The following is a 43,807-nucleotide window of genomic DNA, read 5'->3' as shown; positions in this document are numbered from 1 at the left end:
ATCCGGGGTCCGTTCACGCAGCGCTGAAAGAATGGATCCCGGATCAAGTCCGGGATGACGAACAGGGGCCCGAACCCGGAAATGCTATGCCGCCGCTCCGCTCTTCGCCGAACCCGCCACCAGATTCATCACCAGCTTCGGCAGGCTGCGATAGTTGGCCCGGTGATATTGAGAATCGGCGGGCAGCGCATCCTTCAGGCGGCGGTGCGCCTCGGGCAGCGCGTGATAGGGGACGCCCGGCAGCAGGTGGTGCAGCGCGTGATAGCGCAGGCCCACCGGCGCCCACAGTTCGGGCAGCAGGCCCGGCGGCGGGACGTTGACGCTGTCGAGGAACTGCGCGGTCACGGTCAGCACCGCGCCGTCATTTTCCCACAGATGCGCGACGAGGGTGCGGATCTGGTTGAGCACGATGCTCGCCGCGGCGATCCCGCCGAAGATCAGCAGCGCGCGCAGCGGCACCCAGCCGAAGATGCCCGCCGCGACCAGCAGCGTCGACCAGGCCCAGGCCCCGCCCTCCTGCCACGCCCATTGGCGGCGGAACTCGCCCTCAGGCGACTTGCGGCGGAACACCGGATTGATGATCAGGCCCGAATAGCGCTCGCGCACCACGCGGCGCAGCGGCGGGATCAGGAAGGACAGCGGCGTCAGCACCGCATAGCGGAAGACGAGCGCCAGCGGCGCAAAGGCCGCCGCGACGACGAACAGCGGCACCGTCCACGGCTTCATCAGCGCCAGCGGCAGATATTCGGGGTCTTCGACCGTGCCATATTTGGTGCGGTTGTGGTGCAGGCTGTGGATGCCTTCGTACATGAACGACGGGATCAGCAGCGGCACCCCGATCAGCAGGTTCCAGACGAGGCGGAAACCCGGCAGCGTCTGCTTGCGGATATGGGTGATCTCGTGGATGAAGCTGCCCGCGCGATAGAGGGCGAGCACCGCGACGAACGCCGCCGCGAGCATCCACGGCGTCGAGGGCGCAAGGATCGCCGCCGCGACGCCGGCGTAGCCGACAAAGGTCGAAGCGAGGAAATCGGCCCAATAGATGCGCGCGTTCGGCTGCACCAGGTCGCGCGTCAGTTCCGAGGCGGCGCGGATCATCGCCATGTCGTCGGCGATCGCCGACTTGGGCGCCCTGGCGGCATTCGCCGGCGTTCCCAGCGGGCCGGCATTCGCCGGCGCTTCCATCGGGCCGGCATTCGCCGGCGGGGGCGCGGGGGAGATCGCGATCCGATCGGCGGAAGGATTGATCGTCGTCATAACGCGGTCTTCACCATCTTTTCGTGGCAGCATGATGGCCGAATGCGGGTCGCCAGCGCCACGCCTATGCCTTATTGGCTCGCCAGACATATAGGCACCATCATCCGGGAAACCACCCATGAGCGCACATCCGGCCGGCCCGGTCACGATCCATCCCGTCGAGGGGAAGCACGACAAGCGCGAGTTCGTCGAGCTGGCCTTCCGCCTCAACCGCGGCGATCCGGCGTGGGTACCGCCGCTGAAGGGCGAGGTGTTCGCCCTGCTGACGCCGGGGAAGAATCCGTGGTTCGAGCACGGCAAGGCGCAATTCTTCCTCGCCCGGCGCGACGGACGGACGGTGGGGCGCATTTCGGCGCATATCGACTTCCTCGCACTCGAACAGCCCGCCGAGCAGGGCATGGGGCCCGGCACGGGCAACTGGGGCCTGATCGAGGCCGAGGATGCGGAAACCGCGCACGCGCTGATCGTCGCGGCAGAGGACTGGCTGCGCAGCCAGGGCATGCACCGCGCGCTCGGACCGCTGTCGATCTCGATCTGGGACGAACCCGGCCTGCTGGTCGAGGGCTTCGACACGCCGCCGACGATCATGCTCGGCCACAACAGCCCGCTCTATCGGGCGTGGATCGAGGCCGAGGGCTATCGCCCGGTCAAGAAGCTCATCAACTATGCGGTCGAGATCATCGATGGCTTTCCGCCGCTGGTGAACCGCATCGTCGCGGCGGGCGAACGGAACGAGCGCATCCGCATCCGCCGCGTCGACAAGCGCCGCTTCGATGCCGAGGCACGGCTGATCATGGGCATATTGAACGATGCCTGGTCGGACAATTGGGGGTTCGTGCCGCTGACCGACAGCGAGATCGCCTATATCGGCAAGAAGCTGAAGGACATCGTGTTCGAGGACCTGATCCGCGTCGCAGAGGTCGACGGCGAGGCCGTGGCCTTCATGATCGTGCTGCCGAACATCAACGAACTGCTGATCGACATGGACGGCTCGCTCCTGCCCTTCAACTGGGCCCGGCTGCTCTGGTGGCTGCGGAAACCGAAGAGCCGCCGGCTGCGCGTGCCGCTGATGGGGGTGGTCAAGCGGCTCCAGAACAGCCGCATGGCGAGCACCCTCGCCTTCATGATGATCGAATATATCCGCCGCGACGGCGTCGCGCATTATGGCGCGCAGCAGGGCGACATCGGCTGGGTGCTCGACGACAATCAGGGGATGAACGCGGTCGCCGAGGCGATCGACGCGACCGTCAACCGCGTCTATCAGCTCTACGACAAGCCGCTGGCCTGACGCCGCGCGGTCAGGCGGCGGGATTGCGCGCGGTGACGATCCACGCGGCGCCGTCGATCAGCACCGACTCCTCGCCCGGCCGTTCCGCGAAGGCCGCCCGCACCGCGTCCGCCGCCTGCGCGCGAATCGTGTCGGGCTGATCGGCGAGCGCGCGCGACAAGGGGCCGACCTGGAACGCCATCTCGACCGCATCGTCGAGCGCCGCCGCGCGCGTGGCGCCGCGGCCGAAGGGGACGAGATGGTCGAACGGCGCGAGGGCGATGTCGACGAAGCCCGCATCTTTCAGGATGCGCTCGACGCGGCCGCGGTCGCCGAAGGAGAAGGGGCCGGGCGCCTCCGGATCGGACGGCGGAGGCGGCGTCACGATGTCGCGGATCGCGCCCATCGGCAGGCGCACCCAGTCGTTCTCGGCCGCCGTCCGCCAGCAGACGAAGGCGAGCCGTCCGCCGGACTTCAATGCGCCGCGCATATGCGCGAACGCTGCCGCGGGGTCGTCGAAGAACATCACGCCGAAGCGCGAGAAGAGCAGATCGAACGCCCGTTCGGGCACGGCGGCGCTGCCGGCATCGGCGATCTCGAAGGTAACCGGTGCACGCGGCGGTACGCAGGCGCGGGCGCGGGCGATCAGCGGCTCCGAAATATCGACGCCCAGCACCCGCCCCTGCTCCCCGACGCGCGCGGCGAGCGCGAAGCTCGTCGTTCCGGCGCCGCAGCCGATGTCGAGCACCTGCTCGCCGGGACGAGGCGCCGCCGCCGCGATCGCCGCGTCGCCGAAGGCCGCGAGCATATGGTCGAGCCGCGCCTGGTTGGCGACCCAGCGCTCGCCGCTTGGACCGTTCCAGTCGGCGACCTGATAGCTGTTCTTCGCGGTCATTCCGATCTCCTTGCCGCCGTGTCGGGGTGATGCTTCTATCGGAACAGCGCCCAGGTCGGCGCGTGGTCGCTGGCTTTCTCGCGCCCGCGATAATCCTTGTCGACCTGCGCGTCGACCAGCCGGTCGGCCATCGCGGGGCTGAGCAGCAGATGGTCGATGCGGAAGCCATGATCGCGCTGCCAGCCGCCCGCCTGATAATCCCAGAAGGTCCAGACGTGCCCCGCGGGGTGGCGGCTGCGCAACGCGTCGGTCCAGCCGTCGCCGAGGATACGGAACCAGGCATCGCGCGAATCGGGCTGCATCAGCGCGTCGTGCGCCATCGCGTGCGGGTCCCACACATCGTCGTCGTGCGGAATGACATTGTAGTCGCCAGCGAGCACGGTCGGAATCTCGGCCGCCAGCAGCGTCTTCGCCCGCTCGCGCAGCCGCGCCATCCAGCGCAGCTTGTAATCGAATTTCGGTCCCGGCTGCGGATTGCCGTTGGGCAGGTAGATCGACGCGACGCGCACGCCGCCGACGTCGGCCTCCAGATAGCGCGACTGCTCATCCTCTTCCTCGCCCGCGAGACCGCGCTGGACCTCGACCGGCTGCGTGCCGCGCGCGAGGACCGCGACGCCGTTGAACCCCTTCTGCCCATGATAGAGCGCGCCATAGCCCGCGCCCTCGATCTCCGCCGTCGGGATCGTCTCGTCGCTCGATTTCAGTTCCTGAAGGCAGACGATGTCGGGCTGCGTTTCGTCCAGCCATTCGACGAGGCGCGGCAACCGCGCCTTGATTCCGTTGATGTTGAAGGTTGCGATCTTCATCGCGCCGCTATGGCAGGAAGCCGGTCGCTTAGAAAGGGCCTCAGACCGAGAAGCTCGACCCGCAACCGCAGCCCGAGGCGGCGTTGGGATTCTCGACCTTGAACGACGATCCGCCCAGCGAATCGACGAAATCGACGGTGCAGCCGCGAATCAGGTCGATGCTCACCGGGTCGACGACCAGCTTCACCCCGTCGGTTTCGGTCACGACGTCATCGGCCTCGATGCTGTCGGCGAGGCCGAAGCGATAGGTGAAGCCCGAGCAGCCGCCGCCGTCGACGGCGAGGCGAAGCGCGGGGAGCGCGCCCGCCTTGCGTTCGGCGATCCAGCGGATGCGCGCCGCGGCGGCGGGCGACAGGGTGATATCGGACAGGGTCGAGGCCATATCGGCAAGATAGGATGTTCGGCGCAAATGAAAAGGGCGCCGCGACCTTATGGCCAGCGGGCGCCCCTCCTCTCCGACCCATGAAATTCAGTCTTCGGGACCACCCATCGCAAGATGGTCGCCCGTCAGCGCGGCGATCGCCATCGAATCCGAACGGACGAAGGGCAGCGGATTGACCGGCGCGCCGTCGATGCGGACTTCATAATGCAGGTGGTTGCCGGTCGAGCGGCCCGTCGAGCCGACATAACCGACGATCTCGCCCTTCTTCACCTGCTGCCCGGGCTGGACGATGAAGGAGGACATGTGGCCGTAGCGCGTCTGGATCGCGTTGCCATGCTCGATCTCGACGTAATTGCCGTAACCGCCGAGGCGCTGGGCGCGGCCGACGATGCCGTCGGCGGTCGCATAAATGGGGGTGCCGTGGGGGGCGGGAATATCGATGCCGTTGTGGCGCGCGACGCGGCCGGTGATCGGATGGACCCGCATGCCGTAGGAGGAGGAAAGCGACATCTGCTCGATCGGGCGGCGCGACGGCACGGCGACGCCGATGCTCGCGGCCAGGCCGGTATCGAGGCGCTTCCACGCCTGAAAGAGCGCGCGTGCCTCACTGTCCTCGGCGGGGGCCGGAACGCCGGCGGTGAAGCTGTCGTCATCGGGTTCGTCGGGAACCACGATCCCCGCGTCGGCACCGGTTTCGGCGGCGTTCGCCGTTGCGGCCGTTCCCATCAGGGCTGCCGCACCAACAATCAGGCCATGGTGAAACTTTTGCGCCAGTGAAGCGTTCAGCACGTATCGACCCCGCATCTGTCCTGTCGCCAACGGTCAGGCCGCTGGTGCCGGTTGTTCTTGTGGATGGGATGCAATCCCTGCCCGCGAGGGGTTCTGCGTGGTCGATCCTTACGAAGCAATGACCGCGTAGTATTCTTGCGTTAAACCGGCATCGCGGCGCGCCGAGTCGTTGAACGGCGGCTTCAACACCCCCCGAAATCGCGATTTTACGAGGTTTTGCCACGTCGCCGCCGGTCCGAATCCCCGTTCGGCGCACAGCCAGTTGAACCAGCGCGTGCCCGCCGACACGTGGCGAATCTCGTCGGTATAGATGCGCGACAGGATGCGCGCCGACGCCGTGTCCCCGGCGCCGCGGAACCGGTCGATCGTGGCGGGGGTGACGTCGAGGCCGCGCGCTTCGAGCACCATCGGCACGATCGCGAGCCGCGCCAGCGCGTCGTCGGCGGTCGCCTCCGCCGCCTCCCACAGCCCGGCGTGCGCGGGCAGCGCGCCATAATGGCTGCCGAGGCCGGCAAGGCGCCGGTCGAGCAGCGCGAAATGCATCGCTTCGTCGGCAGCGACGCCGATCCAGTCGTCGACGAAGCCGCGCGGAAACGCGCCGCCGAAGCGCCCGACCAGATCGACGGCAAGGTCGATCGCGATGAATTCGATATGCGCGAGCGCGTGCAGCATCGCGATGCGGCCGCGTTCCGACCCGCCGCCGCGGCGGCGCGGCATCCGGCCGGGCGCCAGCAGTTCAGGCCTTTCGGGCCACGCCGGCCGGTCGGGCATCGCGACGTCGCAGCGATGGACGAGCTCTCCGCGCCGCCAGGCCCGGGCGAACCCCCGCGCCGCGCGGCGCTTGGCGTGCGGGTCCGCGGTCAGCAGCACCGCGCGCGCGGCCTCGCCCAGCGTGGTCACGTCCTCAATTCCGTCCGGTCGCGCGAAAGGCGGTCACAGCGCCTTCGCCGCCTCCAGCACCGCGTCGGCATGGCCCTTGACGCGCACCTTGCGCCAGACCTTCGCCAGCTTGCCGTCGGCGCCGAACACGAAGGTCGATCGCTCGATCCCCATATAGGTGCGGCCGTAATTCTGTTTCTCGACCCAGGTGCCGAAGGCTTCGCACACCGCGCCGTCTTCGTCCGAAGCCAGCCGGACGGTCAGCCCGTATTTGTCGCGGAACTTGCACAGCTTCGCCGGCGCGTCGCGCGACACGGCCAGCACCTGCGCGTTCAGATGCGCGAAATCGGGGGCGAGGCGGGTGAAGTCCTGCGCTTCGGTCGTGCAACCCGGCGTGTCGGCCTTGGGATAGAAATAGACGACCAGCGGCGCGCCTTTCAGACGGGCGAGGTCGATGGTCGCGCCGTCGGCACCGGCCAGCGTCACGGGCGGGATCGCATCGCCGATCGAAAGTCCGCTCATCCTTGCTTCTCCTGCTGCGGGGGCCGAATCGAGGCCCACCAGTCGGCCACCTCCTGCCGTGCCGCGTCATGCGCGGCAAGCAGTTGCGGCCAGCCCGGCTCGCCGCAGGCGCTGGCGACGAGCTGGCGCGCGGCGGCGGCCGGCGGCTCGCCCGCGGGGGCGGTGAGGCGCAGCATCACCAGCATCCGCGCGAGCAGGTCGTGCGCCGCACCGATCCCCTCCGGCGCCAGTCCCGCCGCCGTCAGGCAGGCGAGCGCCTCGCCGATGCGGGGATCGTGGCAGCGGCCGCCGGCAAGCTGCGCCACCTGCATCGCGAATTCCAGGTCGACGAGTCCGCCCGGCCCGCCCTTGATATCGAGCGATCCGGCGGGCGGCTTGTGCGCGGCGATCTTGTCGCGCATCCCGGCGGCATCGCGCGCGACATCTTCCGGGTCGTGCGGGCTTGCCAGCACCTCGGCGACGACGCGCTCGACCGCGGCGCGCGCGGCGTCCGAGCCATAGACCGGCCGCGCGCGGAGCAGCGCCATATGCTCCCACGTCCACGCCTCTTCGCGCTGATAGCGCTCGAAGCTGTCGACGGTGACGACGAGCGGCCCCTGCGCGCCCTGCGGCCGCAGCCGCGTATCGACGTCATAGAGCTTACCCGCCGCGGTCGGCACCGACAGCGCTGCGGTCACGCGCTGCGCGAGCCGATTGTAATAGGTCGTCGCGCCGAGCGGGCGTGGCCCGTCCGATTCGGCGAGATGGTCGCCGGTGAACAGATAGATGAGGTCGAGGTCGGATGCATGCGTCAGCGCCCGCCCGCCAAGCCGGCCGAGCGCGAGCACCACCAGTTCGCTGTCGGGGACGCGCCCGTGCGCGGCGACGAATTCGGCGACCGTCGCGTCGGCCAGCACCTGCAGCGCCGCTTCGGCCAGGTCGGCATAACCGCGCGCGGCGGCGAGCGGATCGGCCGATCCGGCGATCAGTTGCACTCCATAGGCGAAGCGCCGTTCGCCGACGCGGTCGCGCACCCGGTCGAGCAGCCGCTCGTAATCGAGTCCCGCCAGCCCCGGCGCCCATTCGGCGAGCAGCCCGTCCTTGTCCATCGGCGCCTCGAACGCGCGCTTGTCGATCAATCCCTCGATCAGTTCGACGCGCGCGGCGAGCGCATCGGCGAGCGTCGGGGCGAGCGACAGGATGCGCGTCGCGACCCGCGCCAGCGCCGGCTGCGCGGCGAGCAGGTGAAAGAAGTTGATCGCACTCGGCAGGCCCGACACCAGCGTGTCGAACCGGCGCAGCGTCGCGTCGGGGTCGGGCGCGGCGCCCAGCGCCCCGACCAGTTCGGGCAGCGCCGTTTCGAGCGCTTCGAGCGCCGCCGGGCTGCGCAGCGCGCGCAGCTTGCCGCTGCGCCATTCGGCGATCGTCCGCAGCGCGGCATCGGGCGGGTCGAACCCCGCAGCCGCCAGCGCCGCCGCCAGTTCGCCGTCGTCGCGCGGCAGGCCGCCCGGCGCCGCGCGCTCGGCGACGAGGCGATCGTAGACGGCGCCGACATCGGCGACGACGGGTTCGAGCGCGGCAAGCAGCGCCGCGCCGTCGGCCAGCCCGTCGAGCCGCGCCACGCCGTCGAGCGCGGCGGGCTGCACCGGCAGGCTGTGCGTCTGCTGATCCTCGACCATCTGGAGCCGGTGCTCGATCCGCCGCAGCACCGCATAATGGCCGGTCAGCCGCTCCGCGACGTCGGGGGCGACCCGGCCGGCGCGGGCAAGCGCGGCGAGCGCGTCGACCGTGGCAGGCACGCGCAGCGACGGATCGCGACCGCCATAGATCAGCTGGTGAACCTGCGCGAAGAACTCGATCTCGCGAATCCCGCCCTGCCCGCGCTTGAGGTCGTAGCCGGGGCCGAGTGCCTGTCCCTGCGCGAAATGGTCGCGGATGCGGTCGCTCATCGCGCCGATTTCGCGCAGCTGCCGGAAATCAAGGCTGCGCCGCCAGATGAAGGGCTGGATCGCGGCGAGGAAGCGCTCGCCGAGCGCACGATCGCCCGCCGAGGCGCGCGAGCGGATGAACGCCGCCTGCTCCCACGCCAGCGCCTGCGATTCATAATAGGAGATGGCGGTGCTTTCGGGCAGCACGATCGGCGTCACCTCCGGATGCGGGCGCAGCCGCAGGTCGACGCGCAGCACATGGCCGTCGGCGGTGCGCGCCGACAAGATCTCGACCATCCGCCGCGCGATGCGCACCGCCGCTTCGTCGGGATCGTCGCGCGACCGGCGCGGCAGCGTCGCGGGGTCGAAGATCAGGATCGGGTCGATGTCGGAGGAATAGTTGAGTTCGTGGCTGCCGAGCTTGCCGAGCGCTATCACCGCCAGCCCGCGCGGCGCCTCGTCGGGGACGCGCTCGGCAAAGGCGGCGGCGAGCGCGGCGTCGCAGGCCGTATCGGCAAAGGCGGTCAGGTGCCGCGTCGTCGCCGCGACGTCATGCTCGCCCGACAGGTCGCCGAGCGCGAGCAGCAGCGCGATCCGCCCGCGCCACTGGCGCAGGCCGCGCATGATATCCTCGCCGGGCGCCGGCGGCGCGACCCGCGCGAGCGCGGCGTCGGTCCCCTCGTCCAGGAAACGGGCGACGTCGTCGGGGTTGATCTCGGCGAGCCGGGCAAGGAAAGGCGCGTTGGCGGTCAGCCGGTCGAGCGCCGACTGGCGGGAGGCGGACGGTGCGGTCATCGTCCGCCGCTATCACCCGCGCCGCGATCCTTTACAAGACGCACGGAATCCCGGCCGCGAGCGATTCCTCAGCCTTTGGCATTTCCGCGAACGCAGGAATGACAGGATCGGGAGAGACCCGACCTCCCTTCCCCCTCGAGATGGCGTCAGGCCGGAACCGTGCTTTCGTCGAAGAACAGCACCTGCGAGATGGCGGCGCGCAGCGTCGCGGGCTGATAGGGCTTGGTGAGCAGGAAGGCGGGCTCGGGCCTGTCGCCGGTCAGCAGCCGTTCGGGAAAGGCGGTGATGAAGATGACCGGCACGTTCATCCCGGTGAGGATTTCCTGCACCGCTTCGATCCCCGAACTGTTGTCGGCGAGTTGGATGTCGGCGAGCACGAGACCGGGGCGGTGCTCCTGCGCCTCGGCGACCGCCTCGGCATGGGTGGTCGCGACCGCGACGACTTCGTGTCCCAGGTCGCGCACGATCATCTCGATATCCATCGCGATGATCGGCTCGTCCTCGATGATCAGGATGCGCGCGCGGGTCTGGCGGTCGATCTCTTCCATCGCGTCGGCGATCAGCGCCTCGACCGCGGCGGTATCGCGGCCGATGATCCGGCCGGTTTCGGCGGTGCTGAAACCCTCGACCGCGGTGAGCAGCAGCGCCTGCCGCGCGAGCGAGGGAATCCGGCTGAGGCGCGCGTCGGCGATTGCCAGATCGGACGCAGCGTCGGGGTCGGGTGCGGCCGCCTGTTCGGCGGCGAGCCCGAAATTGTCATGGACCATGCGATAGAGCTGGATTCGCAGCTCGCCCGCGGGATCGACCGCATCGGGATGCGCGACGAGCGATTCGAGCAGCCCCGCGACCAGCGCGTCGCCGGCCTGCTGGCTTCCCGAAATCGCCCGGCCATAACGTCTCAGATAGGGAAGATGCGGTGCGATAGCCTGGCCCAGCGACATAGAGTATCTCCTGTAGCGGGCTGAAACCCGCAGAAAAGCGGGCGAACAGCGCAAAATGACGCCGTCCGCCGAATTATTTCACCACATGGGAACGATTTAGCCCTAATTTGGTTTCCAAGGGAAGGAAAACGCGCCATTGCAGTTTGATGAACGCGCGGTTAGCAAAAGGCCCCATGTCCAGCGGATGCATCGACAATGTCGTCTGAACCCGGCGTAGCGCCCAAGAAAACGGCCGGGAAAGACACCGGAAGGAAAATCCCCAGGAAAGCGCAGGACGTGAACATCGCCCTGCGCCGGGCTTATGAGTCCGCGGTCGACGAAACGATTCCGCAATCGATGATGGACCTGCTCGACAAGCTCGACTGACAGCGGCCGCGCCGCATTTCCCCTTTTGACCAGCTTATAGCATTTGGTCCCCGACTTTCGCCGGGGACCGTGCCTGTTTCAAGATTATGCTCTCCGCCGACAGGAGGCCTAAGCCCGTCTCCTCAGATCGGGCAGGCGTCGGACGACGCGCTCATTTCACCGTGCGGCCGGTCACGGATTTCAGCACTTTCAGCGTGTCGTTATAGCGGTCGGCACTGGTCCGGCTGCCCAGCACCGCGACGTGGTAGCGGCGCCCGTCGATACTGACCTCGGTCAGCAGACAGGAGTGGGCGCTGCGATTGGAGCCGGTCTTGATCCCGGCGACGCCCGGACGGCCGAGCAGTTCGTTGGTGTTGTGCCAAGCGACGCGGCGTTCGGCACCCGACGCGGTCCGCGCCATGGTTTCATGCTCGCGCGTGCCGACGACCTGGCGCACCAGCGGATTCGCCATCGCGGCCCGGGCGAGGATCAACTGGTCGCGCGCGCTGCTCGTCCGGCGATCGGGATCGAGCGCATCGCCGAAGGCCGAACTGTAGCGCGTCTGGGTCATGCCGAGCGCCCGTGCCCTCCGATTCATCGCCGCGACGAAGGCCTTGTAGGCCAAGGCGGGAGTCGCATCCACTCCCGCCGCCACCATCGGCGCACCGAAATGAATCGCCAGCATATATCCGGCGTCGTTCCCCGACGGCAACATCAGGCCGTAAAGCGCCTCACGCACGCTGATCCGTTCCCCGGCGGCAAGCCCGGTCTTGGTCCCGCCGATCGCCACCGCGCGTTCGGCAAAGCTCAGTTCCTCGTCGAGGATGGCGGGCCGCGCGGCGGCCATTTCGGTGACGACGAGCAGCGTCATCAGCTTGGTGACGCTCGCGATGTTCGAGGGCCGCTCCAACTCATGCGACGCCAGCACCTCGCCCGTTTCGGCATCGGCGACCGCCCAGGCCGCGGCGGTCACGCCCTCGACGGCAGCCGCTTCGGCGGCATGGGCGGCCGACGGGGCGAGCAGCGGACCGCTGGCCGCGACGAGCGCCGCCATCATCACCGGCCGACAGGCGAAGCGGATTACCGTGCGAATATCCATGATTCTTCTCCCCCTCGATTTTCTATTCGACCGCGGCCGCGTTGCCGCGCGAGCCATAGGATTGCCCCGGCGCATCGCCGCCCCAGGCGATCAGCGCCAGATCGTCGAGCAGCGCCCGCGACGTCCCCTCTATGCGCAGCAGCGGCCGCAGCGGCTGCGCGGGCGTATCCGCGCCGCGATCGAACTCGAAGCGGAACGGCTGCCAGCCGCCGGCCGCGATCCGCTGCGTTCCGGCGGACTGCCGCGGCGCATTGGCCAGCGCGCTGGTGCGCCCGCTGCCCTTGCGCTGTTCCTGGATCAGCAGTTCGAGCGTCGCCGGCGCGTCGAGCTTGACCCAGCCGGTGAAGGTCAGCCGGCGCTCGGCGACGGGCCGAAAGAAGATCTTGGGTCCGACCGTCGCGGCGCCCGCACCGGGAACCGACACGGCGAGCGCGGCCCGGCCCGCATGGGCATCGCGATCGAAATCGATCGCCCCGCCCTCGACGCTCCAGCTCCGATCGCGGGCGTCCCCGAAGCGCACCGCCTCGAAATCGCCGCGCGCCAGCAGGTCGTGGCCGGCCGCGATCGCATCGCCGCGACAGGCCGCTTCGGGCCGGTAAAGGTCGTAGCGAAAGACGTTGAGGCCGCTGCCGGCATCGGCGGCGCAGCGCTGCGGCGGCGCGAGCGGCGCCGAAGGCTGGATGACGCCGTGCCCCCCGACGATCCCGATCCGCGTCCCGCGTTCGGCCGACAGGTCGATGATCCGGCCGAGCACCGCCTGACGCATCCCGCCGACCGCCGGGACCGGGCGATAGTCGAGGATCTGGATCGGGACCATTTCGGCGCGGAACAGCCGGTCGCCGTCCATCCAGACGCGGAGCGCGAAGCTGGCATGCGTCTCGGGGAAACTCTGGTCGAAGAGGAAATTGCCGAGCGAATAGGCGATCAGGCGCCCCTTGTAGAGTTCAAGACCATGCGCGACGTGCGGATGATGCGAGACGACGAGCGCGGCGCCCGAATCGATCGCCAGCTTCATCCGCCGCTCGCTGATCGCGGTCGGACGGGCGCTATATTCGGTGCTGCCGTGATATTGGACGATCGGCGTGCGTCCCGCGGCGACCTCTCCGCGCACCGCCGCCTCGATGTTCGCGTCGCTGCCCAGCGCGGCACCGCCCTTGCCGCTTTCGGCGACCTGATTGGGCTCGACATTGCCTTTCCAGCCGACGAAGCCGAGCATCGACCAGGCGCGCCCGCCGACCGAGAGGCGCGCGGCCTTCAGCGCCTCCGTCTCGTCGCGGCCGGCGCCCGACCAGGGCATCCGCACCGCATCGAGCGCGGCAAGCGTCGAGGTGAGGCCGGGTTCGACATAGTCATAGACATGATTGTTGCCGAGCGTGACATAGTCGATACCCGCATCGACCAGCGCCCGCGCGGCGTCGCTGTGCGTGTAGAAGACGACCGACTTGCCCGGCGAATTGCCGAGGTCGCGCGTCGCCAGCACGGTTTCGAGATTGACCGAAGCCAGATCGGCGCCGGTGAAATAGGGCTTCATCGGATCGAGCAGCCGCGCCATGTCGGCGGCGCGGCTCGCCTCGCGGATCACCGTCGGCTCGCCGTCCAGCGGCTCCTCGAAGCGGCGCCCCATCATCACGTCGCCGCCGAAGAACATCTCGATACGCCCCGGCGCGCGGGCCACCGCCTCGACCGCCGGCAGGACGATGTTGCCATCGCCCGCGGCGACCTCGCTCGCCGCGAAGGTGGAGACGGCATCGAAGATGGCGGGGCCCTTCACGGTCAGCCGGTAGAGATCGGCTTCACCGATCCGGCCCGACAGGCTGCCGTCCGGCGCGACGCCGACAGGATCGCCGTTGATGCGGACGTCGAGCGCCGCCAGTTCGCCGGCGCCGCCGACGATCCGTACCTGTCCCTTGACCGTCTGCGCGACGGGCGCGGCGGTCGCCGCCGCCGGTGCGGCGACGGACGCCGTGCAATGGCTTGCGCCGAACGCCGCGATCAGGGCGAGGGCCGCCGATGCCAGAAACCGCATATGTCTTCCTTTCGCAGGGGATCAATGATGAAGCGGGAGGTCGATCGTGCGCGCGACGCCGTCCCGGCGGTGATCGGCCGCGCCCTCGAAACGGCCGTCGCGGATCAGGACGCCGTGCAGCCCCGAATCCTCGCCCGACCCGGCGCGCACCGCGACGCCGCGCGCCGCCATCGCCGCGCGCAGCGCGGGCGCGAAACGGCTTTCCTCTCCGGCAAAACCGGGCCCGCGCGCGACGAGATTGGGCAGCGCGAACGCCTGGTCGAGCGGCAGATGCCAGTCGATCGCGCCGATCAGCGCCTTCGACACATAGGCGAGGATCGCATTGCCGCCCGGCGAACCGATCGCACCAGCAAGGCGGCGGTCGCGGTCGAGGATGATCGTCGGGGTCATCGACGAACGCGGCCGCTTGCCCGGCGCGATGGCATTGGGGCCGCTGGGCACGAACGAGAAATCGGTCATCTGGTTGTTGAGGAAGAAGCCGTCGACCATGCGGCCCGAGCCGAAGAAGCTTTCGACCGTCGTCGTCATCGACACCGCATTGCCGTCGCCGTCGACGATCACGAAATGCGAGGTGCCCGGAACCTCGGCCGTCGCATCGATGCGCATCGCCGGCGCGCCCGGCGGATGCCCCGCCTCCGGCGCCGGGCCGGCGCGGTCGCCGATCAGCGCCGCGCGCGCCGCGACATAGGCGGGATCGAGCAGCCCCCGGACAGGCACGTTCGCAACGTCGCCGACATAGGCGTCGCGATCGGCATACATCAGCCGGCTCGCCTCGGCATATTTCACCCACGCCACCGGGTCGCCGGGGCCGCGCGCGGCGATGTCGGTGCGCTCGACCATCGCCATCAGCTGGAGCAGGCCCACCCCGCTCGAGGGCGGCGGCGGCACGCAGAGGAGATAGACGCGGTAGTTGCCGCACAGCGCCTGCCGCACGACGGGCCTGTAGGCGGCGAGGTCGGCCTCGGTCATGCTGCCGGCGAGCGTGCCCTCGTGCAGCCGCGCGACGATGCGCCGCGCGGTCTCGCCGCGATAGAGGGCATTCGGACCTTCCACCGCCAGACGGTGGACGAACGCCGCATAGGTAGGATTCTTCAGCGTGTCGCCGGCGCGGACCTTGCCGCCGTGCCCGTCGCTGAAATAGCGCAGGACGTCGGGAGCGTCCGCCTGCGGATAGGGGCCGTGGACGAAGCGTTCGAGCCGCTTCGTCACCGTGAAGCCTTCGCGCGCGACCCGCTCTGTCCCGCCGAACAGATCGGACCAGCCCAGCTTTCCGCGCGCCTTCTGCGCCATCGCGAGCATCGCGACCGCGCCGGGAACGCCGGTGGCGCGGCCGCTGAGCACGGCGGTCTGGAACGGAAGCGGCTTGCCGCCATCGTCCAGGAACATGTCGGGCGTGGCACCGGCGGGCGCGACCTCGCGCCCGTCATAGACGGTGACCGCCCTCGTTGCCGCGTCGTAATGGACCATGAAGGCGCCGCCGCCGAGACCCGAGCTTTGCGGTTCGACGAGCCCGAGCATCGCCTGGACGGCAACGGCCGCGTCGACCGCATTGCCGCCGCGCCGCAGCACGTCGAGGCCGGCCTCGACCGCGAGCGGGTGGGCGGCCGCCACGAACGCCTGCCGCGCCGCCTGCTCGCCCGCGGGCGATGCCGCCGATTGCGGCGGCGGCGACGCGGGCGCACAGGCCGCGAGCAGCGCCGCGGCGGCGAGGATCGAGCCGCGGATCATGGTGCCGAAAACGGTGCCGATCGGGCGGCGAAAGGGCATGATCGGCCTCATTCGTCGTCGGCGGAAAGATATTCGCGCACGTCCATTTCCTTTTCCCAGCGTGCGACGGCGGTGGCGATCGACAGGTCGGAGGTGACGTTGGGGATGGTGCGGATCATGTCGAGGATGCGGTCGAAGGGCAGGACGAAGCCGACGACGATCGCGGTCTGCTCCGGCGTGATGCCGATCGCATGAAGCACGGCCGCGAGCACGAAAAGCGATCCCGAGGGCACCGGCGCGACCCCCATCGCGACGATCGTCGTCGTGCCGGCGATGACGAGATAATCGGCGAGGCTCAGATCGACGCCGAATGCCTGCGCGGCGAAAAGCGTCAGCATCGCGACATACATGGCGGCGCCGTCCATGCCGATGGTCGCGCCGAGCGGCAGCACGGTCGAGGCGACCGGGGGCGATACGCCCAGGTTGCGTTCGGCGACGCGAATCGCGACAGGCAGCGTCGCGCTGCTCGACGAGGTCGAAAAGCCGACCATGATCGCATCGGCGATGCCGCGAAAGAAAGGTAGGGGCGGCAGCCAGGCGAGCAGCCGCACGACGATGCCGCCATGGATGACCAGCGTCACGATCGCCGATCCCACGACGACGCAGAGGCCGAGCTTGAGCACCGCGAGGAAGCTCGCCGGGCCCGTCGTGCCCATCACCACCGCGATCAGCGCGAAAACGCCGAAGGGCGCGGTTTCCATGACGAAGCCGACGATGCGCAGCATCACCTCCGCACCGCCTGCGAGCAGGTTGCGCACCGGTTCGGCCTCCTTGCCCGCGGCGATGACCCCCGCACCGACGAGGACGGCGAAGAAGATCACCGACAGCGTGGAGCCGTTCGCCATCGCGCCGATCGGGTTGTCGGGCACGATCTCCATGAACATGCGCGCCGTGTCCTGCGGCTCGGCGACGACGCGCGGAACCGCGCCGGCGAAACTCGCCCCCGCCCCCGGCGCGATCAGCGTCGCGACGATGAGGCCGGTCATCACCGCAAGCGCGGTGGTGAAGACATACATGCCGAGCGTTTTCACCCCGATGCTGCCGAGGCGCTTGGGATCGGCGAGCGCGGCGACGCCCGAAGCAATGGTCAGGAAGACGAGCGGAATGACCAGCATGCGGATCAACCGCACGAAAAGTTCGCCGATCCACGCGATCGAGGTCGCGTCCTCACCCCAGACGAGCCCGAGGATCGCGCCGAGGACGAGTGCGGCGAGGATGCGCTTCCACAGCGCAACGCCGAACCACCAGCCGCAGGCGCGGCGCAGCACCCCGGGCGATGCCTCCGTCGGTCGGGGGGCCGGCTGCGAAGTTTCCGTCATCTGTTCCATCCTTTGCGGCCCGCTCCCTTCATGGTCGTGCCGAGCGACCTCTTGTCATACCCTGTCACAAGTTCCCACCGTTCCCGCCCCAGTGGATCGGCGGGAACGGTGGGTCGGCGTCCTTATCCGGCCGCTCTGTCCTCGATTCGCGCCGCCACCGATCAGCCCTTGCCTTCGACGATGGCGGCGACGCGTTCGGCCGAACCCGCCGCATAGGTCCAGCCAAGCGCCCCATGCCCCGTGTTGGCGATCACGCCCGGCGCAATCAGCCGGGTGATCGGAAGCGAATCGGGCGTCATCGGACGAAGGCCCGCCCAGCTCGATTCGATCCGGTCATAATCCGCGGCCGCGGGCAGCGCGGCCCGCGCGCTCCGTACCAGCGCGGCGAGGCGCGCGGGGTCGACCGCCGCGTCGCGGCGGCCGAGATCGGCAAGGCCGGCGATCCGCATCCTGTCTCCGAGCCGCGCGAAAACGACGCGATTGGCCGAATCGGTGATGCTGACGCGCGGCGCCCCCTCGCCCGGCTGCGCCGTGATCGAATACCCCTTCATCGGCATGACCGGCAGGCGGACGCCGACGCTGCGCGCAAGGCCCACCGATGCCATGCCGGCGCACAGGATGATATGATCGGCCTCGATCCGCCGGCCGCCGGCGATCACCGCCGGGCGGCGCCAGCTCGCGTCGATGCGGTCGATGGCGGTGTCATAAAGGCTGGCGAAGCTCCCCCGAGCCGCCAGCGCCGCCTGCGCACCCGTGCAGAAGCGATAGGGATCGCCGACCTCCTCGCCCGCAGTGTGGATCGCCCCGACGATCGAGGCGCGGATCGATTCGAGCGCCGGTTCGATCGCGACGGCCCGGTCGGGGTCGAGCACGGTCTGTTCGGCGCCGGCCGCCATCTTGTCGGAGAGAAGGGTCTGCGCCGCCGTGAAGCTCTTGGCCGAACGATAGACGATGATCTTGCCCGGCCGATCGTGCGCGAAATCGATCGCGTGCCGCCGCACCAGCGCGTGCAACGCGCGGCGCGACAGGAAGGCGAGCGCCAACCCCTCCAGCGTGTTGCGGCGAAAGCGGCCGGCGCTGCCGTTGCGCAGGAACGCGAGATTCCAGCGCAGATAATCGAGGTCGAGCCGCGGAGAAAAGCGGAAAGCCGGATCGCGCGACAGCAGCAGCCAGGGGAATTGCGCGATGGTCGACGGACTCGCCAGCGCGTCGGTATAGGCATAGCTGAGCTGTGCGCCATTGGCGAAGGACGTCCCGCGACCCGGCCCTTCGGCGCGGTCGATCAGGGTGACCCGGTGACCGCGGTCGGCGAGCGTCAGCGCGGTCGCCATGCCGACGACCCCGGCGCCGATCACGATCAGGTCCCGCGGTGCCGTTGCCGAGGCCTCGCCCAGACGAAATTCCGCGCGCATCTATTTGATTCCATCCCCCATGCCAGCGCGCCCGCGAAGCGGAGCCGCTTGTTCGCGGGGATGATTGTCGAACCGGCGCCGGCCGCAAAGCGGCAACCTTTGCGGCTGGTATAGCCCGAAGCTATGAACCGGTGTCGCGGACGGCTTCCAGGACGTCGCTGAAGGTACGGAGGAACTGGCGGACGACCTTCGACGGCTGGCGATCCTCCAGCGTCACCCAGGAAATGGTGAATTCGAGCGGCGGGTCGGTCCGGAACCAGTTGAAGTCGGGCGATTGCGACGCGCGCGCGGTGAATTCGTCGACTACGGTCACGCCGCCTTCGAGCTGGGCGAGGCGCGCTGCGATGAAGAAGGTCTGCACCGACACCGCCTCGCGATAGGCGATGCCGCGTTCCAGTGCGGCGCGGGTCAGCACGTCGCCGATCGGTCCCGTCGCGGCGACGCCGATCAGATCGCGGTCGGCCAGCTGATCGAGCGGCAGGCGGTCCCCGACATCGCCGAAGGCCTGCGCGGGCGCGAAGGCGACAAGCTCCCCCTGCGCCAGCACGGCGCTCGTCAGCCGCGGATGCGGCGGCGGGGTATAGACGATCGCCAGATCGGTCTCGCGCTCGATCAGCGAGCGGACGAGATCGTCATGATGGTGGGTATGCACTTCGAAGGTGACGCGCGGCCAGTCGCGCCGGAACTGCGCCATCGCATGCGGGATGACGTCGAGCGCGAGGCTGGGCACGATACCCAGGCGGATATGGCCGCCCCCCGCCTGCGACAGGTTGCGCGCGGTCTGCTGCAACGAGGCCAGCCGGTCGAAGATATCCCCGGCTTCGCGAATCAGTGCATGCGCCTCGTCGGTCGGGATCAGGCGCCCGCGCGCGAGCTGGAACAATTGAAAGCCCAGATTGTCCTCGGCATGGCGCAAGGTCTTGGAAACAGAGGGTTGCGACACGCCCAGCACACGTGCCGCGGCGCTGATCGATCCATGGGTATAGACCGCATGAAAGACTTCAATCTGACGAAACCGCATGCCCCCTCTGTAGCCCTGCAGCAGCACGGGACCAACGGCTTTCGCGGTCATGGTCGTTTGGCGACCGCTTCGACCTCGACCAGCGCATCGGGCGCGAGCAGCGCCGAAACCACCGTCGACCGGGCCGGATAGGGGTCTCCGAACACGCGCACATAGGCCGCATTGAACGCCGCGCCATGGCCGGCGTCGGTCAGCCAGGCGGTGACCTTCACCACATCGCGCGGCGTGCATCCCTCGCTCGCCAGGACGCGGACGAGATTGGCCAGCGCACGCTCGGCCTGCGCCTCGATGCCGCCCGGCACGATCGCGCCGTCATCGCCGCGAGCGAGCTGGCCCGAGGTGAAGACGAGGGAATCGGCGCAGCGCGACGCCGAAAGGGGGGGAGCCGTCATCATTCTCTCCAATCATGCCCGCCCCCGATGAGGCGGGCGAACGGGTTCGCGGCGCCGCCCTGGAAGGCGGACGCCGCGAACCGCCGCGTCAGAAGACGAAGCCCAGCGAGACCGTGCCGGCGTGATCCTGGACATTCGCGCCAAGCTGACCCGAATAGCCGAGGCTGAAGCGCATCTTGTCCGTAAGACGCCACATCAGATCGACGTCCAGAACCGCGGCGTCCCGCGCGATTGCGGCCCCCGCCACGCGGAACGGCGCCGCGGTGCCGCCGGCAAAGCGCAGGTTCGACACCGGGGCGATGGTCCCGAAACCATGCTGCCACGCGGCCGAGGCGCGCACCGCCAGCGGACCGGTCGCCGAGGTCTCGGCGCGCAGCCCAAGGGTCGACAGCGTGAAGCCGTCCTTGGCGCGATCGGCGGCGAGGGCGAGCGGCCCGGCGCCCGTTTCGGTGAACGCCTTGGTCCGCGCCTCGACATGGGCGATTCCCGCAAAGGGCTCGACACTGCCGCTACCAAGCGCCAGCGGCAGGCCGACATCGGCGAAGCCGTGCAGCACGCTGCCGCCATAGCTGGCCGTATGATTGCCCGAGAGACCGCCGAACGCCGGAGCGCGCTCGCTGTCCACATCGACGTCCGAATAGCCGGCGCCGACGCTCAGCCGCAGCCCGGCCAGCCGCGCGCCGCCATAGGCCATGACGTGCAGCGATTTCGCACGGGCGCTGCTCGCCCGGGCCGCGCCGGTGATGTCGTTGCTGCCATAGCCGATGGCCAGGCCGCCCCGCGCGTCCGCGTCGCCGACGTCGATCCCGCCGATGATGCCGTTGGTCTGGCGCTCGATGCGCGCGGCATTCGGGCGGTCGCGGTTGTCGCCGCGGCTGGTGAAGCCCTGGAGCCACATGCCCAGCCCGTCGGGCGCGGTGCCGAGCCGCTGCATCACGGCAGCGCGCGGCCGGCGCAGATCCTCGACCATCGCGGTGCGGACCGAAGCGTGGATCTCCCCCGATGCGAGGTCGAACGCGCCCCGCGCGCCGGCGCCGTCGAGATAGAGCACCGCGTCGTACAGCGCGCTGCCCAGGCCCGCCGACTGGATCGCCGAAGCGACCGAGCGCTGGTTGGCGGTCGCCGCGACGTCGGTGAAATCGACGTCGTTGCGCGTCAGGTTCAGCGTCACCGCATTGGCCGAATAGCCCAGCGTCGGCGTCAGGAAGGCGAGGTTCGTCGTCACCCCCTCGAACCCGTTCGAGGCGCCGCCGCGGACCACCCCGCCGGCGGCCTCGATCAGCGTGTAATCGCTGGTGATCGCATAATTGCCGGCACCGGCCAGCACCTCGACCGTGCCGCCGTCGATCACGACCTGCCCCGTGGTGCGCAGCAGGTCGGTGGTGCCGTCGGGGTTCACCTCGACCGCGAACACCGATCCCGCCTCGAACGTCGCCGAGCGCGCGGTCAGCAGCCCGATGCTGTTGCCGGGCGCCAGCGTCCCGCCGCTGCGGACGACGATGTCGCCGAGCCGCCCGGTGCCGCCCAGCAGCCCGCCGGCGGCCGCGATCGCGGTTCCGCCCAGCGCGCCGTTGACGCGCAATTGCCCCGCATCGACGGTCGTGGTTCCGGTGAAGGCCGAGGAATCGGCCGTCAACGTCAGGATGCCGGACCCCTGCTGGCGCAGCTGCCCCTGACCGGTGATCGTGCCGCCATAGCCGATATCGTCCGACCGGTCGAAGGCCAGCGTGCCGCCGCCGATCAGGACGTTGCCGGGCAGCGCCCCGCTGGTGCCGCCCGCGCCGATCTGCAGCGTGCCCGCCAGGATGCGCGTGCCGCCCGTATAATCGTTCGCGCCGGTCAGGATCAGCGTGCCGAGGTCCTGCTTGGCAAGGCTGCCCGTGCCGGTGAGATTGGAGGCGATGGTCGCGCGGGTCGAAGCACCGCCCGCGGTGCCGTCGCCGACGCGCACGTCGACCGCGCCCGCCAGCGTCAGCGGGTCGCCTTCGACGCGATAGCCGTCGGTCGCGAACTGGATGCCGGTCGCCGACACCGCGCCCGCGGCATTGTCGATCGTGACCGTTCCGGCCGCGCCGTCGAACACGGCGAAGCGTCCGCCCCAGGCTTCGCTCGAAGCGCCGTCGGAGTCGGTCCAGTTGCTGCCGCTTCCGGCGCTCCACACGCCGTCGCCGCCCGCGATGGTGCCGTCGCCCGCGGTCTTCGTCCCGTTCCAGAACTGAATGGAAGAAAGGCCGCTGCCGTCGTCGACGACCAGATTGACCTGACCGGTGACCGAGGTCTGGACCGTGCCCGTAATGCCGGCGCCCAGCGGATCGACGTCGAGTCCGTTGTCGGTCAGCGCGCCGCCATAGGCGAAGATCCGATAGAGGCCGGCGCCGAAGCCGGTATCCGGGGTGACTGCGAGGGTGCCGTCGAGCGTCAGGTCGCCGAGCACCTCGAACAGGGTCGGGGCACTTTCGCTTCCCAGTGTCGCCGCGACGGTCGAACCTGCGCCGAGTTCAAGCGCCTGCAGCGTCAGCGTCTGGCCGGACAGGCCGGCGAGCGTGCCGTCGACGACCACATTCCCCGCCAGCAGGCCGGCACCGCCCAGCGATGCGCCGGCTTCGACGAGGACGTCGCTCGTCAGATTGCCGTCGACCAGCAAGCCGCCGCCGCGCACGGTGATACCGCCGCCGAGCGCGCCGGTGCCGCCATAGGTCAGCGTCCCGGTGCCGGTCTTGACGAGCGAGCCGTCACCCGACAGCGCGCCGGTATAGCTGGTGCTGAGCCCCGTTCCGCCGAGGGTGAGCGCGGCGCCGTTGATGTTGGTGGCGCCAACACCCGACAGACCGCCGATCTCCTGATCGAAGCCGGTGATGATATCGAGGATACCGGCGCTTTCGAGGACGACCTCGGAATTCGCCGACATCGCGTTCGTTGCGCCGCCGCGGAACGTGCCGTTCCTGACGATGGTGTCGCCGCTGTAGGTCGTGCCCGGAGCGCGCAGCGTCAGGCCGCCGGCGGCACCGGGCGAATCGACGATCAGCTGGCCGGTGCCGGTGATCGGCGCGGTGGTGAAGGCCACCACCTGGTTCGTGCGGTTGATGATCAGCCGGCCGTTGTTGGTGACCTGGCCGCTGACGCTGCCCGTCGTGCCGCCATTGCCCCAGCGCAGCGTGGCGCCCGCGTCGATCGTGCTGCCCTCGGCGGTGGCGACGAAGGATGCGGTCACGGTCCAGTCGCCGGACTGGAAATAATAGCCCTCGAAATTGGTCATGCTGGGCAGAATGGCCGAGCCGCTGCCCGTCAGATAGACGCGGTCGGGTCCCGATCCGGTGGCCGAGGCCCCGCGAATCTGGCCGGTCACCGTCGCACCGGTGTCGAGATAGAGATTGTTCGACCCGCCGAGGAAATTGACGGCATAATTGGTGCCGCTGCCGGTGAAGGCGGTCGTGCTGCCCGCTTCGAGCCGCACCGTCGAACCCGCCGCCGCCTGGATGGCATCGCCGTTGGTGGCGGTGATCGAACCGCGATTGACGACTTCGCCCGCGGCCAGATAGACGCCCGACGCGCCCTCGATCACCCCGCCGCTTTCGTTGAGCAGCGACAGCGTCGTTCCCGCCGCGGCGTCGACGGCCCGCTCGCTCGCGGTGATCCGTCCCGCATTGACGAGCGTCACCGTGCTCGCCGGTGTCGAGGCGATGATGCCGACCGCCGGCGTCGATCCGGTCGTGGCGAGCGATCCGCCCGCATCGATCCGCAGCGTGCCACCCGCGATCCGCGTGCCGCCGGCATGGTCGTTCGCGCCCGCGAGGATCAGCGTGCCGAGGTCCTGCTTGACCAGGCTGCCGCTGCCGGTGATGTTGGATGCGATCGTCGCGGAGGTCGTTGCGCCAGCCGCCGTGCCGTCACCGACACGCACATCGGTCGCACCGGCCAGCGTCAGCGGATCGCCCTCGACACGATAGCCATCGCTGACGAACTGGAGGCCCGAGGTCGAAATCGCACCGGCGGCGTCATCGATCGTGACCGTTCCAGCCGGACCGGTGAACACCGCGAAGCGGCCGCCCCAGGCTTCGGTCGATGCGCCGTCGAGGTCGGTCCAGTTGGTCCGTCCGTCAACGCTCCACACGCCGTCGCCGCCCGCGATGGTGCCGTCGCCCGCCACCTTCGTTCCATTCCAGAACTGGATATCCGAAAGCGTCGAACCGGTGGACACGATCAGATTGACCTCACCGGCGGTCACGGTCTGCAACGCACCGCTCGCTCCGCCACTGAGCGGCTCGACGTCGAGCCCGTTATCGGTCAGCGTCCCGCCATAGGAGAAGATCCGGTAGAGGCCCGCCCCGAAATCGGTCGCCGGCGTCACGGTCAGCGCGCCGTCGAGCGTCAGGTCGCCCAGCACGTCGAACAGCACCGGCGCGCTTTCGCTTCCCAGCGTCGCCGCGACGGTCGAACCGGCGCCGAGCTGGAGCGACTGCAGTGTCAGCGTCTGCCCTGACAGGCCCGCGAGCGTACCGTTGACAATCGCATTGCCGGCGAGCGAGCCGGTGCCACCAAGTTGGCCGCCATTTTCGACGAGCAGATCGCTGGTGAGGGTGCCGTCGAGGAGCAAACCGCCGCCACGCACGGTGACGCCGCCGCCGAGCGCGCCGGTGCCGTCATAGGTGAACGTCCCGGCGCCGATCTTGGTCAGCGATCCGTCACCGGCGAAGGCGCCGGTATAGCTGGTGCTCGTTCCCTTGCCGCCGAGGGTGAGCGCAGCACCGTTGATGTTCGTCGCCCCGACGCCCGACAGACCGCCGATCTCCTGATCGAAGCCCGTGACGATGTCGAGAATGCCGGCGCTCTCGAGAACCACCTCGGAACTCGCCGACATCGCATTGGTCGCAACGCCGCTGAACGTGCCATTCTTGACGATGGTGTCGCCGCTGTAGCTCGTCCCCGGCGCGCGCAGCGTCAGGCCGCCGGCGGCGCCGGGCGAATCGACGATCAGCTGGCCGGTGCCGGTGATCGACGCGGTGGTGAAGCCGACCACCTGGTTCGTGCGGTTGACGATCAGCCGGCCATTGTTGACGACGTTGCCACTGATGCTGCCGGTCGCGCCGCCGTTGCCCCAGCGCAGCGTCGCGCCCTCCGCGATGGTGCTGCCTTCGGCCGCGGCGGTGATCGAGCTGGTCACCGTCCAGTCGCCGGAATCGATGTAATAGCCGTTGAAACCCGAGATCGGCCCCAGCGTCTGGGTGCCGGTGCCGGTCAGATAGACACGATTGGCGCCCACACCGCCGGTTGCGGCCCGGATCGTGCCGTTCACCGTCGCGCCCGTATCGATGTAGATGCTGTTGCCGCCGCCGGTGAAATTCACCGCATAGCTGGCCCCGGTCGTGGCGGAACTTGCCGAGGTGACGCTCCCCGACTCCAGTCGCACGATCGAGTCCTGCCCGGCGTTGATCGCATCGCCGGTCGAGGTTCCCGTCATCGTCGATGCGATCGTGCCGCGGTTGATCAGTTCGCCGGTGGTGAAATAGACGGCACGCGCGCCCGTGATTGATGCGCCGGATTCGTTGGTCAGGTTCAGGCTTATCGGGGAGGCCGGCCCGATGGTGCTGGTCAGGGTAGTGGTTGATGTCGACTCGATCCGCCCCCGGTTGACGAGGGTCGCGGTGCCGGTCCCGGTCGTGGACAGGTTGATCACCCTGCGGGCCGTGGTGATGCTGCCGGTCTCGGTGATCGTCACCGTCTCTCCGGCGCCCAGACCGACCTGCGTTGTCCGCGCATCGTCGATCGTGATGTCCTGCGCGGCCGCCGCGGCGGGCAGCACCCCACCGAAGACCGACGCGCACAGCAGCGCCCGTAGCGAGATGTTTGCGTGACGCTTCATCCTGATTACCCCTTGATATTCCGTCGTGACGCCGTTCCGGCGATGGTCGTGGTTGCGCCTATGCGGCGCGGGCGCCGGGCCCGCGCAGGACCTTGCCCGGCCGCGCCGGGGTCCGCTTGCGGGCCAGCATCGTCGGCGTGCCGTTCACGATCACATGTTCGATGCCGACCGGCAGCTGGATCGGATTCTCGAACGTGGCGACGTCGTCGATGCGCGCGTAGTCGAAGATGGTGACGTCGGCCCAGTTCCCGGGCTTGATCAGGCCGCGCCCGGCAAGACGAAGATTGGCGGCGGGCACCGAGGTCATCTTGGCGATGGCCTGTTCGAGCGTCAGCACCTTCCGGCGGCGGACATATTCTGCAATGATCCGCGGGAAACACCCATAAGACCGCGGATGCGGATAACCCTTGTCGCTTCCCGGTCCATAGCGGACCCCGGCATCGCTGCCGATGCCGATCCACGGAAACTTCAGCGCCGTTTCGATGTCCTTCTCGCTCATCATGAAATAGAAGGCGCTGGCGCGCTGCTTTTCCGCCAGCACGATGTCCCAAGCCGCATCGGCCGGGTCCTTGCCCAGGGCCGCCGCGATGTCGGTGATCTTCATGCCGCGAAAGCGATCATATTCCTCGCTGAACGGCACACCGAGCACCACCCGGTCCCATCCGCCGGCGTTGTAGACGAAGTTCGTCCAGTCCTTCTGATTGCCCTTGGCGACCTCGGCCTTCAGCCGGGTACGGATCGCCGGGTCGCGAAGCTGCTCTTTCGCGTGCGCCATGCCATCCTTGAACATCCAGTTGGGAACGGTCGTGCGCAGTCCGGTTCCCGCTGCTTCATAGGGATACATGTCGGCGAAGACGTTGAGGCCGCCCGCGCGCGCGCGGTCGATCTTGCGCCCCATCTCGCCGATCAGCTTGCCCCAGCCTGGCGCGAAGGCGGCCTTCAGATGATAGATATGGACGTCGGTTCCGGCGGCCTGCCCGATCCCGATCGCCTCGTCGATCGCGTCGAGGACGAATTCGCCCTCGTCGCGCATGTGGGTCGCATAGGTTCCCTTGTAACGGCCGACGGGGCGCGCCAGCTCGATCAGTTCTTCCGTCGTCATGAAGCTGGCGGGCGGATAGATGAGCGCCGTCGACATGCCGAGCGCGCCGGCGCGCATCGCCTCGTCGACCAGATCGGCCATCTCCGCGATCTGCGCCTTGCTCGGCCGGGCGGCGGACGATCCCGCCACGGCCCGCCGCGCCTGCGACGCGCTGTAATAGGTGCCGAAATTGACCGCCATGCCATTGGCGTCGAGATCAGCCAGATAGGCCGAGACCTGGTCGGCGGGAACCGGCGTTCCCATCTCGCCCGCGATCAGGGTGGTCAGGCCCATGCGAACCTTGCTGCCGCCCGACCCGCGATTGCGCACCGCGCGGCCGGACTGGTCCATCGTGTCGATCCAGCCCGGCGAAACCACCAGCCCGCGCGCGTCGATCTCCTGCTTGCCGCGGCGGCCGACCGCGCCGACCTCGACGAACCGGCCGCCCGATATCGCAACGTCTGCCTCGAAGCCGGGCGCGCCGCTGCCGTCGACGACGCGGCCGCCCCGAATGACGAGGTCATAGGGTTCGGTCGCCGCCGCCCCCTCGGCGCCGTCTGCGGCCAGGGCCGCATGGCTGGCGAGCAGCGCCCCCGCCCCGCCCGCGCCGAGCAACCCCAGCAAGGCGCGGCGATCGAGCGGCACCGCCGGATCGCGCGTTTCATTTTCCTTGGTCATCTTCTCGCCTCCCCGCCGGCCGGACATCAGTTGGCCAACGCCGCGATTGCCTTCGCGTCGGCGAACCGCTGCGACGAGGTTTCGCTTCCCAGCACGACGATGATGCGGTTGCTGCCCCCCTTCGACGTCGCCAGGATGATGCTCTGCCCCGACGACGGGGTGCCCGTGGTCGCGACGCCGCCGACGTCCTGCCCGAGCAGGCGGTTGCCGTTGTTCCATGACTTGCTGCGGGTCGTGCCGTCGGTGCCGATGATCGTCGCGCTATAGCTCTTGGCGCCGACGATCTCGCGCAGGATCGGGTCCGCCATCACTGCGATCCCCAGACGCGCAAGGTCGTGGGCGGTGCTGGCGCGTCCGTTCTCTCCGGCGTCGATATAGGCGGAACGAAAGACGCTGTCCTTCATGCCCAGCTTGCGCGCGGCGCGGTTCATCTCGGCGATGAACGACCGGCTGTGCGCCGGAACCTTTTCCAGCTGGCGAAAGTTCGATTCGGCGAAGCGATTGTTGAACGTCCGCGACAGCGCAAGCGCGGTGTCGCTCGCCGCCCCGACCAGCGTCGCATAGAGCGCGTCGCGCACGGTCATGCGCTCGCCGCCCAGGGCGCCCGATTTGGTCACCTGGATCTTCGTCATATAGGCCTGGATCTCGATCGTCTGATCGAGCAGCTTCGGGTCCTCCGCCGCGAGCTGCGCCACCAGAAGCGCCGTCATCAGTTTGGGAAAGCCGCCGACCTTGAGCCGTTCCTCGGCATTGTGCTGGGCGATGACCTTGCCGCTCGGATTGTCGACCATGATCCAGGACGGCGCCGAAATGCCCGCCGCATCCTGTTCGGCCGCATCGTCGGCCTGCGCCATCGCGGGGGCCGCGCAAACAGCGATCAGCCCGGCCGCTAGCGCTGTATAGAGCCCTTTGAACCTACGCATGAAAATCTCCTCTGGTAATGGGGCAGAGCGGCCGGCGGCGCTCAGAAGGACTTCGACAGCTGGGCGTAGAAGTGACGGCCGACCGAGTTGTGAAGCGAGCCGAGGTAGCCGAAGTCGGCGGCCGCCAGCGGCGGCGCCTTGTTGGCGATGTTGTTGACGCCGAACCGGACGCTCGTCCCCTTCATCGCCCCGCGCTTGAAATCATAGCCGACATAGGCGTTGACGGTGGTCCACGAGTCGACCTGCCACAGGGTGAGGTCGGCGAGCCGCGCCCCCGTCTGTTCGACCGAGCTGATGTAGCGCGCCGACATCCCGGCCACGACAGGCCCGTTGCGCCAGGTCAGGCTTCCGGTCACCCGCCACCGCGGGCGGCCGTTCTGGCGGAGAAGGTCGCCCGTCCCGGGAACGAGGAACTGCGAATCGATCTCTCCCGATGCCTGCGCGTCGAGCAGTTCCTGCGCCATGGCCGACGGTTCCTGCTGATATTTGAGCAGGTGGGCCGCGTTCAGCCGGACCGAAATATTGCCGATCGGCGTTCCCCGGACATCGTATCGCGCCGTGATGTCGAGCCCTTCGATCGTTTCGGGCTGAAGGTTCATGAAGCTGTCGAATATCTCGACCATCGAGCCGACCGGTTCGAGGCCGGTGCCGTCGAAGGTCGCCAGCTGTTCCGGCGTCACCTCGTCGCGGATCACGGCGGGATTCGAGCTGCCGCGCAGGCGCAGGAGATAATCCAGCGCGGCGTGATTGGTGGCGCCAAACAGGCCGATCGAATTGATCTGGTGCACGCGCCAATAATCGAGCATCAGCGTCAGCCGCCCCCAGCCGCTCGGCAGCTTGGGCTGGAAGACAACGCCATAGGAAAAGGTTTCGGCATCCTCGGCCAGCAGGTCGGCGTTGGAGCGATAGTTGGTCAGCGTGGTTGCGCGGGCGCAGACGCCGAAATCGGGGATGCGGCCGGCGCGCTTGTCGGCCTCGCAGCGATAATAATCCTGATAGCCGCTGCTCGCCTGCGAGTCGGCGTTCGACACCTGCGCCAGGTCGGGCGCGCGGAAGCTCTGCGACCACGACCCGCGCACGAGCAGGCGGGGCGCGATTTCCCACGACGCCGCCACCTTGGGCTTCGCAATCCAGCCGAAGTCCGAATAGCGCTCAACCCGGCCGGCCAGCTGCACGTCGATCGCGCGGATCAGCGGCATGCCCATCTCGGGCGATACCAACGGGATCGCCAGTTCGGCGTATGCCGAAATGACGTTGCGGTTCGCCGCGGTGTTGGGAAGCGGCTGCGATCCCATGATGTCGCTGTCCGAATTGCCGTCGGTGCGGCCGAACATGTCCTCGAACTTGATCGTCCCGTTGATCCGGTCGCCGCGGTCGTCGGCATAGGTTTCGCGCCGCCATTCGGTCCCCAGCGCGATACCGACGTCGCCGGCCGGCAACTGGAACAGGTCGGGGGTCGACAGCCGGGCATCCCACGACGCCAGCGACGATTTCGAGGCACGCGTGTTGCTGACCAGGAAACTGGTCAGGTCTTCCGAAGGCAGGGCGTCGGGCCCCGACGGATCGGTGGCGCTCGATCCGTTGAACGGGTTGTAGGCATCGGGCGTGGTGCGGGCCAGCGCCTGCTGGAACAGCGTCTTGCTGATCTCGGCGTGGCTGATGTCCTTCTTGTGCGCCTCGGAATAGACGAAGCCCGATTCCCAGTCGAACCGGCCGAACCGGCCGCGCAGACCCGCGACGACGCGATAATTTTCATCCTTCACCGTATAGGGCCGCGGGCCGACGTCCACGGGCGTGTAGGTCCGCAGATAGACGTCGAGCCCTTCCGCCGGTACCGTCGCTAGCGTCAGGCCGGGCAGGCGGTTCGGATTGGGGCTGCCGTCGGGCATGGTGAGCGGGCCGAACGGATTCCAGTAATTGCTCGCCGGAATCCGGATCATCGAGGTCGATGTGGTGCCGACCCGGTTGCGCTGCCCCTGATAGTCGGCGCGATAATAGTTGAACTCGGCAAAGCCCTCTAGATTCTCCGAGAATTCATGCTCGAGCGTGCTGTACAGATTGTAGCGCTCGCGTCCGCCGAGCAGCCAGCGCTGGTCGTTTTCGTTCCAGTAGAGGTTGCGGTCGGTCGTGGCCGACTGCAACCCGGTCTTCAGGCAGTTGCCGCCGGCGATGACGCTCGACCCCGAACAGCCGTTCTGCACCGGAACGATGTGGAACTGGCCGCTGCTGTTGGTCAGCGCCGTCGTGCCCTGGCGCACGGTGCGCGGGTTGACCAGGACGAGCCACGCCCAGGGGTTGGTGTTCGATCGCAGGTCGAAGTTGGTATCGCCTTCGAACGGCGTTCCCTCGACGCGCGGCCGCTGGTCCGAATTGGCCGAATAGTCGCGCTCGTCGGCGCGCATCGGGCTCGCCTTGTAATAGCTGCCGAACAGCGTCAGGTTCGTCCGCCCGTCGTTGAAGCTCCGCCCCCATTTGAAGGAAGAGCTGAAGCGATAATGGTCGGTATCCTCCGAAAAGCCGTAGCGCGCCGTCAGCTTCAGCCCCTCGTACCGCTTGTCGAGCACGATGTTGACCACCCCGGCGACCGCGTCGGCGCCATAGATGGCGGCGGCACCGTCGCGCAGAATCTCGACACGGCGGATGGCGGAGACGGGAATCTCGTTGATGTTCGCGGTCTGCACACGCACCAGATTCTCGACCTGGGTCCCAGGATGCTTGACCATGCGGCGGCCGTTGAGCAGCACCAGCGTGTTGCCCGTGCCCAGGCTGCGGATGTTGATCGACGCGACGTCGCCGCGCGAATCGGTCAGATTGCCCGACATCCGGCTTTCATTGAAACCGACGTCGCCCGCCTGCGCGACCTCGCGGAACAGGTCGTCGCCGGTATCGGCGCCGGTCGCCGCAACCTCGTCTTCGTCCATGTTCGTGACCGGAAGCAGCCCGGTCGGGTTGGCGCCCTGGATATGCGATCCGGTGACGACGATGTCGCCCGGATTCTCACGGGGCGACGCGGGGGCAGCCTGAGCGTCCTCTGCGTTTGTCGAAGCATCAGAAGAAGAACTAGCTTGAGCGAAGGCCGGAGAGGACACGAGCAGCGCGATTGCCGTACCCGTCATCAAATATCCGACAGAATTTTTCATCCCCCTCTACCCCTTTTTATTTATTTATGAATTTTCATTACATCGCACGACGTCATTCCCTCAAGACGAACTGAGAGATTCGATTTATCGGCGGGTTTTTATCTGATCTTGTCTTGCCTATTCGCGGATCAAGCTATCAGACGAAGAAAGGTGCTCAACCCAAATCGGTTCGACAGGGTATGCCTTCAGGTTATGCCCTGCCTTCGCAGCACGGCAGCGGCGGAAAAGGCATCACGTGCCGGCCGCAATTGCTCCATGCCCGTTCGAAGGGCGGGGGATGGCGTCCTATTTGCGGTAGCGGGCCGTAAAATCGGTCTGGAAGGCGGCGAAGCGTCCGGCCGCAATCGCGTCGCGCATCGCCTGCATCAGCGCCTGATAGAAATGCAGATTGTGCTGTGTCATCAGCATCGCGCCGAGCATCTCGCCCGCACGGACGAGATGGTGGAGATAGGCGCGCGACCAGGTCGTGCAGACCGGGCAGCCGCACGACGCATCGAGCGACCCCAGGTCCTCCGCATGCTTCGCGTTGCGGATATTGACCGGTCCATCCCAAGTGAAGGCCTGCCCGTTGCGGCCCGATCGCGTCGGCAGCACGCAGTCGAACATGTCGACCCCGCGCGCGACCGCGCCGACCAGATCGTCGGGCTTGCCGACCCCCATCAGATAGCGCGGCCGGTCGGCGGGAAGCTGGGCGGGCGCGAAGTCGAGCACGCCGAACATCGCCGCCTGCCCCTCGCCCACCGCAAGGCCGCCGATCGCATAGCCGTCGAAGCCGATGTCGATCAGCGCCTCGGCCGAACGCTTGCGCAGCCTTTCGTCGAGCGAGCCCTGCTGGATGCCGAACAGCGCGGCGCGCGCGGCGTGCGCCTCGCCCGCGTCGAACCCCGCGCGGCTGCGCGCCGCCCAGCGCATCGAGCGCTCCATGCTCGCCTCGGCGCGTTTCGCGTCGACCCCGGCGGGGGGGCATTCGTCGAACGCCATGACGATATCGCTGCCGAGCAGCCGCTGGATCTCCATCGAGCGTTCGGGGGTCAGCAGGTGGCGCGACCCGTCGAGATGGCTCTTGAAGGCAACGCCCTCCTCGCTCTGCTTGGTCAGCGCCGACAGGCTCATCACCTGATAGCCGCCGCTGTCGGTCAGGATCGGCCGGTCCCAGCCCATGAAATCGTGCAGCCCGCCGAGCCGCGCCATGCGTTCGGCCCCCGGGCGCAGCATCAGATGATAGGTGTTGCCAAGGATGATGTCGGCGCCGCTCGCGCGCACCTCGGCCGGGCGCATCGCCTTCACCGTCGCCGCGGTGCCGACCGGCATGAAGGCGGGGGTGCGGATTTCGCCGCGCGCCATGCGGATCACGCCCGTCCGCGCGGGGCCGTCGGTCGCGGCGACGGTGAAGGCGAATCTGTCGGTCATCGCGCGCGCCTATGGCGGGGGTGCCGCCGAAAGTCGAGGGCGGCGGCGCCGGAGGCGCCTCAGGCAGCCTTCCAGTCGTTCGTCGTCGTGAAGGCGGGCAAGGTCATCGTCGTTTCGATCTGCTGGTTCGCCGCCGCGATCAGATAGGGTGAGACGCGGTGGCGGGTGCACAGCCCGCCGTTGCCGTCGCTGACCAGCGAATGCTCGAACTCGATGCCCTGTTGATGCTTCGTCGAGCGCCGCACGGTGGCGGTCACCAGCTGCCCCTCGCCGAAGTCGATCACAAACTGCGTGCCCACCGGCACGTCGAGCAGTCCTTCGATGAAGGCGCCGGTCGCCGACAGGTTGCGGATCACGACGGCGTAGCGATGATTGCCGTGGACCGCGCCGACCTTGCGGAACATCTGGAAACGGTCGTTGCGCTGCTTCGCCGGCCCCGACGGCTTGATCGTCCACGATCCCGCCTCGGCATGCTCGACCAGTTCGCCGTCGGCCACCGGCTTGCTGTAGACATAGCCCTGGACGTGGCTGACCCCCAGCTTGCGGATCAGGTCGAGCTGGTCGAGCGATTCGATGCCCTCCGCCGTCGTTTCCATGTCGAGCGCCTCGGCAAGTGCGACGATCGCCGCAATGATCGCCGCATTCCGAGACCCCTTCTCCGTCGCGCCGCGCACGAAGCTCTGGTCGATCTTGATCTTGTCGAACGGCGCCGACTGCAAATAGCCGAGCGAGGAATAGCCGGTGCCGAAATCGTCGAGCGCGAGCCGCACGCCGAGCCCCTTCAGCGCCTTGAACATCCGCGCAGTCTCGGCCGAATCGCCCAGGAAGACGCTCTCGGTGATCTCGAGCTCGAGCCGGTCAGGCGACAGCCCCGTGGCCGCGAGGGCGTTGGCGACGATCTTGGGCAAATTCTCGTTCGCGAACTGGATCGGCGAGACGTTGACCGCGACGCGCAGCCCGCCCGGCCAGCGCGCGGCGTCCTCGCACGCCTTGCGCAGCACCCACTCGCCGAGCGGCCAGATCAGATTCGCCTCCTCGGCGATCGGGATGAACATCGAGGGGGAGATGATTCCGCGCTCGGGATGCAACCAGCGCACCAGCGCCTCGACCCCGGTCACCATGTTCGACTGCGAATGGACGACCGGCTGATAGCTGAGTTCCATCTGCCCGCGCGCCAGTGCATCGCGCAGATCCTCCTCCAGCGCGCGGCGATCCTCGGCCGCCTGATGGAGGTCGCTCGAATAGAAGCGGAAGCGCCCGCGCCCTCCGCCCTTCGCGGCATAGAGCGCGAGGTCGGCGTTGCGCACGAGGTCTTCGCTGGTCATGCCGTCGAAGGGTGCGATCGCAACCCCGACCGAGGTGCCGATGATGCAGCGGCTGCCCTCGACCGAATAGGGTTGCGACAGGTTGGCGATGATTTCGGCGGCGAGGTCGCCCAGTTTGCCGCGGTCGTCCTGATCGGGAAGGATGATCTGGAATTCGTCGCCGCCCAGGCGGCTGACCATCTCCTTGTCGCCGACGATCTTGAGCAGCCGTTCAGCGACCTGCTTGAGCAGCGCATCGCCCGCCGGATGGCCGAGCGTGTCGTTGACCTGCTTGAAGCGATCGAGGTCGAGCAGCATGATCGCGCAGCTCCGCTGCTGCTGCGTGAAGGCGGCGAGCGTCGATTCGAGCTTCTTCGAGATGTGGAAGCGATTCGCGAGTCCGGTCAGCGAATCGTATAGGGCGAGACGCGAGGCGTCCTCGGCCGAGCGGCGCTGCGCGGTGACGTCGGTGCCGCTGCCGCGATAGCCGGTGAACTGGCCCGCGGCGTCGAAGTGCGGGCGCCCCGAAACCGACCACCAGCGCTCTTCGCCATCGATCGCCGCACGCAGCGGCAGCTCGTCGAACTTCGATTGCCGGGTCAGCAGGAAAGGCAGCGTGCGCTGCCGTTCGCCATGGCTGTCGGCGGGGTGGAACAGGTCGGTGAGCGGCGTGCCGAGCAAATCGCCGGCCCGCTTGTCCATGACCTCGGCGACGGCTTCGCTGATATAGGTCAGCGCGCCGCCGGCATCGGTCGACCAGAACCAGCCGCGACCGCTGTCTTCGTAATTGCGGAGCAGCAGCACCGCCTCGCGCGTATGCAGGCCGGGCAGCGGCGTCTCTGCGCGCTGTCCGCCGAGCCGCGAACCGAGCTTGCCCAGAAAGCCGCGCTGCCCCGCCGCCGCGCCCGCGTCCGCCGGATCGTCGGCACGCATGCGCGCGGACGATTGGGTCCCCCGATTCGTACTGATCCCCGCCATCAGACCGCTATGCCAATCAGGCCTTGCGATACGGTAAATGCCGCGCGGACGCCGATATGAGGTTATCGCGTAGGCAGCAGCAGGCTGGAGTCGCCATAGCTGTAGAAACGATAGCCTTCCGCAATGGCATGATCGTAGGCCGCGCGCATCACATCGAGCCCCATCAACGCGCTGACCAGCATGAACAATGTCGAGCGCGGCAGGTGGAAATTGGTCATCAGCCCGTCGATCGCCCGAAAGCGATAGCCGGGCGTGATGAAGATCGAGGTGTCGCCGGCGAACGGCTCGATCGTCCCGTCGGCGCGCGCCGCGCTTTCGAGCAAGCGCAGGCTGGTGGTGCCAACCGCGATCACCCGGCCGCCAGCGGCGCGCACTGCATTGAGCCGCGCCGCGGCGTCGGCGTCGATGCATCCCCATTCGGCGTGCATGACATGATCCGCCGTGTCGTCGGCCTTCACCGGCAGGAAGGTGCCGGCGCCGACGTGCAGGGTCAGCGTCTCGCTGGCGATCCCCGCCTCGCCGAGCGCGGCGAGCAGCGCCGGGGTGAAATGCAGCGCCGCCGTCGGTGCCGCGACCGCGCCGTCGGCCCGCGCGAACATCGTCTGATAATCGGCGCGGTCGGCCTCGTCGGTCGCGCGCTTGCCCGCGATATAGGGCGGTAGCGGCATCGTCCCGGCGCGGCCGAGCAGCAGTTCGACCGGCTCGTCCCCCTGAAAGGCGAGGACGAAGCTGCCGTCGGGCAGGCGCTCCTCGGCGACTGCGGTCACGCCCGCGCCGAAATCGACCGTTTCCCCGACATGCAGCCGCTTCGCGTTGCGCACGAAGGCCTGCCAGCGGCGCAGGTCGACGCGTTTGTGCAGCGTCGCGCCGATCTTCGCCCCGGCGGCGCCATCTCTGTCACGGCCGCCGCGCACGCCTTCGAGCCGGGCGGGGATGACGCGCGTGTCGTTGAAGACGAGGCAGTCGCCGCGGCGCAGCCACGCCGGCAGGTCGCGCACCCCCGCGTCATGCAACCCCCTGCCCGCGACGACCAGCATGCGCGCCGCATCGCGCGGACGCGCCGGACGCAGCGCGATGCGATCGGGCGGCAGTTCGAAATCGAAGGCATCTACGCGCATCGGCTAAAGGCCGACAGCTTCGGAAGGATTCCTATGCCCGTTCGTGTCGAGCGAACGGAATAAACCGGAGTCATCCTTCAAGGAAGCAGCTCAGCGCCCGACCGGCGCGTTGAGCTGGTCGGGCGTGATTTCCGCCGCGGGGGCAGAGGCCGGCGCCGGATCGGTCAGCATCAAGGCGGGCGGCATCGGCCGGTTGTCGGCGGCGACCGACGCCTGCACCATGCGCGACATCACCGCGGGCGGCTCGCCCTTGTGGATCGTATCGACATATTGCATCCCCGACACGACGCGGCCGAAGACCGTATAGTGACGGTCGAGCGCGAAGCGCGGCTGGAGCATGATGAAGAACTGGCTGTTCGCGCTGTCCTCGCTCTCGGCGCGCGCCATCGACACGGTGCCGCGCAGATGCGGCATCGGATTGAATTCGGCCTTCAGGTCGGGAAGCTGCGAGCCGCCCTGCCCGGTCGCGGTCGGATCGCCCGTCTGTGCCATGAAGCCGTCGATCACGCGGTGGAATTTCACCCCGTCGTAAAAGCCCGCGCGCGCCAGCTGCTTGACGCGCTCGACATGCTGCGGAGCGACGTTGGGATACAGCTGGATCACAACCCGGCCGCCGGTCGAAAGGTCGAGGTTCAGCATATATTCGGGGTTGCCGATATATTGATCGGGGGTCATCGCCGGCGCGGTAGGCGCCTCCGCCGCCGGTGCCGCATCGCCCTGTGCGGGTGCTGGGGCGGGGGCCGGCGTCGGAGCGGGCGCGGGGTCGATGGGCGGAATGGTTTCGCTTTCGGTCGGCGCGGGGGCCGGGGTTCCGTCGGGCGATGGCGCGGGCGGCGCCTCCTGCGCGACAGCCGACACCGCGAGACCGAGCGCCATGGCCGACAGGATCAGGGGGCGGAATGTGATGGTCATGCTGGATCGGCCTCTATCGTGGAATATCTGTGCGCCCCGCTTGCGCGCGACCTAGCGGGTAAAAGCTGAACGCTCAATGAGGAAGCGTTGCGTCATCCCTCACCCTGGCGCAGGCCGCGCTCGGCGATGCGCGCGACGACCGCATCGCGCACCGCGGGGGTGACGAACTTGTGGATCGCGCCGCCGAAGATCGCGATCTCCTTGACCAGCCGCGACGCGATCGGCTGCAGACTGACATCGGCCATCAGGAACACGGTCTCGACACGGTTGTTGAGCTGCTGGTTCATCCCCGCCATCTGATATTCATATTCGAAGTCGGCGACCGCGCGCAGCCCGCGGACGATGACGCTCGCGCCCTCGCGCTCGGCGAAGTCCATCAGCAGCGAATTGAAGCCGACGACGCGAATGTCCCCGCCTAGCGCCGCGACCTCGCCCCGGACCATCTCGATCCGCTCCTCGTCGTCGAACAGCGGCGATTTGGCGATGTTGGTGGTGACGCCGACGACCAGCCGGTCAACCAGCTTCGCCCCGCGCCGGATGATGTCCATATGCCCGAGGGTGATCGGGTCGAAGGTTCCGGGATAGACCCCAATCCGCATCAACGGTCCCTTTCCACAATATAGTGCGCGATTTCACGCAGCAGCCTGGCCTCGTCGCCGAAGCCCGCCAGATGGGCGGTCGCCTGATCGACGAGCAGGCTGGCCTGCGCCCGGGCGCGGTCGATTCCCATCAGGGTCACGAAGGTCTGCTTGCCCGCCGCCGCGTCCTTGTTGAGCGCCTTGCCCGCCAGTGCTTCGTCGCCCTCGACGTCCAATATGTCGTCGGCGATCTGGAAGGCGAGCCCGATGTCGCGCGCATAGGCGCGCAATGGCTTGCGCCCCTCGGGCGGAACGCGCGCGAGAATCGCGCCCGCCTCGACCGAAAAGCCGATCAGCGCGCCGGTCTTGAGCTGTTGCAGCCGTGTCACCGTCGGCAGGTCGAAACTGACCGTCTCCGCCGCCAGGTCCATCATCTGCCCGCCCGCCATACCCGCGGGGCCCGCCGCCAGCGCGAGTTCGCGCACCAGTTCGCTGCGCACGAAGGGGTCGGCATGCGTCGCCGGATCGACGAGCCATTCGAAGGCGAGCGCGTGCAGCGAATCGCCCGCGAGCACCGCCGTCGCCTCGTCATAGGCGCGGTGGACCGTCGGCTTCCCGCGCCGCACGTCATCATCGTCCATGCACGGCAGATCGTCGTGGATCAGCGAATAGACGTGCATCGCCTCGACCGCCGCGCCGACGCGCAACGACAGCGCGCGATCGACATGGAATAGGTCGCCCGCGGCACGGACGAGCAAGGGGCGCAGCCGCTTGCCGCCGCCCGTCGCGGCATGGCGCATCGCGCGATAGAGCCGCTCGCGCGGATCGGAGGGAATGGCCAGACGCCGGTCGAACAGGGCGTCGATCCCCGCCGCGACCTCTGCCTGCGCGGCGTGCAGCAGCGACGCCTCTACCACGGTTTCGCCATCGGCGGCGCGCGCGGCCATGGATCAGCTCTCGCCGAAGGGCGTGGTTCCCGCCGGCCGGCCGTCGGCACCGAAGCCGACCTGTTCGATCCGCGCCTGCGCGGCGGCAAGGCGCGCCTCGCAATGCGCGCGCAGCGCATGCCCGCGCTCGTACAGCGCCACCGATTCCTCGAGGCTGACGTCACCGCTCTCGAGCCGCCGCACGATCGTTTCGAGCTCGCCCATCGCGGCCTCGAACGATAGCGACGCGATCTCGGGGGCCGGGGCCGGCGCGGCAGCGGGGTCGGGCATGTCGGTCATCCCCCTGCTTTGGCGGCTCGCCCCCATGCGGTCAAGCTTGACGTCGCCCGGCACCGCGATAGGGTCGGGCCGCATGTTCGTCGGCCATTTCGCCCCGGCGCTGATCGTCGCCGCCCGCCCGCGCGCCGCCGGGCTCGGCACGCTGTTCGTCGCGGCGCAGCTTGTCGACATCGGCTTCGCGGCGCTGCTGATCCCGGGAGTGGAGGCGATGCGGATCGCGCCCGGCATCACCGCGATGAACCCGATGGACCTTTACCGCATGCCCTATACGCACAGCCTGCTCGGCGCGGGATTGTGGGGATTGCTGTTCGGCCTGATCGTCTGGGCCGCGACGCGGCGGCGCGAGGCGGCGATCGGCGCCGCGATCGTCGTCGTGTCGCACTGGTTCATCGACCTGCTCGTCCACATCCCCGACCTCACGCTGTTCGGCGCGCCGCCGAAGATCGGGCTTGGCCTGTGGAACCATCCGCTGGCCGCGATGCCGCTGGAGGTCGCGCTGGTCGGCGGCGCTCTCGCCTATTATGCCAGCCACACGCGCGACCCGGCCGGCAACGGCCGCCTGTGGGCGCTCGCCGCGCTGCTTGCGCTGGTCCAGGCCATCAACTGGTTCGGACCGCAGGAAAGCGCCTATTCGCTCGCCATCCCCGCGACGATGCTCTTCGCCTATGCGCTGCTGTCGCTCGCCGCCTGGTGGGCGGGACGGACCCGCGCGCCGCTTTCCCATAGCTGAGGCGGCATCTTGTGAGCGGTGCCGGCGATATTGGGGTCTGTTCCTATCGCGCCGGCCCGGCTAAAGGCGCGCCATGACCCAGTCCGCCGTAGCCCCCTCGCCCGCCATCACCCCCGAAATCGTCGCCGAGCACGGCCTGTCGCCCGAGGAATATCAGCGCGTCCTGAACGCCCTCGGCCGCGAGCCGAATCTCGTCGAGCTCGGTATCTTCTCGGTCATGTGGTCCGAGCATTGCAGCTACAAGAGCTCGCGCATCCACCTGAAAAAGCTGCCGACCGAAGCGCCGTGGGTGATCTGCGGTCCCGGCGAGAATGCGGGCGTCATCGACATCGGCGAGGGGCCGGGTGGCAAAAAGCTTGCCGCCATCTTTAAGATGGAGAGCCACAACCATCCGTCGTATATCGAACCCTATCAGGGCGCGGCGACCGGGGTCGGCGGCATCCTGCGCGACGTCTTCACCATGGGCGCGCGCCCGGTCGCGAACCTCAACGCGCTGCGCTTCGGCCGTCCCGACCATCCGAAGATGAAGCATCTGATCTCGGGCGTCGTCCGCGGTATCGGCGGATACGGCAATTGCGTCGGCGTCCCCACGGTCGGCGGCGAGGTCAATTTCCACAAGGCCTATGACGGCAATATCCTGGTCAACGCGATGACCGTCGGCGTCGCCGAGCAGGACAAGATCTTCTATTCGGCCGCGAGCGGCGTCGGCAATCCGATCGTCTATGTCGGATCGAAGACGGGCCGCGACGGCATCCACGGCGCGACGATGGCATCGGCGGACTTCGGCGAGGATGCCGAGGAGAAGCGCCCGACCGTTCAGGTCGGCGATCCATTCACCGAGAAGCTGCTGATCGAGGCGTGCCTCGAACTGATGGCGTCGGACGCGATCGTCGCGATCCAGGACATGGGCGCCGCGGGGTTGACCAGTTCGTCGGTCGAGATGGCGTCGAAGGGCGGGGTCGGTCTTCACCTCAGGATGGACGACGTGCCGCAGCGCGAAGCCGGCATGACGGCCTATGAGATGATGCTGTCCGAAAGCCAGGAACGCATGCTGATGGTGCTGAAGCCCGGCAAGGAGGCCTTCGCCGAGGCGATCTTCCGCAAATGGGAACTCGACTTCGCCGTGATCGGCACCGTCACCGACACCGGCCGCATGGTGCTGGAGCATCATGGCGAGATCGTCTGCGACATCCCACTTGCCCCGCTCGCCGACGACGCGCCGCTCTATGACCGGCCGCACGTGCCGACGCCGAAGCAGGCCGAGCTTGCGAATGTCCCCGAAACGCAGGACGTCGCGGCGGACCTCAAGGTTCTGATGGGCAGCCCCGACATCGCGTCGCGCCGATGGATCTGGGAGCAGTATGACAGCCAGGTCGGCGCCGACACGGTGCAGACCGGCGGCGACGCGGCGCTCGTCCGCATCCACGGCACGAACCGCGCGCTCGCGATGACCACCGATTGCACCCCGCGCTATTGCCATGCCGACCCGGTCGAGGGCGGCAAGCAGGCGGTGGCCGAGACGTGGCGCAACATCACCGCGATCGGCGCGACGCCGCGTGCGATCACCAACTGCCTGAACTTCGCCAATCCGCAGCGGCCCGAGATCATGGGGCAGATCATCGGCTGCCTCGACGGCATGGCGCAGGCGTGCCGCGCGCTCGACTATCCGATCGTGTCGGGCAACGTCAGCCTCTACAATGAATCGAAGGCGACGGGCGGCGGCAGCGCGATCCTGCCCACCCCCGCGATCGGCGGCGTCGGCGTCATCGACGACCTGAGCAAGGCCGTAGGCATCGGCTTCAAGCGCACCGGCGATATCGTTCTCGCGGTCGGCGAGCGGATGGGCCATCTGGGCCAGTCGATCTGGCTGCGCGAGATTCACGGCCGCGAGGAAGGCCCGCCGCCACCGGTGGACCTGAAGGCGGAAAAGCGCACCGGCGACTTCATCCGCCATGCGATCAATCAGGGCTGGATCACGGCCTGCCACGACGTGTCGGATGGCGGCGTCGCCGTCGCGCTCGCCGAAATGGCGCTCAAGTCGGATATCGGCGTGCTGGTGAGCGAGGAACAGCCCTTCGGCATCGCCGAAAGCTTCTTCGGCGAGGATCAGGGGCTCTACATCGTCACCGTCTGCGACACGTGCCTCGCCGACTTCCTCGACGCCGCGAACCGCGCCGATGTGCCGGTCGACCCGCTCGGCCGCACGATCAGGGACCGCATCGTGTTCGAGCTTCCGGAGAGCGACCACCAGGTCACGCTCGCGGAACTGCGCGAAGCGCACGAGGGCTTCTTCCCGAAGCTGATGGAAGGGTGAGCATCCACGTCGGCATCGGCGGATGGACCTATGAGCCGTGGCGCGGCACCTTCTACCCGCCCGGCCATCCGCAGAAGCGCGAACTCGAATATGCCGGCCGGCATCTGACCGGGCTGGAGATCAACGGCACCTATTACGGCAGCCAGAAGCCTGAGAGCTTCGCCAACTGGGCGGCGGCGGTGCCCGACGGCTTCCGCTTCAGCGTCAAGGCGTCGCGCTTCGCGACCAATCGCAAGCTGCTCGCCGACGGCGCGGCGTCGGTCGAGAAATTCCTGACGCAGGGGCTGACCCGGCTCGGCGACCGGCTCGGTCCGATCCTCTGGCAGTTCATGGCGACGAAAAAGTTCGACCGCGACGATTTCGCACGCTTCCTCGATCTGCTGCCCGCGACGCAGGACGGTCTGCCGCTGCGCCATGCGCTCGAGGTGCGGCACGAAAGCTTCCGCGATCCGGCGTTCGTCGACCTTGCACGCGAACGGAACATGGCGATCGTCTTCGCCGACAGCGACGAATTTCCCTGCATCGACGAGGATACGGCCGATTTCACCTATGCCCGCCTGCAGCGAACGGTGGAGAGCGAACCTGCCGGCTATGACGAGGCGGCGCTCGACGGCTGGGCCGACCGCGCGCGCGACTGGGCGAAGGGCGGGCGCGACGTCTACCTCTTCTTCATCGCCGGCGCGAAAGTCCGCAACCCCGCGGCAGCGCAGGCGCTGATCGCGCGGCTGGAGAGCTGACGCTCGTCACCCCTGCGCCGCAAAAGGAATCAGGAATTGACACGATCTCCCCATGGCTGCGCCACGGGGGGAATCTAGGCGGTCAGGCCGCTTTCGCCAGTTCCGGCTGCGCGGGTGCCGCGGCGGTTTCGATCGCCTTCGTCCCCAGCAGGTCATAGGGGTCTATGCCGTCGGCGTGCATCATCGCGTGAACCTGCTTGTAGATCGTCGGTTCGACGATCCCCAGCCGCTTGCGCGCCGCCTCAATCGGCTCGGCGAGCAGCGCCTCGATATCCTGATGCGCGATGTGCCGCGCGGCGCGGCCGTTACGCAGGCCTTCGCGCACCGCGGCATAGATGGGGTAACGGCGTCCGAAACCCTTGCGGATCTCGCGCGCGCCGGCCCAGGCGATGAACAGCGTGCCCCAGCTAGGCGTCTGGCTGTAGGAGAAGGCGAGCACGCACTGTTCGCCCAGCGCGTCGCGGCCATAGCCGGTCAGGATGTGCGACAGGTCGTGCGTGTCGCGCAGCCGGTCGCCGAATACCTCCATCATGTCATCGTAGCGCGGCTTTTTCTCGCGGAATTTCATCGATTCGTCGACGAGTCCCTGTGCGGTCAGCCCCTCGCGCTCCATGAAATCGACATAGACGCGCCCGACGGTCCCCTCGGGCAGCGCCTTCAACCGGTCGTGATCGTCGAGCAACGTCGGCAGATAGGGGCGCTCAGCGAGCACCTTCGCCCCAACCGGCGTCGCGAAGAACGCCTCAACCGACCGCGTGAAGCGATTGTCGCGCAGCGCGTCGATGATGTGGAACACCTGTTCGGTGTCCTCCTTGTCGGCGATCAGCTTGCGGAAATGGTGCCACGCCTTCAGCGGGCGGAATCCGGTGTCGGCACGGTCGGGATGGCAGAGGGGAAGAGCGGTCATGGCGAATCTCTCATGCTTCGGCTTCGTGGTTCGCAATAGCATTATTGACATATATGTCAATAGTTATCGCCTGTTCCCGTCACCCCGGAT

Annotated in this window: 33 protein-coding genes; 5 read left to right on the top strand and 28 right to left on the bottom strand. The window is 68.3% G+C overall.

Annotated features, from left to right (window positions below; all coding sequences use genetic code 11):
* Positions 1-84 precede the first annotated feature (84 nt).
* Complete coding sequence (locus tag SGR02S_RS09005) at positions 85-1,257, bottom strand: fatty acid desaturase family protein (protein WP_082797058.1); 1,173 nt, start codon at positions 1,255-1,257, stop codon at positions 85-87.
* Positions 1,258-1,375: 118 nt separating this feature from the next.
* Here SGR02S_RS09005 and SGR02S_RS09000 point away from each other — a divergent pair, with 118 nt between their 5' ends.
* Positions 1,376-2,545, top strand: a complete 1,170-nt coding sequence (locus SGR02S_RS09000; RefSeq protein WP_067108214.1) for a hypothetical protein — start codon at positions 1,376-1,378, stop codon at positions 2,543-2,545.
* A 10-nt stretch (positions 2,546-2,555) separates the two neighbouring features.
* Here SGR02S_RS09000 and SGR02S_RS08995 read toward each other — a convergent pair whose 3' ends face one another.
* From SGR02S_RS08995 to SGR02S_RS08960, 8 genes are all read right to left on the bottom strand, one after another.
* The gene (locus tag SGR02S_RS08995) at positions 2,556-3,419 is read right to left on the bottom strand and encodes a class I SAM-dependent methyltransferase (RefSeq protein WP_067108212.1); all 864 of its coding nucleotides are present in this window, start codon (positions 3,417-3,419) and stop codon (positions 2,556-2,558) included.
* Between the two features lie 35 nt (positions 3,420-3,454).
* Entirely contained in the window at positions 3,455-4,225 is a 771-nt protein-coding gene (gene xth, locus SGR02S_RS08990; RefSeq protein ID WP_067108210.1) for an exodeoxyribonuclease III, read from the bottom strand.
* A 40-nt stretch (positions 4,226-4,265) separates the two neighbouring features.
* Positions 4,266-4,607 carry an iron-sulfur cluster insertion protein ErpA gene (gene erpA, locus SGR02S_RS08985; RefSeq protein ID WP_067108208.1) on the bottom strand — a complete coding sequence of 114 codons (342 nt, stop codon included), beginning with the start codon at positions 4,605-4,607 and terminating at the stop codon, positions 4,266-4,268.
* Between the two features lie 87 nt (positions 4,608-4,694).
* Complete coding sequence (locus SGR02S_RS08980; protein WP_241942620.1) at positions 4,695-5,333, bottom strand: M23 family metallopeptidase; 639 nt, start codon at positions 5,331-5,333, stop codon at positions 4,695-4,697.
* A 171-nt stretch (positions 5,334-5,504) separates the two neighbouring features.
* On the bottom strand, positions 5,505-6,296 hold the full coding sequence (locus SGR02S_RS08975; protein ID WP_174521644.1) for a ferritin-like domain-containing protein: 792 nt from the start codon (positions 6,294-6,296) through the stop codon (positions 5,505-5,507).
* A 33-nt stretch (positions 6,297-6,329) separates the two neighbouring features.
* The gene (locus SGR02S_RS08970; protein WP_067108204.1) at positions 6,330-6,797 is read right to left on the bottom strand and encodes a peroxiredoxin; all 468 of its coding nucleotides are present in this window, start codon (positions 6,795-6,797) and stop codon (positions 6,330-6,332) included.
* Positions 6,794-9,499: a bifunctional [glutamine synthetase] adenylyltransferase/[glutamine synthetase]-adenylyl-L-tyrosine phosphorylase gene (locus SGR02S_RS08965; RefSeq protein WP_067108202.1), complete on the bottom strand. Its 2,706-nt coding sequence runs from the start codon at positions 9,497-9,499 to the stop codon at positions 6,794-6,796. Before SGR02S_RS08965 ends, SGR02S_RS08970 begins: the two co-directional genes overlap by 4 nt.
* A gap of 146 nt (positions 9,500-9,645) precedes the next feature.
* Positions 9,646-10,440 (bottom strand): response regulator, encoded by a 795-nt coding sequence (locus SGR02S_RS08960; protein ID WP_067108201.1) that lies wholly within the window; start codon positions 10,438-10,440, stop codon positions 9,646-9,648.
* Positions 10,441-10,635: 195 nt separating this feature from the next.
* Here SGR02S_RS08960 and SGR02S_RS20045 point away from each other — a divergent pair, with 195 nt between their 5' ends.
* Positions 10,636-10,806, top strand: a complete 171-nt coding sequence (locus SGR02S_RS20045) for a NepR family anti-sigma factor (protein ID WP_156483023.1) — start codon at positions 10,636-10,638, stop codon at positions 10,804-10,806.
* 151 nt (positions 10,807-10,957) lie between these two features.
* Here the strand turns inward: SGR02S_RS20045 and SGR02S_RS08955 are convergent, their stop codons facing one another.
* From SGR02S_RS08955 to SGR02S_RS08870, 18 genes are all read right to left on the bottom strand, one after another.
* On the bottom strand, positions 10,958-11,884 hold the full coding sequence (locus tag SGR02S_RS08955) for a D-alanyl-D-alanine carboxypeptidase family protein (protein ID WP_067108200.1): 927 nt from the start codon (positions 11,882-11,884) through the stop codon (positions 10,958-10,960).
* 22 nt (positions 11,885-11,906) lie between these two features.
* Complete coding sequence (locus tag SGR02S_RS08950) at positions 11,907-13,910, bottom strand: CapA family protein (RefSeq protein WP_067108199.1); 2,004 nt, start codon at positions 13,908-13,910, stop codon at positions 11,907-11,909.
* A gap of 21 nt (positions 13,911-13,931) precedes the next feature.
* Positions 13,932-15,677 (bottom strand): gamma-glutamyltransferase family protein, encoded by a 1,746-nt coding sequence (locus SGR02S_RS08945; protein WP_082797061.1) that lies wholly within the window; start codon positions 15,675-15,677, stop codon positions 13,932-13,934.
* 8 nt (positions 15,678-15,685) lie between these two features.
* Positions 15,686-16,996, bottom strand: a complete 1,311-nt coding sequence (locus SGR02S_RS08940) for a dicarboxylate/amino acid:cation symporter (protein WP_082797060.1) — start codon at positions 16,994-16,996, stop codon at positions 15,686-15,688.
* Between the two features lie 161 nt (positions 16,997-17,157).
* The gene (locus SGR02S_RS08935; protein ID WP_067108197.1) at positions 17,158-18,408 is read right to left on the bottom strand and encodes an FAD-dependent oxidoreductase; all 1,251 of its coding nucleotides are present in this window, start codon (positions 18,406-18,408) and stop codon (positions 17,158-17,160) included.
* A gap of 121 nt (positions 18,409-18,529) precedes the next feature.
* On the bottom strand, positions 18,530-19,429 hold the full coding sequence (locus tag SGR02S_RS08930) for a LysR family transcriptional regulator (protein WP_169799662.1): 900 nt from the start codon (positions 19,427-19,429) through the stop codon (positions 18,530-18,532).
* Positions 19,430-19,476: 47 nt separating this feature from the next.
* Positions 19,477-19,821: a RidA family protein gene (locus SGR02S_RS08925; RefSeq protein ID WP_067108222.1), complete on the bottom strand. Its 345-nt coding sequence runs from the start codon at positions 19,819-19,821 to the stop codon at positions 19,477-19,479.
* Between the two features lie 88 nt (positions 19,822-19,909).
* Complete coding sequence (locus tag SGR02S_RS08920) at positions 19,910-25,681, bottom strand: autotransporter domain-containing protein (RefSeq protein WP_067108193.1); 5,772 nt, start codon at positions 25,679-25,681, stop codon at positions 19,910-19,912.
* Positions 25,682-25,739: 58 nt separating this feature from the next.
* Positions 25,740-27,440, bottom strand: coding sequence for an N-acyl-D-amino-acid deacylase family protein (locus SGR02S_RS08915; RefSeq protein ID WP_082797059.1), 1,701 nt, complete (start codon positions 27,438-27,440; stop codon positions 25,740-25,742).
* 26 nt (positions 27,441-27,466) lie between these two features.
* On the bottom strand, positions 27,467-28,363 hold the full coding sequence (locus tag SGR02S_RS08910; RefSeq protein WP_082797055.1) for a D-alanyl-D-alanine carboxypeptidase family protein: 897 nt from the start codon (positions 28,361-28,363) through the stop codon (positions 27,467-27,469).
* Between the two features lie 41 nt (positions 28,364-28,404).
* The gene (locus SGR02S_RS08905) at positions 28,405-31,479 is read right to left on the bottom strand and encodes a TonB-dependent receptor domain-containing protein (protein WP_169799661.1); all 3,075 of its coding nucleotides are present in this window, start codon (positions 31,477-31,479) and stop codon (positions 28,405-28,407) included.
* Positions 31,480-31,788: 309 nt separating this feature from the next.
* Positions 31,789-32,913, bottom strand: a complete 1,125-nt coding sequence (gene tgt / locus SGR02S_RS08900; RefSeq protein ID WP_067108188.1) for a tRNA guanosine(34) transglycosylase Tgt — start codon at positions 32,911-32,913, stop codon at positions 31,789-31,791.
* Between the two features lie 59 nt (positions 32,914-32,972).
* Positions 32,973-35,150: an EAL domain-containing protein gene (locus SGR02S_RS08895; RefSeq protein WP_067108187.1), complete on the bottom strand. Its 2,178-nt coding sequence runs from the start codon at positions 35,148-35,150 to the stop codon at positions 32,973-32,975.
* A gap of 107 nt (positions 35,151-35,257) precedes the next feature.
* The gene (queA, locus tag SGR02S_RS08890) at positions 35,258-36,313 is read right to left on the bottom strand and encodes a tRNA preQ1(34) S-adenosylmethionine ribosyltransferase-isomerase QueA (protein WP_067108186.1); all 1,056 of its coding nucleotides are present in this window, start codon (positions 36,311-36,313) and stop codon (positions 35,258-35,260) included.
* A gap of 90 nt (positions 36,314-36,403) precedes the next feature.
* The gene (locus tag SGR02S_RS08885; protein ID WP_067108185.1) at positions 36,404-37,225 is read right to left on the bottom strand and encodes a peptidylprolyl isomerase; all 822 of its coding nucleotides are present in this window, start codon (positions 37,223-37,225) and stop codon (positions 36,404-36,406) included.
* 92 nt (positions 37,226-37,317) lie between these two features.
* Complete coding sequence (coaD, locus tag SGR02S_RS08880) at positions 37,318-37,824, bottom strand: pantetheine-phosphate adenylyltransferase (RefSeq protein WP_067108184.1); 507 nt, start codon at positions 37,822-37,824, stop codon at positions 37,318-37,320.
* Positions 37,824-38,750: a polyprenyl synthetase family protein gene (locus tag SGR02S_RS08875; RefSeq protein WP_067108183.1), complete on the bottom strand. Its 927-nt coding sequence runs from the start codon at positions 38,748-38,750 to the stop codon at positions 37,824-37,826. Before SGR02S_RS08875 ends, coaD begins: the two co-directional genes overlap by 1 nt.
* A gap of 3 nt (positions 38,751-38,753) precedes the next feature.
* On the bottom strand, positions 38,754-39,029 hold the full coding sequence (locus SGR02S_RS08870; protein WP_067108216.1) for an exodeoxyribonuclease VII small subunit: 276 nt from the start codon (positions 39,027-39,029) through the stop codon (positions 38,754-38,756).
* 25 nt (positions 39,030-39,054) lie between these two features.
* Here SGR02S_RS08870 and SGR02S_RS08865 point away from each other — a divergent pair, with 25 nt between their 5' ends.
* The 3 genes from SGR02S_RS08865 to SGR02S_RS08855 all read left to right on the top strand — a co-directional run bounded on the left by SGR02S_RS08865 (position 39,055) and on the right by SGR02S_RS08855 (position 42,810).
* Positions 39,055-39,759 carry a hypothetical protein gene (locus SGR02S_RS08865; protein ID WP_255211429.1) on the top strand — a complete coding sequence of 235 codons (705 nt, stop codon included), beginning with the start codon at positions 39,055-39,057 and terminating at the stop codon, positions 39,757-39,759.
* Positions 39,760-39,832: 73 nt separating this feature from the next.
* Positions 39,833-42,073, top strand: a complete 2,241-nt coding sequence (purL, locus tag SGR02S_RS08860) for a phosphoribosylformylglycinamidine synthase subunit PurL (protein ID WP_067108178.1) — start codon at positions 39,833-39,835, stop codon at positions 42,071-42,073.
* Positions 42,070-42,810, top strand: coding sequence for a DUF72 domain-containing protein (locus SGR02S_RS08855; protein WP_067108176.1), 741 nt, complete (start codon positions 42,070-42,072; stop codon positions 42,808-42,810). The genes purL and SGR02S_RS08855 overlap by 4 nt, the downstream gene beginning before the upstream one ends.
* Before the next feature lie 82 nt (positions 42,811-42,892).
* Here SGR02S_RS08855 and SGR02S_RS08850 read toward each other — a convergent pair whose 3' ends face one another.
* On the bottom strand, positions 42,893-43,717 hold the full coding sequence (locus tag SGR02S_RS08850) for a Coq4 family protein (protein ID WP_067108174.1): 825 nt from the start codon (positions 43,715-43,717) through the stop codon (positions 42,893-42,895).
* Between the last annotated feature and the right edge of the window lie 90 nt (positions 43,718-43,807).

It is taken from the genome of Sphingopyxis granuli NBRC 100800 (assembly GCF_001591045.1).
Taxonomy (GTDB): domain Bacteria; phylum Pseudomonadota; class Alphaproteobacteria; order Sphingomonadales; family Sphingomonadaceae; genus Sphingopyxis; species Sphingopyxis granuli.
The sequence above is the reverse complement of the archived record's forward strand: the minus strand, read 5'-3'. Positions and strand labels throughout refer to the sequence as shown.

Coding starts and splice junctions, on each gene's coding strand:
- SGR02S_RS09005 (WP_082797058.1), bottom strand. CDS start 1,257: ATGACGACGATCAATCCTTCCGCCGATCGGATCGCGATCTCCCCCGCG.
- SGR02S_RS09000 (WP_067108214.1), top strand. CDS start 1,376: ATGAGCGCACATCCGGCCGGCCCGGTCACGATCCATCCCGTCGAGGGG.
- SGR02S_RS08995 (WP_067108212.1), bottom strand. CDS start 3,419: ATGACCGCGAAGAACAGCTATCAGGTCGCCGACTGGAACGGTCCAAGC.
- xth (WP_067108210.1), bottom strand. CDS start 4,225: ATGAAGATCGCAACCTTCAACATCAACGGAATCAAGGCGCGGTTGCCG.
- erpA (WP_067108208.1), bottom strand. CDS start 4,607: ATGGCCTCGACCCTGTCCGATATCACCCTGTCGCCCGCCGCCGCGGCG.
- SGR02S_RS08980 (WP_241942620.1), bottom strand. CDS start 5,333: ATGGGAACGGCCGCAACGGCGAACGCCGCCGAAACCGGTGCCGACGCG.
- SGR02S_RS08970 (WP_067108204.1), bottom strand. CDS start 6,797: ATGAGCGGACTTTCGATCGGCGATGCGATCCCGCCCGTGACGCTGGCC.
- SGR02S_RS08965 (WP_067108202.1), bottom strand. CDS start 9,499: ATGACCGCACCGTCCGCCTCCCGCCAGTCGGCGCTCGACCGGCTGACC.
- SGR02S_RS08960 (WP_067108201.1), bottom strand. CDS start 10,440: ATGTCGCTGGGCCAGGCTATCGCACCGCATCTTCCCTATCTGAGACGT.
- SGR02S_RS20045 (WP_156483023.1), top strand. CDS start 10,636: ATGTCGTCTGAACCCGGCGTAGCGCCCAAGAAAACGGCCGGGAAAGAC.
- SGR02S_RS08955 (WP_067108200.1), bottom strand. CDS start 11,884: ATGGATATTCGCACGGTAATCCGCTTCGCCTGTCGGCCGGTGATGATG.
- SGR02S_RS08950 (WP_067108199.1), bottom strand. CDS start 13,910: ATGCGGTTTCTGGCATCGGCGGCCCTCGCCCTGATCGCGGCGTTCGGC.
- SGR02S_RS08945 (WP_082797061.1), bottom strand. CDS start 15,677: ATGCCCTTTCGCCGCCCGATCGGCACCGTTTTCGGCACCATGATCCGC.
- SGR02S_RS08940 (WP_082797060.1), bottom strand. CDS start 16,996: ATGACGGAAACTTCGCAGCCGGCCCCCCGACCGACGGAGGCATCGCCC.
- SGR02S_RS08935 (WP_067108197.1), bottom strand. CDS start 18,408: ATGCGCGCGGAATTTCGTCTGGGCGAGGCCTCGGCAACGGCACCGCGG.
- SGR02S_RS08930 (WP_169799662.1), bottom strand. CDS start 19,429: ATGCGGTTTCGTCAGATTGAAGTCTTTCATGCGGTCTATACCCATGGA.
- SGR02S_RS08925 (WP_067108222.1), bottom strand. CDS start 19,821: ATGACGGCTCCCCCCCTTTCGGCGTCGCGCTGCGCCGATTCCCTCGTC.
- SGR02S_RS08920 (WP_067108193.1), bottom strand. CDS start 25,681: ATGAAGCGTCACGCAAACATCTCGCTACGGGCGCTGCTGTGCGCGTCG.
- SGR02S_RS08915 (WP_082797059.1), bottom strand. CDS start 27,440: ATGACCAAGGAAAATGAAACGCGCGATCCGGCGGTGCCGCTCGATCGC.
- SGR02S_RS08910 (WP_082797055.1), bottom strand. CDS start 28,363: ATGCGTAGGTTCAAAGGGCTCTATACAGCGCTAGCGGCCGGGCTGATC.
- SGR02S_RS08905 (WP_169799661.1), bottom strand. CDS start 31,479: ATGACGGGTACGGCAATCGCGCTGCTCGTGTCCTCTCCGGCCTTCGCT.
- tgt (WP_067108188.1), bottom strand. CDS start 32,913: ATGACCGACAGATTCGCCTTCACCGTCGCCGCGACCGACGGCCCCGCG.
- SGR02S_RS08895 (WP_067108187.1), bottom strand. CDS start 35,150: ATGCGTGCCGACGATCCGGCGGACGCGGGCGCGGCGGCGGGGCAGCGC.
- queA (WP_067108186.1), bottom strand. CDS start 36,313: ATGCGCGTAGATGCCTTCGATTTCGAACTGCCGCCCGATCGCATCGCG.
- SGR02S_RS08885 (WP_067108185.1), bottom strand. CDS start 37,225: ATGACCATCACATTCCGCCCCCTGATCCTGTCGGCCATGGCGCTCGGT.
- coaD (WP_067108184.1), bottom strand. CDS start 37,824: ATGCGGATTGGGGTCTATCCCGGAACCTTCGACCCGATCACCCTCGGG.
- SGR02S_RS08875 (WP_067108183.1), bottom strand. CDS start 38,750: ATGGCCGCGCGCGCCGCCGATGGCGAAACCGTGGTAGAGGCGTCGCTG.
- SGR02S_RS08870 (WP_067108216.1), bottom strand. CDS start 39,029: ATGACCGACATGCCCGACCCCGCTGCCGCGCCGGCCCCGGCCCCCGAG.
- SGR02S_RS08865 (WP_255211429.1), top strand. CDS start 39,055: ATGCGGTCAAGCTTGACGTCGCCCGGCACCGCGATAGGGTCGGGCCGC.
- purL (WP_067108178.1), top strand. CDS start 39,833: ATGACCCAGTCCGCCGTAGCCCCCTCGCCCGCCATCACCCCCGAAATC.
- SGR02S_RS08850 (WP_067108174.1), bottom strand. CDS start 43,717: ATGACCGCTCTTCCCCTCTGCCATCCCGACCGTGCCGACACCGGATTC.